The sequence below is a fragment of the Neobacillus soli NBRC 102451 genome (assembly GCF_001591665.1).
GTDB lineage: Bacteria > Bacillota > Bacilli > Bacillales > Cytobacillaceae > Neobacillus > Neobacillus soli.
The window spans coordinates 1-57,671 of record NZ_BCVI01000016.1 but is presented as its reverse complement, the minus strand read 5'-3'; the positions used below and the strand labels follow the sequence as shown (position 1 = coordinate 57,671).

The window sequence follows — 57,671 nt, the reverse complement described above, 5'->3', positions numbered from 1 at the left end:
ATTAACGGCACGAATGCACAGATAGAGAAGTCAGGACCCAAAGAATATCTTAAAAATAAAACCATCGTTCTTGACCCAGGACATGGCGGTGCGGATAACGGGACAACAGGTGTAACCGGAACATTAGAGAAGGAGCTGACACTTCGGACAGCGCAGCTTTTGTATGATAAATTAAGCGCTGCTGGTGCACATGTCTATCTGACGAGAAATAATGATTCGTATTTACCTTTGCCATCCCGTGTAAATGCAGCCAGTTCTATCAATGCGGATGCCTTTATCAGCCTGCATTATGACAGTAATTTAGATCGAAGCATCCGTGGAATGACTGGCTACTATTATTATTCCTATCAGAAATCACTTGCTGATACTCTTTTTGCTTCAACAATTGGGCAAACGAAATTGAATAGCCGCGGCGTTCGCTTTGGTGATTTTCATGTGATTCGAGAAAATAGCCAAAAAGCAGTCCTAATGGAGCTTGGCTATTTAAGTAATCCACAAGAGGAAATTACCTTAAATAGCAGCACCTTTCAAGAAAATGCAGCTTCCGGCTTATTCGATGGACTAGCTAGGTATTTTAAGGTGAATTAGCAAAAAGGCTTGGCACGCAATTCGTGTGCCAAGCCTTTTTATCCCTTGCTCTCTAGAATAATTGTCACTGGCCCGTCATTGGTCAGTTCGACATCCATCATCGCACCGAACCTGCCTGTTTCAACCCGGATACCTTTTTCACGCAGTATCATGTTAAAAGCCTCATAAAGTTGAAGCGCCTGCTCGGGGCGGGCCGCTTCCATGAAGTTTGGCCTTCTCCCTTTTCGGCAATCCCCATAAAGGGTAAATTGAGAAACGGAAAGAATTTCACCGCCAACATCCAATAAAGATAAATTCATCTTTTCATCAGCATCCTCAAAGATACGTAAATTAGCGATTTTATCGGCTAAGTATGCCGCATCTTCTTCCTTGTCCTCATGTGTGACCCCAACAAGCAGGACAAGTCCTTTTGATATTTGTCCAGTTACTTCCCCGGCGACGGTTACTCTAGCCTGTTTACTTCGTTGAACAACTACACGCATGTTGAAACTCCTTAATTCATTATTCGGCGGACAGAATAAATATCCGGAATTTGTTTAATCCGTTCGACAACTTTCTGCAAATGACTCACATTGTGAATCGCAATTGACATGCTAATCGTTGCCATTTTATTACGATCGGATTTCCCTGAGACAGCAGAAATATTTGTTTTCGTTTCATTTACGGCTTGAAGTACTTCATTCAGCAGCCCTCTTCGATCATACCCGCTAATTTCAATATCGACATTATACTCTTTACGATCATTTAAAGACGATTCCCACTCAACCGGAATTAATCGTGTTTGGGCATCGTTCGAATCGATGTTCGTACAGTCGGAACGATGAACGGAAACACCGCGTCCCTTTGTAATAAAGCCAACGATTTCATCACCTGGAACCGGATTACAGCATCTGGATAACCGAATTAATAAATTATCGATTCCGGATACACGCACACCTGATTCGCGCTTTTTCGTGGACGGAAAGGTTTTTAAATCGGTAATGGCGTTGGTAATGCTTGCACTTTGCTCACTATCCCGCTTTTTGCGCCATTTCTCGGTCAACCGATTTGCGACCTGCAGCGCTGTCACACCATTATAACCAACTGCCGCATACATATCTTCATCACTAGAGAAATTAAATTTTTCACAAACCTTTTTCAGATTATCGGCTGTTAAAATTTCTTTTATATCAAAATCCATGCTTTTGATTTCTTTTTCAACCAACTCTTTGCCTTTATCGACATTTTCATCGCGGCGCTGCTTCTTAAAGAAGGCCCGAATCTTGTTTTTCGCCTGTGAGGTTTGGGCAAGCTTCAACCAATCCTGGCTTGGGCCGTAGGAATGTTTCGATGTAAGAATTTCAATGATATCGCCCGTCTTTAGGGTGTAATCAAGCGTGACCATTTTCCCGTTCACTTTGGCCCCGATTGTTTTGTTACCTATTTCCGAGTGGATTCGATAGGCAAAATCAATCGGAACAGAGCCGGATGGCAATTCGATGACATCACCCTTTGGGGTAAATATGAAAACCATATCGGAAAATAGGTCAATTTTCAATGACTCCATAAATTCCTCCGCATTGGCGGTATCATTTTGGAACTCAAGGATTTCTCTGAACCATGTCAATTTCTGTTCGAAGGAGGTGCTTTCACTAATTGCTTCTTTGCCCTCTTTATATGCCCAGTGCGCCGCTACCCCGAATTCAGCAATCCGGTGCATTTCATTGGTTCTAATCTGGACCTCAAGCGGGTCGCCCTTCGGTCCAATTACCGTTGTATGCAGGGATTGATACATATTCGGCTTCGGCATCGCAATATAGTCCTTGAAGCGGCCTGGCATAGGCTTCCAGCACGTGTGAATGATCCCAAGCACCGCATAGCAATCTTTAATACTGTTGACAACAATACGGACGGCAAGTAAATCATAAATTTCACTGAACTGCTTATTTTGCAAAGCCATTTTTCGATAAATGCTATAAATATGCTTTGGCCGGCCCGACAACTCTGCTTTAATGGATACTTCACCCATTCGGTCCTTCACTTCTTTGATAACATCCTCAAGGTATTGCTCACGTTCCGCACGCTTCTTTTTCATTAAGTTAACAATTCGGTAATATTGCTGCGGATTTAGATACCTTAATGCTGTATCTTCCAGCTCCCATTTAATCTTAGATATACCAAGACGATGTGCTAATGGGGCAAAAATTTCAAGTGTTTCATTTGAAATCCGGCGCTGTTTTTCGACAGGAAGATGTTTCAGTGTCCGCATATTATGCAGACGGTCAGCAAGCTTAATCAGAATAACCCGGATATCCTGGGCCATTGCCACGAACATCTTTCTGTGGTTTTCCGCCTGTTGTTCCTCGTGCGATTTATATTTAATTTTCCCTAATTTGGTTACGCCGTCGACAAGCATCGCCACTTCACTGTTAAAAGTATCCTCTATATCCTGTAAGGATACATTCGTATCTTCAACGACGTCATGGAGAAAACCAGCAGCGACCGTTGCAGGATCCATCTCCAAGTCAGCTAATATTCCTGCAACCTGAATGGGATGAATAATGTATGGTTCTCCTGATTTTCTATATTGTTCACGGTGAGCATGCTTTGCGAATTCGTATGCTTTTACAACTAATTCAACATGCTCCTCATTTAAGTAGTTCCGCGTCTTGTCGATGACCTGCTCGGCTGTTAACACTTGATCATTCGCCATGAAATCACCTTTATTTTCATCTCATTTTATTATATAAATGTCCCATTCCCAAAAAGCGTTCCTAAATTAGAATGATTGTTACTATTATCGAGAAAAATAGCGAAGATGTAAAGAGAATGTGAGTTTTTTTCTGCAAATTAAGAAATTAGTGTCGAAAAATATCTTTTTACTATGATACTTGTCCAGCTCCCAGCAACTAGTGGACTTTGCTAAACGGGCGCTTCCGCTTTTCTTTTTATACAAAGAGAGCACCCGCCTTTCAGGTGCCCTCGAACATGATCAATTTAGTAATGCATCAATGTTAAAATATCATAACCATTTAGCTTGTTTCTGCCTTCCAAATAGCCTAACTCCACAAGGAAAGCGATACCAGCTACGACACCGCCGAGGGACTCAACTAATTGAATGGTTGCTTCAATCGTACCGCCTGTAGCTAACAAGTCATCGGTAATTAATACGCGTTGGCCTGGTTGAATAGCATCTTTATGAATGGTTAGGACATCTTGTCCATATTCAAGTCCATAGCTAACTTTAATCGTTTCTCTCGGAAGTTTCCCTTCTTTACGGACTGGGGCAAAGCCTAATCCTAAAGAATAAGCAACGGGACAGCCAATAATAAAGCCGCGGGCTTCAGGTCCCACGATGATATCAATTTGTTTCTCTTTGGCATAGGAAACAATTTGGTCCGTTGCATATTTATATGCTTCACCATTATTCATTAATGGGGTAATATCTTTAAATTTAATTCCCTGTTTAGGGTAATCAGGTACAATGGTGATAAATTGCTTTAAGTCCATTCTGTAATTGCCTCCTCAGTTTCAACCGACTCTTGAATAACTTGATCGAACCAGCCTTTTAATTCCTGAAAGGACGAAAACAATAAATCCTTTTCAAGAGAATATTGTGCTTGTTTTATTTGAAAGGTTCGCGAGTCTGTTAAGTCACGCTTTTGCGCTCCTGTTTTCAAAGTAATAAATCCATTGTTTATTGTAACAAAATCCAGGTCAGAAAACACCTTTGACATAAATTTAATTGTTTCCGGCGACCAGCCGCGATGTTTGGCAATCTCATCGCCATGACGTTTAAGGTCAATTGGACCCTTTTTTAAAAGAAACGCATAAAACCATTTAAAGTGGTCTCGCGTCGGAATCGTGCTGAAGAAATCACTGGATTCTTTATAAAAATAAGCATAAATCCGCGCTGGCTGCTTCCCTTTAAATAACACCTTAAGCAACTCTTTCGACGATGGAAAATCAACTAAGACAATATTCTCCTTCTCACTATTGAAGGCTTTTGCCTCTTCTACAGTTTGAATAAGAATCGTCTCACCGATCTGATTCGTGTTAATTTTTTCAAGATAATCCTTGTTAAAAATAATGAATTTCCTGTTTTCTGCCTGTACAGTATTGGCAATCGCGTTGATTCGTGTTTGCCCGCGATAATCAAATAATTGCCACGTGTCGACAGCGATATCATGGATAAAAATTTGTGGTTTCCGTTTATTGTTCCATTCATTAATAGATAATTCTCCAATTAATGAAATTTTTGATGCGGGTGAAATCTGATCCACCAATGGGCCTAAACCAAAGCCTACTCCATCAAGATTGGCACCATTTCCATTAACTAATATCTTTAAATGATTTTGGGCACTGCCAATTTTTTTAATCGTAGCAATATCAACCATATTTATTAATACTTTTGGCTTGGGATTATCAATTCCAAAAGGAGAAAGTAAACTCATTTCATCTAAGGAAGAAAGTGTTACGTTTTCAAGTTGAATTTCCTCATCTAGAAAGGTGACCGGAATAAAATCCTCTTCCTTAAGCTGTTCATTCGCAAGCATATTTAATCTCGATCGTAGCTCGGCAACGTTTTCTAAGTTCAAGGTCATCCCGGCCGCCATTGGATGTCCGCCAAAGTGAGGCAGAATGTCACGGCAAGTCGATAAATTTTTAAAAAGGTCAAATCCGGCAATGCTCCGGGCAGAGCCCTTTGCCACACCTTTTTCCGGGTCAAAGTTAAGGACAATCGTTGGACGGTAGTATTTTTCAACAAGCCTCGATGCAACAATCCCAATGACACCGGCATTCCAGCCTTCTTTGCCGATGACAAGCACTTTATTGGAGTCAATCGGGAAGTTTTTTTCAACCTCTTCTATTGCCTCAAGCGTAATCGCATTGACAATTGACTGCCTTGATTTATTCAGGGCATCCATTTCCGCTGCCAAGCTCTCTGCTTCCAAAGGATCCTCAGTCAAAATAAGCTGAACAGCCAGATCAGCATCCTCTAATCGGCCGACGGCATTAATCCTTGGTGCAAGTGTAAATCCGATTGTTTCTTCATTTATAGACATCGGGTCGACCCCGGCCAATTTTAGGATAGCTTTAAGGCCAATATTTTTCGTTACTTTCATCATTTCCAGGCCCTTTTTCGCAATTAAACGATTTTCGCCTTTCAATGATACTAAATCGGCAATCGTCCCAATCACTGCAATTTCTAACAAGTGCTCTGGCACTTCACCATACAAGGCATGGGCTAATTTAAAGGCGACCCCTACCCCTGCCAACTCCCGAAACGGATAAATGCTATCGGGCAGCTTTGGGTGAATAATCGCAAGTGCTTCTGGTAAAACCGGTCCTGGTTCATGGTGATCAGTAATAATTAAATCAACGCCAAGCTCCTTGGCTATCGATGCTTCATGTATAGCTGAAATTCCTGTATCGACGGTAATGATCAATTTGATTCCATTTTCCGCGGCATGGCGGAACGCGGTCTCATTCGGACCATAACCTTCTGTAAAGCGATTAGGGATATAAAATTGTACGTTAGCCCCTAATTCACGAAGGGTAATCATTAAAACGGAAGTACTGCTTACCCCATCTGCATCATAATCTCCGAAAATAAGAATGGGTTCTTTCCTTTCGATGGCTTGATGAATTCTCTTAACCGCTAAATCCATCCCTTTAAAAAGAAATGGGTCGTGAAACTCTTCCTTCCCAAATAAAAAAGACCGTGCAGAACGGACGGTATCTATGCCGCGGTTGACAAGCAATGCTGCGACAAAAGGTGTAATTTTCAATTCACTTTCGAGCATTTTGACAAGTTGTTCATCAGATTTACGAACAATCCATCTTGTTTTCGACTTCAACATGCGTACATTCACCCCTCAGACCTTATTATTATACAGGAGTAGAAGACAGCTTTCAATCATAAAGATAACTCGGCAATTGACGTAGGCAGAGGCAGAGACGTAATGCACTTTCTTATTAGCTAAAGAAAAACCGCAGAAGATCTGCGGTTTTTGGAAAAATTATACCTGTGGTTGATCCGAATATTTTTTCTTTTCTTTCTCGGTTTTAATAACGCCTTTCTTTTTAAGCTCCCGTGTCTTCATTACATACCAAAGCGGTCCTGCAATACAGATGGATGAATAGACCCCAACCATTAAGCCGACAAACAAGGCAATTGAGAAGTTGCGAATCGATTCACCACCGAAGATGATCAGACAAACAACTGTAATTAATACGGTTAAAACGGTATTAATCGAACGAGTCAATGTTTGACGGATACTTACATTCAATACTTCGGCAATATCGGCATCTGTTTTAAGCCGTTTTTTCTTGTGCATATTTTCGCGCATCCGGTCAAAGGTAACAATTGTATCGTTAATCGAATAACCAACAATCGTCAAGACGGCGGCAATAAAGGTTAAGTCTACTTCAAGTCTTGTAATACTGAAGAAAGCCACCATAAAGAACGCATCATGCAGCAAGGAAACAATCGCAGCAATGGCCATCGACAATTCAAAGCGAATACTTACATAAATAATAATCCCAATAGAGGCAATCAAAAGCGCGTAAAACGCATTTTTCGCCATCTCTTTCCCGATTGTCGGTGAAACCGTACTGATGCTTGGTTCTGAACCAAATTTCTTATCAAACGCTGATTTTAATTTAGCAATTTCATTTTTATTCAGCACATCAACAAATCGTACGGCTGCCCTTTCCTTTTTGTCGCCAGAAATGACAATATCATCTGTATTTAAATCAAACTTTTTAAATTCCTGTTTCACTTCTTCAGCGGTTAACGGGGACTTAGATAAAATTTCTACCCGTGTGCCTTTTGAAAAGTCAATCGCTAAGTTCAAACGTAAGACAATCAGAATCACTAAACCGGCTACAATTAGGATCCCAGAAATTGCGAAAAATTTCTTTCTATGTTTCACAAAATCAAGCTTATCGAAACGAGTAGGAAGGTCTAAGGTATCAACATTATCAGCGATGTTTCTAATATCAGCTTGTTTGACACCAAACCAGCTTGGTTTCTTTTTAAAGATATCACTGTGGACCCAAAGTCCTAATAAGAAACGGGAACCGTAAACGGCCGTTAAAAAGCTCATTAAGATACTAACGATTAACATCGTCGCAAACCCTTTAACAGAGCTTGTTCCATAAAAGAAAAGTACACCCGCCGTTAGCATGGTTGTTAAGTTAGAGTCAAGAATCGATGTAAACGCATTTTTCTCACCAGCTGCGAAGGCTGATTTAATCGATTTACCGACTTTAAGTTCTTCCCTAATCCGTTCATAGGTGATGATGTTGGCATCGACGGCCATACCGACCCCGAGGATAATCGCGGCAATCCCCGGCAAGGTCAGGACCCCATTCATCCAATCAAAAATTAATAAAACTAGATAAATATAAATCGATAACGTAACGGTAGCGATAAATCCAGGAAAACGATAGTAGAAAAGCATAAACAGATAAATGATGGCGACACCGATGATTCCTGCTAGAATCGTATCATTTAACGCTTGTTCCCCAAATTTCGCCCCTACAGAAGTGGAGTAGACTTCCTTAAGCTTTACCGGTAAAGCCCCGGCATTTAACAGCGAAGCCAAAGTGCTCGCTTCCTTTGCTGTGAAACTGCCGACAATGGAAACCGTATCCTGATTAAATATTTGTTTTACCGTTGGAGCAGATAAATATTTAGGATTCGGTTTTACTGCCTCATTTTTGAAAGAGTCTTTTCCTTCTTCGAAATCAAGCCAAATGACAAGGACATTTGGGTTAGAATTCATAATGGTTTCTGAGACCTTACGGAATTTACTAGCGCTGTTTAATGTTAATGAAACGCTTGGGGATCCATTTTCATCAAAGGTTTGCTTGGCTCCCCCCTGCTTTAGGTCTTTTCCACCCATCATGATTTTATCATTAGCATCACGGAAGGTAAGATTTGCCTGAGTAGACAAAATTTCACGGGCCTTGTTTTGGTCCGTAACCCCGGCAAGCTGCACGCGGATCCGGTTATTCCCTTCAATTTGAATGTTCGGTTCACTTACCCCAAGGGCATTGACCCGCTTATCGAGTGCTTCAGCCGTATTGGTCAATACCTTTTTGTCAATCTTTTGACCTTTTTCCGCTGGCTTAACTTCGTACAAAACTTCAAATCCGCCTTGGAGGTCAAGTCCCAGTTTAATATTGTTTAAGATGTTCTTTGCTGTTGCTCCCATTGTGCTGCCTATGATTAGGACCACAAGAAAGAAAGCAATAATCCTGCTACGCTTTACCATTATGTATTGTTCCTCCTTAGTACATGTGCATCAGCACTTTTACGTATAAGTCCTCTAAAAATAATTAAAAAGTCATGCTTTCATTATGAAATAAGTTAGATTAGCTGTCAATTTAAATAGGGAATTTTGTCAGTTGCTAGTGCCCAAAAAATGAAAATTACAATAATTTATTTTAAAAGCTCCTTCCATTCATTTTCATCATCAAGTGAAAACTCAGCTGTTTTATAGGCATCGATGGTTGCAAAGCTAATATAGTCGCTTACCTTGACAGAAAGAATTTCTTGGACAATCTCGAACAGTTTCAATTCATTCGCTACCTTTTTCCACTTTTTCTTTACTAAATATCTCCAAAGCTCCTTTTCCGTAACGGAATCAATTCCCAGCATGCGAAACTCCGCGAGTTTACTTGCTAAAGCTGGCTGAACCTGGGTACGAAAATGATTGTTCAAGTCGTTATTATCCATTCTTACTGCCCCCCTGGGGAGTGTTTCCCCAAAATTTAATTGACCCATTACAAAAAGCTTTTACTACCTGTCATGCTTTGTCCACCTTTAGGCATATAGTTAATTGTATATGAATTCTCCTGATTTGAGAAGGTGGGAACCTAGATGTCGAAGTTTTTAAAGGGGACTTTTATTTTATTAATTGCCGGGTTGATTACAAGGGTCCTTGGTTTTATTTATCGAATTGTCCTAGCAAGAAGCATAGGTGAAGAAGGCGTCGGTTTATATATGATGGCATATCCTACGTTTATTCTGGTGGTAACGATTACTCAGCTTGGACTTCCGGTGGCCATCTCTAAAAATATCGCTGAGGCGGAAGCTAGGGGCAATTATGCTGAAATAAAAAAAATCCTAGTCGTTTCCCTAGCAACAACGATAGGCTTATCGTTTATCATAACGCCGGCACTCATCTTCCTTGCACCAATCCTGTCAACTACACTCTTTACCGACCATAGGACGTTTTTTCCTTTAATTGCGATTGCACCGGCCGTTCCGATTATTGCGATTTCCGCCGTTTTAAGGGGCTATTTCCAAGGGCGGCAAAATATGCGCCCATCCGCAATCTCGCAAATTTTAGAACAGTTTGTGAGAATAACTTTAATCGCAACAGCGACAAAAACATTTCTTCCCTATGGGGTTGAATATGCTGCCGCAGCTGCAATGGCCGCCTCGGTTTTGGGTGAATTACTCTCACTCGTGTATCTATTAACAACCTTTAAATTAAAAAAACGCTTTAGGCTTAGAAAAGATTTCTTTCAATTCGTTCATAAAGGAAAAAGGACCTTCAAGGAATTAATGGAGATTGCACTGCCTACGATGGGAAGCAGAATGATTGGTTCTGTTTCTTGGTTTTTTGAACCCATTGTTGTTGCACACAGCCTCGCTCTTGCAGGGATTGTTGCGGGCAGCGCAACAAAGCAGTATGGGCTGCTGACAGGCTATGCCATGCCGTTGCTAATGCTGCCGTCTTTTGTTACATTTTCTTTAGCAACCTCTCTGGTCCCAGCTATCAGTGAGGCCAATTCAAAGAATAATCATAAATTAATCGAATACCGGCTCCAGCAGGCATTGCGGCTTACTTTTTTAACAGGCGGACTTGCTGTTATTATCCTCTATGTTTTGGCTGATCCACTCATGGAGCTTATGTATGGCTCCACAAAGGGATCCTATTTTATTCGCCTGATGGCTCCATGTTTTTTGTTTTATTATTATCAGGGTCCATTGCAAGCGGTATTACAGGCCTTAAATCTTGCCAGAGCAGCAATGATTAATAGTTTAATTGGCGCGGTCGTCAAAACGGCTTTAATCTTTCTACTTGCCTCACAAGCTTCATTCGGAATTACCGGGGCAGCACTGGGAATCATCGTTGGGTTTGTAATTGTAACCATTCTTCATTTTGCAACAGTCCTGAAAAAAATTGCTTTTTCCTTTTATATTCGCGATTACTTGAAAGGATTTCTTATCATGGGTATCTCGGGATGGGCCGGCTATTGGTTTTTTGAAAACATCCTTCTGAAAGAACCGCTAACAATTAGAGTCTTAACCGTTGTTACAGCCATGTCGATCTCGTACCTAGTGATGTTATTTTTATTTGGACTAATTAAGAAGGACGAGATAAAACGCATTCCGTGGCTTGGAAAGTTTTTTGCCTAAAAAAAAGACACAGTTGTGTCTTTTTTTATTCATCCTGCAAGTCAATGAAGAATTTTCCATTTTCATAACTGCAAAAAGAAATCTGTTTAACATCGCGGTAGCCTTTTTTTTTCAATTCCTGTCGAAGCCATAAATTTGTTTTATTAATACTTTTTAAATTTTCTTCTTCTATGGAACCATCGAGTATTAACGGGATGGTAATATCACCCTGCTGTGGTTCTTCCTTGCTATTTTTCAATTTCTCAATGACCGATAGGCTTCCAGATGATTCTAAAATGGCAAACTCCACGTCTGCAATACTGCGAATGTTCTTTTCCCGAAGCTGGGTCATTAAATCATCAAAATTGTACCGCTGCTTCCGCATCGCCGATTCATCTATTTTCCCCCTATTAATAATAATGCTGGGCTTCCCGTCAATAAGGTTTCGAAACTTTTTGCTTTTTAATGATAGTAAAGCGAGCGTGATTTGAATCAGCATTAATAACACCATCGGAAGGACCGTATGGAATAAAGGAGAATGATTTGTTTCAATGGCCACAACCGCCAATTCACCAATCATGATAAAGACCACCAGGTCAAGAATGCTTAATTCGCCGATTTCCCTTTTCCCCATGATTCGAAAAATGACTAGGATAAGCGTATATAAAAATAGTGTTCGAAACACAATCGTTAGATATTCTTCCACAACTGTCGCCCCTTTTTTACATTCAAATATATTGTCTGCCATATCGTGCAAAAAGATTAGTGGAATTAAATACCATTCATCATTCTTATTATGAATTGGGTAGAAGTTTTCATTCTATTTTTAGCGTTTCATGAATACGCTTGTACTAGGAAAGAAACTGTTATGAAGGTTTGACCATCAAAAAAATAAGAATATGGATGTCAGCCTGAAGGTAACGGGAGGGGGAGATTAAAATCGAATCGAAAAGCTTGGGTACTTCAATTTTGTATGGATTAATTTTTATCCTGGTTTTCGCCGTGTTAAGCAGCCTTATTTTTGCCTTTATACTCAGATTTACGTCCGCTAAGGAAGTATCACTTCAATACATCATTACGGCATTATCATTCATCGGGCTGTTTGGAGGCGGTTTTCTATCCGGCGGAAAGCACAAAGAAAATGGCTGGCTTATCGGTGGCTTAACAGGGCTAATTTATTCGCTTGCCGTCTTTTTGTTTCAATACTTAGGCTATGATCGCCTCTTTAACGTTGAACAAGTAATCTATCACACCTGCTATACCTTAATTGCCATGATGGGTGGAATATTAGGGGTGAATATTTCAACAAACAACTCAAGAAGATCCGTATAAACAAAAGGGAAGCCCTAGGGCTTCCCTTTTGTTTGCAATTATTTTGAAAGGCTTACGCTTCCTTCACCAGCGGCTGTTACTTCGCGGATTGCATTGCGGTCAAATGTTAGACGGCTACCGTCTCCACATTTAATAACGACGTTGCTATCATCAATCGAGTCTACAAAACCATGCAGCCCGCCAATCGTGACAACTTTATCACCCTTCTTTAAATCGCTTTGCATTTGCCTAACAGCTTTTTGGCGCTTTTGCTGCGGGCGAATTAATAGGAAATAAAATAATACAAACATTAATATTAATGGTAAAATTGTACCAATTCCTCCAGACATCTTGTTTCCCTCCTTTCAAAAATTATCTATTAGAAATTTCGCGCGTTCGGCTTATTAAAACCATAACGTTCAAAAAATTCTTCGCGGAAATCACCAAGCCGGTCTTCCATGATGGCTTGTCTGACTTGCTCCATTAATCTTAACAGAAAATAGAGATTATGATAAGACGTTAAACGAATTCCGAATGTTTCATCACATTTAATTAAGTGACGAATGTAGGCCCTGCTATAGTTTCGGCATGTATAGCAATCGCAATTTTCATCGAGCGGCCCAAAATCTTTCGCATATTGCGCATTTTTGACAACCAGTCGGCCCGTACTTGTCATCAAAGTACCATTTCTTGCAATTCTCGTTGGCAAAACACAGTCAAACATATCAATGCCGCGTATCGAGCCGTCAATTAAGGAATCCGGTGAACCAACACCCATTAAGTACCTTGGTTTATTTGCCGGTAAAAGTGGTGTCGTGTATTCAAGCATGCGGTTCATGATGTCTTTTGGCTCGCCAACAGATAATCCGCCGACGGCATAACCAGGGAAGTCTAATGAAACAAGGTCTCTTGCACTTTGCTTGCGGAGCTCCTCATATTCTCCCCCTTGGACGATGCCGAATAAACCTTGGTCTGTGGGACGGCTGTGTGCTTGCAAACAGCGCTCAGCCCATCTAGAGGTGCGCTCCACAGACTTTTGCATGTATTCGTAGCTTGCCGGGTATGGCGGGCACTCATCAAAGGCCATCATAATGTCAGATCCAAGAATATTTTGGATTTCCATCGCTTTTTCCGGTGATAAAAATAATTTTTCACCGCTCATATGGTTGCGAAAATGGACGCCTTCTTCTTCAATTTTACGGAATTTACTTAAACTGAACACCTGAAAACCACCAGAGTCCGTTAAGATTGCCCTGTCCCAGTTCATAAACTTATGCAGGCCGCCTGCTTCCTTAATGATCTCCTGGCCCGGACGAAGCCATAAATGATAGGTGTTGCTTAAAATGATCCCGGCACCCATTTCCTTTAAATCTTCGGGGGACATGGTTTTCACGGTTGCCAACGTTCCCACCGGCATAAATGCCGGTGTATCAAACGAGCCATGCGGCGTATGGACTCTGCCGAGCCGGGCCCCCGTTTGTTTACATGTTTTGATTAATTCATAGCGAATAGCAGTCAAATTTTTGTCTCCTTCCTATTGTAAAACCTAGATGACTTTTCAGGCCTCCATCTAAATTCAGTGAACAAGCCGTAGTAACCTAATAAAGGCGGTGTGAGCAGAGCAAAGCTTAGACTTTTTCATCGTGAAGAATGTAATTCTTCCATCAAATTTTGTCTATAATGATCATTTTTGCGGCGCTCCACCCCTTTACCATTAGATGATAAGCATCGCATCACCAAAGCTGAAAAAACGATACCGCTCAGAAACAGCTGTTTGATAGGCTTGCAAAACATTTTCTCTTCCCGCTAACGCACTGACAAGCATGATTAGCGTTGATTTCGGCAAATGAAAGTTCGTAATCATTCCATCGATTGCCTTAAACGAATAGCCTGGATAAATAAAGATACTTGTCCAGCCGCTGCCTTCAATAAATTGGCCATCATTGGCAGAGGCGATCGTCTCCAACGTCCGGGTTGAGGTAGTCCCAACGGTAATGATTCTGCCGCCATTACTCCTGACTTCATTGAGAAGCCGTGCCGTTCCTTCTGTTACCATATAAAATTCCGAGTGCATATCGTGCGCTAGAACATCGTCGACACTGACAGGTCTAAAGGTCCCGAGCCCGACATGAAGGGTAATAAACGCAATATGAACACCCTTTTCTTTAATTTCCGTTAATAAGCCTTCCGTAAAATGAAGACCTGCTGTCGGTGCTGCCGCAGAACCCGGTTCACGGGCAAACACCGTTTGATATCTATCCCGGTCATCAAGCTGCTCTTTTATGTATGGCGGGAGCGGCATTTCACCTAATTGGTCGAGCACCTCGTAAAAAATACCATCATATTTAAAATCCAAGACCCTGCCACCGTGGTCAGAGGTTCCTGTACAAACGGCTGTTAACAGTCCATTCCCGAAGTCAATTTCCGTTCCTTCTTTCACACGCTTAGCAGGCTTAATCAACGTCTCCCACTGATCCCCTTCAAGCTGTTTTAACAAAAGGACCTCAATTTTGGCACCTGTATCTTTTTTGACACCAAAAAGGCGTGCAGGAAGTACCTTTGTATCATTTAAGACAAGGCAATCCCCTTCACGCAAATATTCGCTAATATTTTTAAATACCTCATGCTTTATTTCGCCTGTGTGTTTATCCAAGATCATTAATCTGCTGTCTGTCCGGTTTTTAAGCGGAACTTGCGCAATTAATTCCTCAGGCAAATGAAAATCAAATAAATCTACCTTCATATAGTTACACCCTAATCCTTGATTAATATCACCCAATCACTGGGCAGGCATCTGCATGCCGAAATGGTGGTAAACCGCTGCGGTTGCCACCCTGCCCCTTGGGGTTCTTTGCAAAAATCCAATCTGCAGTAAATATGGTTCATACACATCTTCAATTGTTTCCGCCTCTTCACCAATCGATGCGGCAATCGTATCTAGGCCAACAGGGCCGCCCCTAAACCTTTCAATGATACCTTTAAGCAATTTATGGTCAATATGGTCAAGGCCCAGCCGGTCCACCTGCAGGAGTTCCAGCGCTTCGTTCGCAATCTTACTGTCAATTGTACCATTTCCCCGTACTTGGGCAAAATCTCTCACCCGGCGGAGGAGACGATTGGCGATCCTTGGAGTTCCCCTTGCTCTCCTAGCGATTTCGGCTGCTGAAAGGTCATCGATTTCAGTAGCGAACAATTCTGCGGTTCTGAGTACAATATTTTTTAATTGATCTTCCTTATAATACTCGAGACGGCTTAAAACTCCAAATCGATCCCGTAACGGAGCGGACAAGGAGCCTGCCCTTGTTGTCGCTCCAACAAGCGTAAATGGCGGCAGGTCGAGGCGGACAGATCTTGCACTTGGGCCTTTGCCAATCACGATATCAAGGCAGAAATCCTCCATCGCCGGATAGAGCACTTCTTCAATTGTCCGTTGCAGGCGGTGAATTTCATCAATAAATAAAACGTCTCCTGGCTCAAGTGCGGTTAGAATCGCCGCTAAATCGCCAGGCCTTTCAATTGCCGGTCCTGAAGTGGTGCGGATGTTCACACCCATTTCATTCGCGATAATCACCGCTAGTGTCGTCTTCCCCAATCCCGGCGGGCCGTAAAGGAGTACATGGTCTAACGTTTCCTTGCGAAGTCTTGCTGCCTTTATAAAAATTTCTAAATTATCCTTAACCTGATCCTGTCCAATGTATTGCTTTAAGGTTTGCGGCCTGAGGCTTTGTTCCAAGCTAATCTCGCTCTCGGTCACTTCACTAGAAATTATCCGCTCTTCCATGCATCATCACCACCTATTTTAAAAGCCGCTTTAGTGCATTTTTAATGTATTGGTCTGTTGACAGCTGTTCTTTTCTTAACTCAGGTGAAATCTTTTTAATTTCCTTTTCAGAATACCCCAGCGCTTTCAATGCTAAAACCGCCTCATCAAAGGCTGTATTACTTCCTTGCGTATTTAATGAAAGTTGATCGGCATTAAATAAATTCGGGAAATAATCTGGGACGATATCCTGCAATTTTCCCTTTAAGTCAAGAATCATTTGCCGGGCGGTTTTTTTGCCGACACCCGGGAATTTAACTAGAAAGCTCTCATCTTCGTTTTCAATCGCGGCTACCACCTGCTGGACCTCGCCGGAAGCAAGGATGGCCAGCGCCCCTTTAGGCCCGATTCCCGAAACATTTAATAATTTAGTAAAAAGCTTTTTTTCTTCTCTTGTTTCAAAGCCGTAAAGGGCTATTAAATCTTCGCGAACATAATGATAGGTATAAACAGTTATCATTGTTTCGATTTTCCCCGCATAAATAAACGGATTTGGCGTAGCGATTTGATAGCCAATCCCATTGTTCTCAATGACAATATATTCTGGACCGACAAACTCGACGGTTCCTTTTATAAATTCATACAATCGTATTCTCTCCCCTAGATTGAACCCACTACAGTGAAATTCATGCTGTCTACCATTTTAACATAAATAAACAGGGGAATTGAAGAAAATCGTTCCTTGGTAAAATGTCGAATTATTCTGTTTTGCTGATTCGCTGATAAATCATGTGAATTCGCTGATAAATTACTTAAATTCGCCGATAAATCATGTAAATTCGCCGATAAACCTATGCTAGACAGAAAAAAAGTGGTTAGAACGAGAAAATAGCAAAAAAAATCAGGCTGAAATAAAAAGTCAGTCTGATTCGCAGTAGTTTCTATTCTTTTTTTATCGAATAAGGCTTAAAAGTTTCTAAAACCTCTACATAATGATCTTTTGATTTAATGGGGATGCCTTGAATCAACTCTTCTTGCTTTTTGCTTTCCAGCTTCATAATATCTAATTGAAAAAAAGATTGAATGATTCGGGATTGGCCGGGCCTGCCATTAAAAATAGTCAAAACACCATTATCACTTATCCCAAAAAAGCCATTTGCCTTCAGCAATGGTGATATATCGTTAACTTGTTTCCTAAAGACCATTGTCGATTCATCGCTGTCAATAAGCTGCCATTGGTCGTACTTAGCCCAGAAATTCTCCATTGACCAGCATTTCTCTTGGACTACTTCCTGACTTATTTCTCCATCCAAATAGTATTTTTCTAAAACTACCGTCAAGTAGCGCGGTTCCTTCTTTGCTTGTGTTTGATGGCTATCCGGTTGTGCAGCAGAGCCAGATTTCATCATTTCCGGGGCCACGCCGGTAAACATGAAGAGCAGAACAGCGAATACGGCAAAACTGTACCGACCTATTGCTATCCAATGATACCTCATGCTACTCACCTCTTATTGTTAAAAATTGAACAATCTTTGCAGTACTAGTTTAGCCTTATTTTGCCTTTTTATCCTTGCGTACGAAAAAAGAACAAAGCCCGAAAAGCTTTGCTCTTTTTCAAAAGGAATTTAGCTCCCGCCCTTGTTGCGCTGGGTATCATTTCTGATGTTACGGTCGCGGCCGATGGTGCCCTCATCCGTGAGGACAGTTATCGTTCTTCCGTCCGCATAAGGCTTAACCACATTTCTGATTGCTTGTTTTGTGGCGGCGGCTTTGCTATTATCAGCTAAATTCACCGAAACAATCACCGTATTTCCGTAGGCAACGGACCTTACATCCTGTACATTATTTATCTTTGCCACTTTACTCCTGATTTTATTGGAGAAATTATCCTGGAACTTAGGGTCCGTAGAAATACCTGTTTTTCCAATTTGTTTATTGAGATGGCCGTGATAGTTCATATCACTTGTACTAAAACGATTATCCCGTTGGAAAAAATTTCGGTCTTTCGATGCTAACGGTGTCGTAGGATTCTTGGGATTGCCATTTTCATCCCTTGTTTGCATCTGCCTTCTATTTTGTTCATTTGTTACATTATCCTCGTCCCCGAGCGTATGATCCATTATTTCTGTTAGCGCTCCATCATTATCTCTAAGCAGCTCATTATCATTGGTTGGGTGGTTTTCGTTGGAGTAATATCCAACCGGCCTCAGCGGATTGTTGTTGTTTTTTTCACTAACACCCGTACGATTAGTATCACTTGTACATCCCGCTAGTCCAATCATCATTACGGCTGAAAGAGGAATCATCCACTGTTTCTTGTTCAAGCGAAAAACCCCCTTAATTAACATCCTGAGCATCATGACATGCTCTTTACTAGGGTGTTATTTTCCGGAGGATTTCATTCAGTCCAATAAATCCTTTAAATGGTCGATAAATTTTTTTCTGGCATAAAACTGGCCAATCGTTAAATCCATCACCTGCTTATATTTCACCGGATCATTGTACGATTTTTCGCGGATCATTCGGTTCCATTCCCGAAAAATATCGGCCGGATAAGCTAAGGCAAATAAAAAAGCCCTTTCATGTAAATATTTCTTAATATGTTTATGGCTCGCCAGCCTTTCAAATGACCAGTCGATAAAGGGAAGAATCCGATTTGCATATTGTAAATAATCCATTGAAGCAGGTCCAATACTGATTAAATCAAAATCAATTAAATGTAACTGCCCCAAAGTATCCCTTAAAAAATTGTGATGAGCAACATCGCCGTGAAGGATGACAACGGGTTCCTTTTTAAAAAAGGCTTGGTGTTTTTCCATACCTGCAAGCGACCATTTTGCCCAGGACACGATTTCCGAGATGAACGGTTCGTTGATAAAATAGCCGAGAAAGGGAATATTAGTTGAAAAAACATGAAGGCGCTCCGTCCATTTTTCAATGAGGCGGCCATTTGGGAGTAAGGTTCGATACCGGGCGGCAAATGATGCTGTTGTGTTATGGAATTGGTTTAACAACTCCGTTCCATCCAGGCGGTTTTTTTGAGAATGAAACGAAAAATCGATTTTATTGGGAGCAATGTACTCGATACAGCCAAAGTAAGTCCCTTCAAAAAAAAGTTGCTCTTTCACTGGAGGAGCTAAGAATAAATAAGCCTTGGTAAATCCTTCTCTTCTAAGTGTGGTTGTAAAGGCTTCTTGAAGTCTAAGCCTGCTGTTCGTACGATACCCTTTAATGATATAAGTATTTTTCTTCGTTTTTAGCAAAAATACGCTCTTACGAATTGGAATCAACCCAATGATTCTTTCATAAAATTGTGACTGAAAATAAGAGAGGAGACGATCAAAATAATCATCGTCTCCGTTTTTGTTCACTGATCTATTAATTGCTTTCATCACGGTAACCTGGCATACCGTACGGATTCGACCCAGTCGGATCCATACCATATGGGTTCATATAAGGCGGCTGCGCCACATTAACAGGTCCTGTATATGGTGCACTGTAAATCGGCGGTGTAGGCGGAACAAATTGCGGCATTTCTGCCGGTGCTGCTCCACAGCCGCAATCACTTAAAGCACCCGTTCCTACTGGTAACCCCTGAGGTGGATTTGCAGGTCCAGCCATTTCTGCTGTTTCAAAGGCGGCAATGGATGGGCCCATTCCTTGTGAAGCCTGACCGCTCATTTGCGGGTACCCATATGGTATTTGACCATATGGGGCGCCCATTCCGTACGGATTTCCTATCGCTGGATTTCTGGCCGCGGTTCCTGGCGGTGCTGCGGGAGCAAATCCACCCGGATTTTGGGCTGTCGGGAATCCGACTGAGCTTTCCATCGGATAGCCTCCTGGCATTTGGCCGTAGCCTCCTGGCACCTGGCCATAGCCCGCTGGCATCTGACCGTAACCTTCTGGCATCTGGCCGTACCCTCCTGGCATTTGACCGTAGCCCGCCGGCATCTGGCCATACCCTCCTGGCATTTGACCGTAACCCGCTGGCATTTGCTGGCCGTAGCCTTCTGGCATTTGTCCATACCCTCCTGGCATTTGCTGGCCGTAACCTGCTGGCATTTGCTGGCCGTAGCCTTCTGGCATTTGTCCGTACCCTCCTGGCATTTGCTGGCCGTAGCCTTCTGGCATCTGACCGTACCCTGCCGGCATTTGCTGGGCGTAACCTTCTGGCATCTGGCCGTACCCTGCTGGCATTTGACCGTAAGCTGCCGGGTCCATGTAAGGTGTTCCCATTGGCTGCTGTTGGAATTGGTTTTGTCCACCCATCACTGCTCCTGGATTATACCCCGGGTTCATAACAGGCATTTGCGGCATAAATGATGATGATTCATCATGAAAGTACTGTCCAGGCATCATTGGTGCACCAGTCCCGATTGGCGCAGCTCCCGGATTACCATGCACCATTCCAGGTGGTACCATATTTGGTGCATAAGGAGCACCTTGCATTTGCGCGTACGGCATCATCGGCGGCATTGTGTGCATCGGCATTGGGAACCCCCCACCAAAAGGCGGACAGAAACCAGGACCCGGCATTACCGGTGTAACTGGGACACAATAATCCTGCGGCATCTCACACGGCACCTCTTGTACGGGCGGTGGAACCGGAATAGGGATCTCTTTCTTCGGAACTTCTTTAACTTCTGGAAGTATATTAGCGGGTTTAGGCGGCGGTACGGTCATATTTGTCATGTTGGTCATGTAATAATTGTTAACATCGATTTCCGGGACTACTTGCAGAGGCATTTTTGGAGTATAAGGTGTTTTTGGCGCTTCCTTTATAATTGGTTGTTCTTTTATGATGGGTTGTTCTTTAATGATTGGTTGTTCTTTGATTGGTACTTCTTTTTTCGGTATTTCCTTCATGGGTACTGGTTTCTCTTTGGCAAACGGGTGCTCAGCAAGCGGCATTTCTTTCTTAACTCCTAAGTTGATTGTAGTACCTGGTTTATGGGTCCCCACAGGTGATTCTTTTTTTACTGTTCCACCTGTTGTTGGGACTTTTACTTTCATACCGGGCATAATCATATCAGGGTTGCTGAGCTGTGAATTCATCTTTTTCAGCTCTTCAAAATTCACGCCGTACTTCTTGGCAATCTTCCAAAGAGTATCCCCTTTCTGTACGATATGGATCTTCACTCTGATTTCCCCTCCTATGGCATAAGTCCATATAGTCTATGTGGTAATGGGCAAAGTGCTATCCTTCTTCACAAAAACTTATGCTTTTTTTCAAAAAATATGAATTTTAATATTGAAAAATCCTTATCCTCTCCCCGGCTAAGAAAGTTTTTTTTTCCCAACCGTTATGATAAAATTGGTCATTATGCCTAGTGTGAGGAGCGTTTTTTGAAAAATGGAACAGAAAAAGATATTAGGGGAAGACCGGAGAAAGTTTATTTTGCAATTGCTTAAGAAAAGTAGCTATCCAATTACCGGAAGTGATTTAGCTGAAAAAACGAATGTAAGCAGACAGGTCATTGTTGGGGATATTACACTTCTTAAAGCAAAAAACGAACCGATAATTGCGACGAGTCAAGGATATATGTATTTAACACAAAGTTCAGGCGTACCATTATTCGAAAGGACGGTAGCCTGCCGGCATACGCCTGAAGATGCAGAGAGAGAGCTTAATTTATTTGTGGACCACGGTGTAACAGTGAAGGATGTAAAAATTGAGCATGCTGTTTACGGGGATTTAACGGCTTCCATCATGGTATCAAACCGCCAAGAAGTGAAACAATTCATGAAAAAGATTAAAAACACAAAAGCTGCCTTCTTATCAGAATTAACAAGCGGCATTCACTTGCATACCATTTCAGCCACAAACGAGCAAACGCTCGATAAAGCGGAAGCGGCCCTGAAGGCAGAAGGATTATTGATGGAATAAAAAAAGAACCCAGTCTGGGTTCTTTTCTTATTCCATATCCACCATAATTGACGGATAGCTTCCCAAAACCTTAACGCCGCAGCCCAATGCCTCGAGCTCGGCAATCGCTCCAGGTATCAACACCTCGTCGAGCTTCATTTCCAAATCAATAATGAAAAAGTAATTGCCAATCCCTGTTTTCATTGGTCTTGATTCAATTTTTGACAAATTTAATTTTCTCCAGGCAAATGCCGATAACACCTGATGGAGAGCTCCGGCTTGGTCTGAAGGCAGGGTAACCATCAGCGTTGTTTTGTAATGGGATGAACCACTGATCGATTCGAAATCCAGGTCCTGTTCTGAAAGAACGAAAAAACGGGTATGGTTATAATCGAAATCATGAATATCTTTTTGAACTATGGCCAGCCCATACTCTTTAGCCGCCAATTCATTGGCAATTGCAGCTGCCTTTATTTCAGGATGTTCCATCACCATTTTCGCCGCTGCCGCCGTCGATGACACACTCTCGATGGAAACCCCTTTTAAATGATTATGTAAAAACGAATGGCACTGGGCAATCGCATGCGAGTGACTGTATACAATGTTTACCTCTTGCCATTTTTCCATATTGTCAGGATGAACCATCAAATGCTGCTTAATGGGAAGTGTGATTTCGCCAATGATTGGAATCTGAACCACGTGTGTTAAATAATCAAGGGTAACATTCACTGAACCTTCAAGGGCATTTTCAACAGGAACCACTGTTAGGTCCACAGCCTTTTCCACAATCGCATCCATACTTTCAGGAATCGTCCGGTACGGCTCAAGCTCAAATCCCGGAAAAACCTTTTTGACCGCTATTTCGGTAAATGTTGCTTTTGGTCCTAAAAAACCGATTTTCATAACTTCCCCACCCCTTCTTTTAAAAAGAAAGCTGAGAACAGCCCTGCATAGTTTTCACTATGCACCCGTTCCCAGCACCTCTACCTTCTCCACAAATTCAAGCTTTCTTAGCTCTTTAAGTAAATCATCAATTTCCGACGTAATGTTAGAAGTGTTTAATGAAAGAGTCACATTCGCCCGCCCTTGCAACGGAATCGTTTGGTGCAGTGTAACAACATTACACCCCGAAGATGCAACCACACTCAGCAATTTTGAAAGAGTGCCGGAACGGTCCTCCAAATGAAAGAAAAGTGAGACAATCTTTTCCTTTTTAATCGTTGAAAAGGGAAAAACGGTATCCCGATACTTATAAAAGGCACTTCTGCTTAAATCGGCCTTCTGAACAGCATCTGCAATCGATTCTGCCTTACCTCTATCAAGCATTTCCTTCGCTTCAAGCGTTTTTATCATCGCTTCCGGCAAAACATCTTCACGGACCAAATAGAATTTTTTATCAACGTTATCCATATTCATCACTCAGCCTCAATCTGTTCGGGGCCCTTCCTGCTTACTCGATAAACTCAAATTCAAATTCTAATAATTTTACGATATCCCCGTCTTTTGCTCCTTTTTTGCGTAGGGCTTCATCCACCCCAAGACCGCGAAGCTGCCGTGAGAACCGGCGAACAGATTCTTCTCTTGAGAAGTCCGTCATCTTAAATAGCTTATCTACTTTTTCACCAGAAACGACAAATGAACCATCTGATTCTCTGGTGATTGTAAATGCCTGCGGCTCTGCCTCATGTTTATAGAGAACGCGATGAATTCCCGTTGTTTCCTCTTCTTCATGATCAAGTGGGAATTCTGGGGTATTCTCAATTAAATCTGCCACAGCAAACAATAGATCACGTAACCCTTTTCTCGTTAGTGCAGAAATAGGGAAAATCGGAGAATCATCCTTTAGTTGAGCTTTGAATTTTTGTAAGTTTTCCTCAGCTTCAGGCATATCCATTTTATTCGCAACAATAACTTGTGGACGCTCCATCAACCTTAAATTATACTCGTTTAATTCCCGATTAATCGTCAGGTAATCCTCATACGGATCACGGCCATCCGTCGCAGCCATATCGATGACATGGACAATGACTCTTGTCCGTTCAATATGCCGTAAGAATTGATGCCCCAGGCCCACCCCTTCACTTGCCCCTTCAATCAAACCTGGAAGGTCAGCCATAACGAAACTTCTGTTATCTTCCGTTTCGACCATGCCAAGATTCGGGACAATCGTGGTAAAATGGTACTCAGCGATTTTCGGCTTAGCCGCTGAAACAACGGATAAAAGTGTTGATTTACCCACACTCGGAAAACCAACAAGACCAGCATCGGCTAGCAGTTTTAATTCAAGGATAACGTCGCGCTCTTGGCCCGGCTCGCCATTCTCAGATAACTCAGGTGCTGGATTTGTTGGCGTGGCGAAACGTGAATTTCCCCGTCCGCCGCGGCCACCTTTGGCAATCACAGCCCGCTGGCCATTCTCAACTAAATCAGCAATAACCTCTTTTGTTTCCTCATCGATGACAACTGTTCCGGGTGGCACCTTGACAATCATATCCTTGGAATTCGCGCCATGCATGTTTTTGGCCATGCCATGCTCGCCGCGGGGTGCTTTAAAATGACGCTGATAACGGAAATCCATTAACGTCCGTAAGCCCTCATTTACTTCAAAAACAACATTGGCACCTTTACCGCCATCACCGCCGGCCGGCCCGCCATTTGGAACATATTTTTCACGACGAAACGCCACCATACCATTGCCGCCGTCTCCACCTTTTACATAAATCTTCGTTTGATCGACAAACATCTTATTCCTCCAGTCTTGCGCTAATAGTTCAACTGATATCACAACGTAGGACTCGCATCTTTATACCAAAATTATAAAAAGGGCATAAAAACTTCTAATCCGAGTTCGCTCTCAGAAAATTCCTTGATAACTAAATCTATAAGTCCAATTTGATCAGCAAGGAATTTTTCAATCAGTTCCCTTTTTATTATTATCCCGCTAAAATCAAAAAAGAAACGAATCCCCGTTGATTGCGGTTCAATTGTTATCGATAAGTGATTTTCTTGGAATGCTTCAATCCCCTCATTCAAACAGGAAAAAAATAAGTTGGTCCAATTTGTCATGAGTCCATCATCCATATGTAAGGATACCGAATCCTGAAGCACCTCATATTCAAGTTTAAAGGAAGGGTTCTCCCAATTGGATTTCAACAGCAGCGCGGCCAGCATTGGCATATTTAAATTTGAAAGCTTTGTTTCATGCTGCGTTTCGATGACAATCTCATCAATAACTGCCTTTGCCCGGTCCATTCGATTTAAATCCAAGTTTCCCTTTATTAATTGCAGCCTATTTAACCAATCATGTCGTGAGTGCCGCAGCACTTCAACGATATCCCATTCTTTCCCCATACGTACACTCCCACATTAAAGTGCCGGAACACTGTTTGCTGATAGTATATCAAAAAAATAACCATGAGTAAGCTTTTTTTACTTATGAATGTAATTAGAGGCAAAAGAGTGCTTTTTCGAAGTCGTTTCCCTGAAGTGTAATATGGAAGGAAAAATTCGTTAGCAAAAAGAAAACTCTAACCAAACAGGTTAGAGTTTTCGTGTAATCCTTAAGCTTCTTGTGCTACAGGATAAACGCTCACTTTTTTACGGTCACGACCAAAGCGCTCAAATTTCACAACGCCATCAATCTTTGCAAAAAGAGTGTCGTCTCCGCCGCGGCCTACGTTTTCACCTGGATAAATCTTTGTACCGCGTTGACGGTAAAGGATTGAACCACCAGAAACGAATTGTCCATCAGCACGCTTAGCGCCAAGACGCTTAGAGATAGAGTCACGTCCGTTCCGTGTAGAACCTACTCCCTTTTTAGATGCAAACAACTGAAGATCTAATTTTAATAACATTTATTCCACCTCCTGCTTTTTGAAGGTAATCTTAATGTGCTTTCCATACTCTTCTTCAATCGTTCGTAACGAAACAACCATTGCTTCAAGAATCAACTGAATCTTCTCGTAGATGTCTTCCGGAAGTTGATCCGGTACAACACAGCGGAGAAACCCGTCTGCTCGATGTTCAATGTCAGGGGTGACACCTGTTAATTCGTGCACTGCATTGATGCTCCCAACGGAAACAGCCGATACACCTGCACAAATGATATCCTTACCCCGGTCAGCAAATAATGCATGACCACTCATTTCGAAAGACTGAATCATTCCGGACACAGTACGATTAATTGTAATTTCAATCATCTATTTTCCAACACCTTACGCGTTGATTTTTTCGATGACTACTTTAGTGTAAGGTTGACGATGACCTTGCTTCTTATGGTAGTTTTTCTTCGATTTGTACTTGAAAACAGTGATTTTCTTTTGACGACCTTGTTTTTCGACTTTAGCTGTAACCGTAGCGCCTGCAACAACAGGGCTTCCTACTTTTACACTTTCACCGCCAACGAAAAGAACTTTGTCAAAAGTAACTGTTTCACCAGCTTCAACATTTAATTTTTCAATGTAGATAGCTTGGCCCTCTTCGACTTTCACTTGTTTACCGCCAGTTTCGATAATTGCGTACATGAACTGCACCTCCTTATAAACTCAGACTCGCCATACACAGGCGCTTATGCTTAAAGCATAACTCTTAGTACCTGATCTGTGCGGTTGTAGCACGGGTGCTACAAACATAACATTAAAATCCTAACATAATATAGGCAAAAGTGTCAATAGAAATCGACAGCTTTCTGTGCTAACTCCTTTTCATTGCCAAACTGTTTTAGGAGATAATACGGTTTAGCTGCTGATTGGATTGAAAAGTATAGTTTGAGATGGAGTAAATCCTCCAAACCATCTCGATGTGCCTCATTCGGGCCCAGGAGCGTCTCTTTGACCTCTTTGGTCGTTTCGACTAGTACAGCATCAAATTCAGACTGACGGTGCTCTAACAGCTCCCGCTCAAGCCGAAACGCAATTGTCTCCGCACTCAGGATTCGTCCCGTGCCTTCGCAGACAGGGCACTTCACTTGTAATGCCTCCGAAAGTGTGACCTTTGTCTTCTTCCTCGTCAGCTGCAGAATGCCGAGGGGCGTAAAGCCGATGATTTTCGTTCTTTTCTCGTCCTTCGTTACCTCCCTTTCGATGAGGTCAACAATTGATTGCTTATCCTGAACGCGCGTCATATCAATAAAATCAATCAGGACAATCCCGCCTATATCGCGGAGACGGAGCTGGCGGACGATTTCTTTGGCAGCAAGCTGATTCGTTTTTAAGACCGTTTCCTGATAATCACTTTTCCCAGAAAACTTCCCGGTATTGACATCAACAATCGTCAACGCTTCCGTTTCGTCAAAAATTAAATAGGCACCATGATCAAGCCAGACAATCCGTTTCAGGGCCTTATCAATTTCATGCTCCACTTTGTTTGCAGAGAAAATATTCTCTTTTCCATTGTAGTACGTATGCTTAACCTCGCCATTTTTCTCCTCAGCCAATTTCTTTACTGCTAAATCATCGACGATCACTTCGCCCGACTTCATATTCGCCACTTGCTCTCCGATCATTTCAAGAAAGGTATCTTTTTGAAAAAGTAATCTCGGCTTTTTTATGGCAGCGGCGGTCTGGATTAGCTCTTCATATTGACGTCTTAGGGTGTGCAGTTCCTCGTGAATTTCCTCCTCCGCGCAATAAATGCTTGAGGTACGGAAAATGATGCCCTCTTCCTCTGTTTTTAAACGTTGACCCAGCCGACGGAGCATTGCCTTTTGCGAATCATCAGCAATTTTTTTCGATACGGCTACATAGCGCCCCTTCGGCATATAAATGAGGTGGCTGCCCTGCACTTCAATAATCCCCGTCACTCTCGCTCCCTTTGTGCCGGTAGCATCCTTATCGACCTGAACAAGCATCTTTTCACCTTGATGGGCGAATGAGCTGATGTTACGCCCCTTTTCGGTCGATAACAGATAGGATGGGAGCAGATCGCGGTGCAAATAAGCATTTTTCTCCTCACCAATATCGATGAACACAGCATTCATTCCGGGCAGGACCTTCGAAACAGTCCCATAATAAATATTACCGACCAGTGATTGATGTTCTGGCCGGTCAAAGACGATATTTTCCACACGGTTGTCTTTTAGATAGGCAAAGCGCTTTTCCCGTGCATTGTAATTGATAATTAATGTTTCCAAAACGAGCATCCTCACTTTATAAAAATAGCTAATTGTCTTTTGATCTTCTAGAATTCCCTTATTAGGGACAAAACCGCTGACTTTTCGCCAGAAATGTCTTTAATAGCCCTTATTAAGGACAAAACCCACTGATTTTCTCCAGAAATGTCTTTAATAACCCTTATTTGTCAGTTTTCAATGAACATCGTGTATCCTTCTTAATCTAATAGAAGCGCTCGTCAACAGGGCGCTTCCACTTTTTCTAATTATACCATTTAATATGAAAAAAGAAGGTCGCTGATTTTATCGGTTAGTCGTTTTTCGGTAAAATAGGCGTGGAGTAGTTCATTTTCGTCTAGCATCCCTTTTTCGCGGCCATCCGCTTCGACGATAATGGGATGTTTGCAGCCGCGTTGAAATTTCTCCAACACATGGATGAGCAGCTCCTGTTCATTGGCCTGGATTGGTTTCAAGGTTCGGAGTGCGGATTTTTTTCCATAATAACGCTCTAATAAAAATCTCATAAAAACAAATCGTTTTTGCTTCCACTCGTGATACAACGTGAAATATAAAAAGGCAATGATGACCCAGACATTGATATGAGCAGGGGCAGCAATTAAAATGACCATCGAAAAAAGACATAAGCCGAAAAAAGAAAGGATGAGCGTTATCCGATGGGCACTTGGAAAGGGCATTTTTAATGAGAGCAGTAAGAACACAAGCTTCCCGCCATCAAGCGGCCAAACGGGAAACAGATTGAAAATAAAAATCATCAGGTTGTAGTGAAGAAAAAGAAGAAATAAATCTTCCGGTATTACGTGCATGGACAACAATAAGTACGCTAGAGCAACCATCCATACATGCTGGAGCGGTCCGGCAAGCACGACAATCGTTTCTTCCTTTAAGGGGCGGTTGCCGTGCTCATCCATCTCGGCAACCCCGCCGAACGGCAGAAGGGTAATCTTTTTGATTCTCCATGAAAAAAAAGAAGCCGCAGCAGCATGCCCCATTTCATGGATAAAAATAATCCCAAGCAGCAAGCAAGCTTCAAGGAAACGGCCGGTCGCAATCGATAGAGCAATCACAAGCCACAACAAGGGGTGAATCGAAACGAGGCGCAGTAAATAAATGGCTCTATTCATCAAAGGAAATCACCCGGATGGGGTCGATAAAATCATCGCCTTTTTTTATCGCAAAGTAATACTTGCCTTTTGTTTTATCCTCACCTGTTGAGGTTGAAACCTTGCCGACCACCGTTCTTTTATCAATATATTGATATAATTTGACATTAATTTCATCTAAATTTCCGTACCACGTTTCCGTTTTATCGGAATGCTGGATGATGACCGTTTTTCCCAAACCTTCCTTAACCCCTATGAAATGGACAAAGCCGTCATTAATTGCTTGGACCGCCGCACCCTTACCCGTTTCAATCATGATGCCTTGGCCATTTTTTTCAAAGTTTTCGAGGATTTTCCCCATCGCGGGAACGGAAAATTCCTTTTGAACTACCTCTTTTTTCCCTACCTTATCCGTTTCGGAAAATGGCAGCAGTGCCAATGGCTTCCCGAACCTGCTTTCATACCAGTTAGAAACGACTGCAAATTTAAAATCGGTGTCCATCGTTTTCATGACAACGTTTCGTGCCGGATCAAGGGCAGATGAATGCGTTCGAAATAAAATAGCTATCGTCAAAAACAAGAGAACTGAGGCCAATATTTTAAAGAAGAATACCTCTTTCTTAAATAATGGGTGCCCATCATCGCCGCTGTTGTTTCCCGAGGCAGACATAAGATTATAGCCGTATTTTTCATCATCACCCGCCCAGGCAATTGGGCTCTCCGGGCTCTTTGAAACTGTTCCTTTTTCATTTTTCCGCTTTGCGATACGTCGCCGAATTTCTTCCGGTGTAGACCTCGCCATCCCCATCAACCCTTTTCCCACTTTTTTGTACAAGTTTATGAAAGGAATTTGCAGAGTATGACTTAAATTAAAAACAGCCCGTCCACGGGCAATGTGGGCAGGCTGATAAATTAACGAACACCGAAAAACTTTTTAATTTTTGTAAAGACATTCTTGTTAGCTTCTTCGAGTGGCTGCAACGGAATGGATTCGCCGAGAATCCTTCTGGCAATATTACGATAAGCAATGGAGGCCTTGCTATTTGGATTTAGAGCAATCGGTTCACCATGGTTCGATGCCTTAATCACCTCATCATCATCGGCGACAATACCAAATAACTCGATCGATAAATGTTGAGTAATTTCATCAATATCGAGCATATCACCGCTCTTCATCATATGACTTCGAATCCGGTTGACGACTAATTTTGGCGATTCCATGTCCTTTTGTTTTTCAAGCAGGCCAATAATCCGGTCAGCATCGCGAACAGCTGAAACCTCTGGCGTGGTTACCACAATCGCTTGATCTGCTCCGGCAATGGCATTCTGGAAACCCTGTTCAATTCCTGCGGGACAATCAATAATGATATAATCATAGTCTTGCTTTAATTCCGTAATTAGTTCCTTCATTTGCTCAGGCCTAACAGCTGATTTATCAACCGTTTGAGCGGCTGGCAATAAATAGAGCAGCCCATCAAATCGTTTGTCCTTAACCAAGGCTTGATGGATTTTGCACCTTTTTTCGATAACATCAACAAGGTCATAAATAATTCTGTTCTCAAGTCCCATGACGACATCCAGGTTTCGAAGGCCGATGTCTGTATCCACTAAGCAAACTTTTTTTCCTTGAAGGGCTAGTGACGTGCCAATATTAGCGGAAGTGGTGGTTTTACCAACGCCGCCCTTACCGGATGTAATTACAATTGCTTCTCCCACATTAATGTCCCCCTTCGAATCTGTTTAAATTAGGCCTTAATTGAATTAAAACTTGTAATCTATCAACGATGATTTGATGGTTTTCATCTATGTATGCGCATTCCATTTCCCGCTTTTCTGTGGTCTGCGTGATGTCTGGTGCTCTATTTAGAAATTCGCTGATTCGGAGCTGGGATGGTTTCATACTTGATGCCGCAATCACTGATTGGTCGTTCCCAAAGCAGCCGGCATGGGCAATTCCCTTTAATGTTCCCATGATAAAAATATTTCCGCCCGCAATCACCGTTCCACCTGGGTTGACATCGCCAATTAATAATAAATCACCTGGGGCTTCGAGCACTTGTCCCGAACGAATAATTCTCGAAACGGTCATGACTTCGTTTTCTTCCATTAATCGTTCCGCATATTCCCTTGTGATTACATTGGACACAATGCCATCAACAACGAAATTCTTCTTTTGACGAATTAAGTTTTTTAGCTCTTCCTGCTGTGCCTCGGATATATAGCGGTTGCCAACTTCCAATTTAACAGGAATTAAATGCTTCTCATCCTGTGTCCTCGAATTAGCCGAAAGCTTTTGGTCCAATTCCCTCTTTAGTTCCTCGTAAGAACATGTATCATCAAGATGAAGGACAAGACCTTCCTTCGTTCCTTTTATTGTAACATTTTGCCGCTTTTTCATGGAGAAATTTTCACCTCATAATAGAAAGCAATTTCGGAACAAGCAAATGGAATCAGTCCTTGCAACAAAATAGGGCTCAATCCCTATATTTCGCCTTTTCTCATGCTTATTCCGAATCGAAAGTACGGACTAATTAGAAAAGCGCAAGCGCCCTGGTCAGCGGCGTATGGCCTGGAGCGCTCCAACTGAGATAAAGGAAACACGAAGAGCCAGAGGCGATTCGATGTTGACTTATCGTAGGGCGGAGAGCGAAGGACACTAGCCGCTAGGGCGCTGGAGCTAGACAATTCTCAAAGTGGAAAATTATATACTTCCTTTTCTTAATAAAAAAATTCGACATGATGTGTCCATTCTCCTCTTTTAATAAAAAAATCATTCAGCTCTCAATGCCTCGGCATGTTTTTCAAACAGCCGCTTCAAAGGATAGCCCATAATGATGATGAACACTGCATTTAATATAAGGGTTGGGTATAAACGCAAATTAATGAAGCTTAAAAAATCTAGGGTTGTCACATGAATTAAGGAATTCATTTCATAAACACCAATCTCTAATAGTGCGATCCCCAGCAGGGTAGCAAGGAAGACAATGATGATATTCGCTTGCATTATTTGCATTAGTTTATTTATCAGATAAGCAATAAAGGGATAAAGGAAAAAGTAAATGCCAATAATTTCAACATAAACAATGTCAAATAATAGCCCAAAAATAGCGGCATAAATAATTCCCTGTTTTTTTCCGACAAAAATGGTTAGGAAAAGAATCGCTATGATCAGAAAGTGAGGAACCAATATCCGCTCAAACCCAAACACTTTTTTAGGTAAATACTGAACAAAAAGGCTTTCTAATATAAAAAGGAACAGAAACAAAAGAGGAAGAAGGAATTTTCTCACAACTCCTCCTCCTTCCCATTGGATATTGCTTTTTTATCTGGCTGGGTCATCAATCGTTTAATGACAATGACATTATTGATATCATAGAAATCAGCCCCAGGCTTTACATAAGCGGCTTGATTTAAACCATACTGATCTGGTTTCACATCGACTACTTTTCCAATCATCAGCCCCTGTGGAAAAACCCCACCCAAACCGGAGGTAATGACTTTTTGACCTTTTTCAATTTTCGCCCCGGAGGGAATCGACTTGACCAAAAGTAATTTTTGTTTATCATCAAAGCCCTGAACGAAACCATAGACTTCTTTTTCGCCTTGAATGACCGCTGATATCCGATTCTTCGGATCCATAGCACTCAACAGCTGCACGGTTGAGCTGAATTTAGTGACGCTCTTTACTTTTCCAATTAGGCCGCTTGCCGTGACAACAGCCATATTTTTTTCGATGCCGTTTAAATTGCCTTTGTCGATAATAATCATTTCATGCCAACGATCAGGGTTTCTGCCAATAACGGTAGCTGGTAACGGTTTGAAATCTCTCAGGGTCTTTTTTTCACCAAGAATATCACGCAAATCTTTATTGTCCTTGTTCAACTCTTGAACTTGTGATTCAAGGCTGACAAGCTTTTCAAGCCGCGCTTTTAATTCCTTATTCTCACCATATGTATTTTGCAAATCCTGAAGATTTTCAAAAAAGCCTGTAACAAAATGGGTAGGCTTCGAAACCAGGGATTGAGCCCAACCGGTTGTATCCTTAATAAATTGCTCCGGCCAGGATAGTTTACTTCTCTCCCTTAAAGAAAACCCAATCAATGCCACGAGAACAATGATGCTGACAAGCAAAATAATCAGACGTTTATTCAAAAAGAACTGTGGCATGATTATACACCTCTATTTTTCTATAGATAAAAAGTACAAGACTTACAACTTCGCTTTGTTTTTAAATAAATGAATATGGTCTAACGCTTTGCCTGTCCCAATCGCAACGCAATCAAGTGGATTCTCGGCAATAAGGACCGGCATTTTCGTTTCTTCACTAATCACGCTGTCCAAATTGCGAAGCAGTGCGCCGCCGCCGGTAAGAACAATGCCGCGGTCCATGATGTCGGCCGCGAGTTCAGGCGGTGTTTTTTCTAATGTATTCTTGACTGCTTCGACAATCGCATAGACTGTATCATGCAAGGCAGCAGCAATCTCTTTTGCAGTTATTTCAATTGTTTTTGGCAGACCCGTTAATAAATCCCGTCCGCGAATCTCCATATTGTCGATTCCTTCAGGGGTACCCGCCGAGCCAATTTCCATTTTAATCGATTCAGATGTCCGTTCACCAATCATTAAATTATAATTTTTTCGGATATACGTAATAATCGACTCGTCCATTTCATCGCCGCCAACGCGGATCGAGATGCTTGTCACGATTCCCCCTAAGGAAATTATCGCGACCTCAGTCGTACCGCCGCCAATATCGACGACCATGCTGCCGGTAGGCTCCCAAACAGGCAGGTTTGCTCCAATCGCCGCAGCAAATGGCTCTTCAATCGTATAGGCATCCTTTGCCCCTGCTTGTCTAGTGGCATCAATGACGGCTCTCTCCTCAACAGCAGTAATCCCGGAAGGTACACAAACCATCACGTACGGATTACTTGAGAAAACACCTTTTCCTTTCTGTGCTTGACGAATATGGTGCTTCATCATCAATGCGGTCGTTTCAAAATCGGCAATAACGCCATCCTTCATCGGCCTAAGTGCAACAACATTCCCCGGTGTACGTCCAATCATATTTTTCGCGTCGTTGCCAACTGCGACAATACTTTTTGTATCGGTATGCATCGCCACAACCGATGGCTCCCGTAACACAATTCCTTTTCCTTTTACATATACAAGCGTGTTTGCAGTACCCAAGTCAATCCCAAGATCTCTAGCTCTAATTCCAAACATAGTGTTGTAGCTCCCTTTCTGATACGAAATGCAAAAACTCCCATTAGGCAGGTAATCACTTTTATATCATGTCTTTTTTTCCATTATTTATCTAATTAAATTCTAATCATTCCTAAAAAATCATACCCACTATTATATCTTACCGTCAAATAAAATCATAGTGTTATAAATACCCTTTTTCCTTCAAGCTCACAAACTTATTTTCACCGATAATCAAATGATCAAGAAGATCAATGCCAATTATTTTCCCGCATTCAACAAGCCTTTTAGTTACCTCAATGTCCTCACGGCTTGGCGCTGGGTCACCGCTTGGATGATTATGCGCCGCAATGACTGAGGCTGCAGACCGCTTTAATGCTTCGCGGAACACCTCTCTTGGATGGACAATCGAGGCATTCAAACTGCCGATAAACACCGTTTGTTTATGGATGATTTGATTTTTTGTATTTAAATACAAGCAAACAAAATGCTCCTGAGACAAAAAGCGCATATCGTTCATCAGATACTTCGCACCATCCTCTGGAGAACGGATGACATAGCGGTCAGTATGATTAAGGTTGGCAATTCTTCTGCCTATTTCGACGGCAGCGAGAATTTGAATCGCCTTAGCCGAGCCAATCCCTTTAATTTCAGTAATTTCTTCTAAGCTGGCTGCTTTTAAGAGACGTAACCCTTCAAAATGGGTCAGCAGGCGATTCGATAATTGCAGGACCGATTCGTCTTTTGTCCCGGTCCTGAGCAGGATGGCAATGAGTTCATGATTCGATAGGCTTTGCGGTCCATGTTGAATAAAGCGCTCTCTGGGCCTTTCGTTTTGAGGGAAATCACGGATCATTAATGTATTTGTGGACACTCTTTTTTCCTCCCTTTTGGAGGGAGTTAAGAAAATTTTAATACGGCAACTGGTAGCCTGCCTTTTTCAATTCCCTAATCGTCCTTGAAACCGGCAGGCCGACAACCGCAAAATAGTCTCCATTTATTTTTTTGACAAGCATACTCCCGAGCTGTTGAATGCCATATGCACCTGCTTTATCAAGCGGTTCACCACTTTTTACATAGGCCCGTATCTCTTCGTCAGTTAACTCCCAAAACCACACTTCAGTTTTTTCAAAAAACCTTGTTGAATTTGTTGGAGACACAATCGAAACACCTGTAAACACCTCGTGCTGCTTACCTGAAAGAGTTTGTAACATAGAAATGGCTTCGGCCTCATCTGCTGGCTTTCCCAAAATTCGATTATCCGCAACGACAATAGTGTCTGAGCCAATCACAAAGGCGTTCTTATTATTTTTAAAAACAGCCTGTGCTTTACGATCGGCTAACTCCATCACTACTTCCTCCGGGGAGAGCTCTGGGTTAAAACTTTCATCAACATCACTGCTTGAAATCGCGAATGTTAAACGGAGAGTTTCTAGAAGTTCCTTTCGCCGTGGAGAAGAAGAGGCTAAAATGAGGTTCTGCATTCAATCACCTTACCTTTTCGTTTCATTAGGGAGATACAATTTAATCCTATCAGAAATTGCAGAAGCAAACAATTTTTAGAGTATTAAATTTTGATGAAATTTGTAAAATTATCTGGTGGTTATTTTATTGTTAGTTTCTGGTCATTGAAAAGCCTGCCCAGCATGGACAGGCTTCGTGCGTGGCATAATTCATTTCCCGGAAAATATCGAGCTTTGTCGTTTACATTGAATAATAGGAGGACAGGAAGTTTAATAAATGCTGCTGCGCTTCCGTTAAATCCTTCGTATCTTTCGATTTTTGATAGGTCTTTACCTTTTCGTCCGCACTGGTTAATTCCGCTTGTAGCTTTTTCACCTTCGCGTTCTTTATACTAGTTACCTTTAACTGGTCTTCAATAGTTACCAGGGCTTTGCTAGATTCTTCTGGAATCTCTTGGGTCAACATCGCACTAGAAGTTGCCATCGAAAGGGTTTCATAGATGGTTGGTACTGCCTCTAGAAAATTTATTTCTTTTGCTGAGATATCGGAAAACTTCTTTTCCTTTAGTAATAATGACTTGGGAAATGCACCTTCGGCCCCATTTTCATTGTATTGTCCACTTAGCGATTTTGCTGTCTCCATTGAATCAGCCACACCTAGAAAGATAAACTGCTGGCCATCCTTTTCGATCAATTGGGATGGAATACCGTGAGATGTTAACTGAGCAGCAGTTTCCTTTGCACCATCTTTCGAGGAATAAACTCCGCCTTGAACGAGATATGCGGTTACTTGGCCTATGACTGCCGTGCCTGCCTTTCCGGTAGCCGGTTTGTTTTCTTTGCTGCCATTTACTTCTACCGCTGTTGGTTCAGTGTCCACCTTACCATCTGTCTCTGTGATCACCAATTTAAGCATAACAAACCCAATTGTAAGACCAATAAGGATGGCAAAAGTGGCTGAAATTAAGATGGACCCAAACGGCTGACCAGTCTTCTTTTTAAAGTTAGGTGAAAATGATGTCAATTTTTTAGTTCCACTTTTTTTAGGAGTTTTGTTGCTGCTGGGAATATGAAATTCCTCAATATCATTTTCAGCGGATTCAGGAATAATCCAATCAAAGCTTTCATCAACCGGTTCCTGTGCTGCTGCTGTTTCTATAAATCCATCCGATTCTGATAGATCCGAATTTACTTTTATCACTCTTGGAATTGGATAGATGTTGGCGACTGTCTCTTTTTTTGGGGAGTCTTCCTGATGGTGCTGCTCTTCTCCATTTAATTTTATCTTAATCGTATTGCCCTTTTTAGGCTTGTCCACAAATCGTTCTCCTCTCTCTACCGATGAGTAATTTGTTCCATCCTATCATAAAGACAAAAAAAAATAACAAGACTTTTGTCGTCTTGTTATCGTAGACTTTCGCCAAATTATTTGTTCGTTCGCAAGATTGTTAATTAAGGCTTGGTCACTTTTGAAAACCGGCTTAACGGATTTGCTTTTCCAGCCGGTGCAGGTGCATCGATTTTCGGAAGCTCTGCTTTCAGGTCAGCTAATTGAGGCAGATAAAAAGCAGAAATCGTAAGACTGTAGCTTATTGGCGCATCTTCTTGATCCAGGCTGGTTATCTCTTGACCCCCGGCATAATTAATTGACTCAACAACGACAATCCGCGGTAAGGATTCCAGTGTTCCGATGAACTTCTCTAAATCCTCGTAAGTTGGTGATTCAACGCTTAAATTGACCGTGAGCTTTTTCATTCCAGTTGGAACTTCAGGAACTGCTTGTTGATTTGCAGCCGGTTGACTAGCATCACCCTGTGCTGCTGCATTTTGCTCTTGCGTAGTATTTTGTGCAGTATTGGTATTCTCAGGATTAGCTTGGTCTGCTGACGCGACATCCGCGTCTTTACTAAAGCCCATTGATGAAATTTTACTATTAGAAATGTTTTCAGCTTTTTCTAAATCCAAAATGAACTGATCTTGAAGCGGCTCTACAGGAATCTTTTTCTGCAGAACTTTTGTATCTTCGGCATTAGTATTTGCTGAATCCACCTTTTTTTGACTTATTACATCCAACAATTTTTGTTCTGTCGTTAAGGCTTGCTGCTTCAACCCTAAATCCGATTTTAACGGTGTCAGCTTAAAGAATTGAGCATAGACGACTAGTAAGACTAACAAAAGAGTGCCGGCAGCGACAATGAGTTTGTCTCTTTTTGAGAAACGAAGCTTCATGAACCTGACACCCCTTCCTCAGTTGACTTGCTCTTTTTCACGATTTTCTTTATCTCTTCTTTGTTAAAGATAATTTCAAATTGACCTGTATAACGAGGCAGATAGTTACTAATTTTCTTTGCTGTCTTACTTGTTGAAGTAACGGTTGTATTATTATTGGAATTTTGATTTGTTGTTGTGTTAGTTTGGTTGTTCTGGTTCACTGTTGAACCAGCCGTTGTATTATTTTGATCATCGACAGTTGTATTTGGATCTGTTGTGGTTTGATTAGCAGTAGTTGTTGTCGAATTTGTTGTATTATCTTGGCTATTTGAAGCTACTGTTGTGGTAGTAGCATTGGTTTCTGTTTCAGACTGTTCTGTGGCTGCTAGGGAACTCAGACTGGCTTCGTCAATCCAATTTGATTGATTCAGGCTGTCTAAGAAGTAAGCCGCCTCTCTGGCACTATCAAATTGGACCGAAAGAGTAACAGTTCCTGATTCTGTATAGCCAAAGGATTGGATAAAGCCGCGCTCTGGCAATAATGATGTAAGGTGCCGCATAACAGGTATTGTTTGGATGGGATAATCATTTGCCCATTCAATCGCACTTTTTAATTGATTAACAGAGCTGGCAGATTCAACTGTTTCGCTGCTTTGCTCTTCTTTACTAGCAATTTTCTGGGTCATCGAAATTTGTCTGTCTAATGAAGACATCTCATCTTTTATGGACTGGGTTTGCCAAAAGTAAAAACCGCCAATAAGGACGATCATTGCCAGCAAACAAGATAAAGTGACGATAAACGCAAATTTTTTCGGTTCTTTTTGCGGAAGCAGGTTAATTTCTACTAACATTATTGCACCTCTTTTAAAGCGAGACCTAAAGGTAGTAATAGATTAGCCGGTACGCTTCCTTGTTTTCCTTTTATATCGGTTTCTAGAGCTATTAACTCCACAGGAACATCAAATCTTTCTAGCATTTCATCGGTAATTGCCTGGAGCATCGGATGGTCCCCATTCAAGAGAAATTTGGTAACATCCTTTTTCTCATTGTTTAGATTATATCTGTAAAAATCCAAAAGCTTATTGATTTCTTTAAAGATATCTTCAAACTGGATGACCAACTCATTTTCATCACCGATATATTTGTACGCTAACCTTCCTGATAAATCTTGTTTAATTTCCCATTGGTCAATATCAAATGGCAGTGGAAAATGGCGCATGACAAGTGGCACACTTTCCTCAAAGATACACAAATTGACACCTGTCAAATCAAACTGGATACTAAAAAGGATTTCGTCACTATTGGCCATGTCAAGCTGGTAATATAACCGATACAAGGCGAGCGGTGAAATATCCGCTGCGACAGGATTTAACTTTAAGCTAGAAAATAAATCAGCATATTCCATGACCTGCTGCTCCGGTGCTGCAAATAAGAGAAGGTCCTTTGTTTTTCCATTATCGGCTAGAGGATAATAATCAAAGACCGGTTCCTCAAACGGTAAATGGATCGTAGAGCCAAGTTCTAGGTACAAATACCCCTTTAATTCATCATCCTGAATTTCTGCCGGAATTGAGACTTTTCTGATGATGACAAGTGGGTCAGGTACTAAGAAGCGGATAGAGCGCCGCTGAATCTTCCATTCATTGATACATTCTTCCAAAATGTTAGCAAAGGAATCAATGTCGGTAATTTTCCCATCACTGATAATCCCAGGCGGAAGAAAGCGTTCACTCCATCTTTGCGCTGCAGGGGGGCTCACTTGTTTTAGTTCAAGCAAGCGAATCGAATGGTCATTTACTACCAGGTTGATAATTCGGTTTTTAGGTGAAAAGAGGGAAAATGCCATTTCAATAACCCCTTATTTAAAATCCTTGATTTAGAAACTGTAAATATAAATCGATCATTTTCGGTCCCCAATAATACGCTGTCAAGGTTCCCGCTGCAATAAATGGACCGAACGGTATCGGCTGCCGTCTTTTTACAATTCTAAAAAGAAGTGCTAAACCGCCAATAACTGCACCGTACAATGTCGAAAGGAAAAATGACAGGATAACAAGTTTAAAGCCTAGAACTAATCCTAGTAAGGCATACAGTTTGACATCACCGAAGCCCATTCCACCTTTACTGATAAGAGCGATGAGTAGAAGGAGGCTGAAGCCAGTCACAGCACCAAGAAGGCTGTCCCACCAAGGGGTTAACGGCCAAATAATCCGTTCCAATAAAAAAATCCCTGCAAACCAGATTAGTATTTTATCAGGGATGATCATATAGTGAATATCGGAAACAATGATAATCATAAACATCGAGATTAGTGTTAATGCCACTACTAATTCTCCGGACCATCCAATAACTAATGGTGCTATTGCAAAAAGTAATCCAGTGAGCAGTTCAAAGATTGGATAGATAGGAGAAATCCGCGACTGACAGCCGCGGCATTTTCCCCCTTGTAGCAAATATGAAATTACCGGAATAAGTTCATATGGTTTCAATTGATGGCCGCAAGTTGGACAAGCCGAACGAGGGGTGACAATTGATTGTTTTAATGGAACTCGAAGGCCGACAACATTGTAGAAGGAGCCCAGGAATATACCATAAATAAATAATAAGTAGATAAACATTACTTAGAAGCTTCAATCAAATTTTGTTCAGTTATTTCTGTACCACTAGTTATAGCAGGATGTACACCAGTTAATTTATATGAGTAATTACCAGAAGTAGAATTTTTTGAGACTGTAACTGTAAAGGCGGTATCATTTTTTACATGGTCTAAATATTGTAATAAATCATCTTTTGCTATTACTTTACCACCTGCAGGAATTGTAATATTGTCATTATTAGCCATATACATTTTTGCAGCATTAATAATTTGAATGCCATCTTGAGCATCTGACTTAACGGTTGATTTGTTGATAACATTCCCAATCGCGGGAATAGCAATCGCCGCAATAATCCCCAAAATAACAATAACTGCCAATAATTCAATAAGGGTAAAACCTTTTTGTTCCTTCATTTTTAATCTTAAAGCTTGTACCATTTTCCCATCTCCTTCTGGTTCTATGAACCTAGTATTATTTCTCTATGAGTATACAATAAATGACAGGATTAGAAAAGAGAAATTTTATCGACTTTTGTCCCAATATTTACATTTTTGTTGTTTCTAGTCTATTTTTGCTATTTTTAGCTCATTTGGTCGAACATCGCAAACATTGGCATCATAATAGACAGCACAATGACACCTACAACTCCAGCCAATAGTACTATCATAATTGGCTCAATTAATGATTTAAGTCGATCAGTACCTTGCTCGACTTCCTTCTCATAGAATTCAGCAATCTTTGATAGCATCGCATCTAATGCTCCGGTGTTCTCGCCAATTGAAATCATCTGGGTTACAAGCGGTGGGAATGCCCAGTGGCGTGTCATCGGTTCCGTCATTGAACGCCCTTTTTCGAGCGTATCACGAGATTCTCGGATAACTCTAGAAATCACCTCATTTTCGACGACTTTTTCAACTATAGACATAGCTTGGAGAATCGGAACAGAGCTTGAAAATAACGTACTAAGTGTTCTCATCATCCTTGCTAATGCTGCTTTTTGCATCATATTGCCGAATATTGGCATCCTTAATAGCGCGTAATCTAGATAGTATTTTGTATTTTGATTTTTTTTAATGTAAATAAAAAATACAATAATTAAAACGATAATGAGACCAATAAGCCACCAAAACGATTGCATAAATTTACTAGAAGCCAATACAAATTTCGTAATCGCTGGGAGTTCGGCGCCCATATCGGCAAACATGGTTACAAATGTTGGAACAACGGAAACAAGTAAAAAGATAACAGCACCGATAGCCAGAATTCCGATGACAGCCGGATATGTTAGCGCGGAAACGATCTTTTGCTTTGTATAATGTTGTTTTTCAAAATCCTCGGCCAAGCTTTCGAGTGTCTCATCCATGTTTCCACTGACTTCGCCCGCCTTGACCATGTTGATAAACATTGGGGAAAAGATTTTCTTATGCTTTGAAACAGCTTCTGAAAATGGATTCCCTTCGCGGAGCTCCTGTTCTGTATCTAATAATGCCTTTTTTAAACCTTTACTTTCTGTTTGCACTGCGAGAATAGCTGTTGCTTCAACAACTGTTACACCTGCCTTTAACAGGGTTGCAAATTGTCTTAAGTAAATAACAAAATGCTGCATTTTTACTGGGTTCCCAAGAGAGATATCCATTGTCATCAGTGTTTCAGGAACCTCCGCCATTTCAATGACCCTAATTCCATCATCTTTTAGCTTGACCATTGCTTCGCGTCTAGAACCGGCATTAACTGTGCCCTGCCGTTTTCCTTTGCGGTCGCGACCTGAATATTTAAATCTAGCCATTCATCATCATCTTTTCTTGTAAATATTGTGTCGCCGATTCCTTTTGAATCTGATTCCTATCGATTAGGTCCCTGATACTCATTTCAAGCGTATGCATCCCCTGAGCGCGGGAGGTTTGCATCGTGCTCTGAATTTGATGGATTTTTTCATTTCTAATTAGGTTAGCAATCGCAGCATTGTTTACTAATATTTCTGTGGCCGCTTTTCTGCCTTTTTTATCAGCAGTAGGAAATAACCGTTGCGAAATAACACCAACTAATACAGATGCTAATTGAATCCGTATTTGAGGCTGCTGACCTGATGGAAACACGTCGATAATCCGGTTAATGGTTGTTGGCGCACTCGAGGTATGCAACGTACCTAACACAAGGTGCCCTGTTTCCGCAGCTGTGATTGCAATCGACATAGTTTCAATGTCACGCATCTCACCAACTAGAATCACATCGGGATCCTGACGAAGTGCACCCTTTAAACCATTCGCATACGATTTCGTATCAAAGCCAACTTCCCGCTGGTCAATAATCGAGTTTCCATGCCGATGAAGATACTCGATTGGATCTTCAAGGGTAATAATATGCTTTCGCATCGTTCGATTTATGTAATCAATCATTGAAGCAAGCGTTGTTGATTTCCCGCTTCCAGTTGGACCGGTAACAAGAATTAACCCTTGTGGTTTCTCCACAAGTTTTGAAACAATCTCAGGTAAGTCTAATTGTTCAATTGTCGGTGTTTGTGATGCCACAACCCTTAAGGCAATCGACACACTCTTTCTCTGATGGTAGGCATTGACACGAAAACGTGAAACACCAGGAACTCCATAAGAGAAATCAAGCTCGCCTTTTTCCTTAAATAATTCATACATCCCCTCAGGAATTATTGCTTTTGCCATTTCTTCTGTATCGTTTGGCATTATTTTTTCTGTTCCATACCTTCTTAAGTCACCGTTTATGCGCATGACTGGAGGAACACCGACAGTTAAATGAACATCGGAAGCCTTATATTCGATTGCTGCTTTTAATATTGCGTCGATTTTTTCTTTCATCGTAACGTTCTCCTACTCCAGAATTGCTACACGTAATACTTCTTCCGTTGTTGTTACGCCTTGTTTTACCTTTAATAAGCCATCGTCAATTAAAAAAATTGTTTTATTTTTTGTTGCCAATTCCTTTAGCCTTTGAAATGACTCATTATTCATCATCGCACGACTCATCTCATCACTAATAACTAGGACTTCATGAAGAGCAATCCTGCCTTTATAACCGGTCATATTACAGGAAGAACAGCCTTTCCCCCGCGATATTTTCTCAATTTTCATCCCGCGTCTAGCGAAAATTTCAATCTCGCGCTTTGATGGTTCATGAATTTCGATACAATCGCGGCATACTTTACGGACAAGCCGCTGTGACACAATCCCGCTTAAAGAGGAGGCAAGTAAAAACGGCTCGACCCCCATATCAATCAGTCTTGTTACAGTTCCGATTGAATCATTGGTATGAAGGGTGCTTAAAACTAAGTGGCCTGTTAATGAGGCACGAATTGCGACCTCAGCCGTTTCTTTATCACGAATTTCCCCGACCATGATAATGTTTGGGTCTTGGCGAAGAATCGATCTTAATCCAGCCGCAAAAGTCATCCCGACATTCGGGTTCACCTGTATTTGATTAATTCCTTCTAACTGGTATTCCACAGGGTCCTCAATGGTGATGATATTAACCGCTTCGCTATTAAGCTTATTAAGTGCCGCATAAAGGGTCGAGGATTTACCTGATCCCGTTGGTCCTGTAATCAGGACAATACCGGTTGGCTGTTCTATCATATCTGCAAACCGTTTAGCGTTTAGAGTGTTGAAGCCTAATTTATTTATATCATTTAGTGTTGAACCCATATCAAGAATACGCATAACAATTTTCTCTCCGTAAACCGTTGGAAGTGTTGATACACGGAGATCGATTGGATGAAATTCGAGATTTAATTTTATCCGTCCATCTTGAGGAATTCGATGCTCTGTAATATCAAGATTGGACATAATCTTTATTCTCGCTGTTAACACACCTTGCATATGACGGGGCAAAACACGTTCCACCCTTAAGACCCCATCGACACGATAACGGACGACCATTTTCGTTTCTTGCGGGTCGATGTGAATATCACTTGCTCTTTGGATAACAGCATTGGTAAAAATCTGATTTACGAGACGGACGACCGGAGAATTCAGATCTGTAACATCATCTGCTCGTCCTTTTTCATTTTCCGGCAGTTCGTCCAACAATTCTTCTAATGCATCGTCAACATTGTAATATTTATTAATTGCCTTGATTACATCGTCTTTTGTGGCAATGGCAGTCTCGATTTGGAAACCAGTCGATAAACGCAAATCGTCAATAACGATAAAGTCCATCGGATTAACCATGGCAACAAACAACTTATTGCCATCTTTTTTTAACGGAATAATTAAGTTTCTTCTTGCCGTTTCTTTTGAAATCAGTGAAAAGAGATTCGTATCAAATGGGTATTGAAAAAGGCTAATATGCGGGATACCCAGCTGATACTCAAGCACTTCAACTAACTGCTGTTCAGTTATAAGACCCTTTTGCAGCAGGGCTTCACCTAATTTTTGATTAGGATCCATTTCATCCATCGTGGATTGAAGCTGCTCAGCTGTAATAAATCCTTCTTCCATTAATAAATCTCCGAGTCGTTTTCGTGATTGCCTCATGCTTTATCCCTGCTTTTATTTAGGTTGTTCATTCGGTTTTCCCCACAGATCACTGTCACTTGATTCTGGTTGAGTAGTATCAGGAGTAGTTGTTGTTTGACTATTAGCATCCGTAGTTGTGGTATCGGTTGTAGTCCCCGTCTGATTTCCGGCCGTATCAGGAGTCAGGACCGTACCTTGCTGATTTCCCGCCAACCCATGTACCTCAACTTTATATACAGGCGGATAATAATCTTCTGAAATCAATTCCCTCTTTAACAACTGATTTTCCTGATACACTTCCCTGTAAATCTTAACGATTTGACCCTCTGCCCCTTTTGTTTGTACCATTGTTTTCCCAGGAAGGAGCATTGGACTATATTGAACAATTGTCTTAGGCTTTAACCTTTGTTCATCTTTTGAAGTGATTTCATAATTATAAACAAACTTTTCACCTTTTAAAGTTACCTTTAACTTGTTACTTTGTAATTGTAGTTCAAGAATATACTTTGCTTTATTTGGATTTACTAATACTAAATCTACCTTTTTGATTGGGTTAACCTTAGCTTCAAACCCTAAGCTCGCATAATCCGGGAGTGAACTGCCAATGTTTCTTTCAACAATCGAAAAGTTTGAAGGTAGCACAGCTTGATAAATTCCCGTAGCTAATAAATTCAGTGTTGAAGCATCCGTTATCTTTTGTTTCTTTGCAAATTCTAGCAGTGAAAAAGTGGATTCAGCCGAGATTTCAATTCTTGGATTTCTCTCAATAAGGGATGGTAATTCAAATGGTATATCCTTCAATTCAACTACAGCTTTATTTAAAACAGCATCCTTTTTGATATGATCAGCTAATAAAAAGTCATTAAAAAGATTAAGAGTTTGTGAACCAGATTCAAAAAGTGCCGCCGTTCCATTTAAACTAGTTGCTAGCTTATCTAAATCAAGATCACTACTTTTCACCTGTGGAAAAAGAATCTGTATTTGTTCTTCCACCTTGGATTTATCAACTGTAAAGTATGCGATATTTTTTTGCCCATCCTTGATTGAATCAACTGTTTGTTTTGCATCCAAATGGAAAAGATTTAGATCAAACGGAGCAGTTTTTCCACCATACTGCAGTTCAATCGACGTATCTTTAAGCCAGGTGACGTACTTTTCCTCCAACAGACTAAGCGCTTCATCTCCCGTTTTCCCTGAAACATCTAATGCCCCGATTGTGGTACCATCAGAGAATTTTCCATTAGCATTTGTAATTTTTTTAAATGCTTTAGCGCCATAATTGGAAAAGCTAAAAATAAATGCTGTACTTAAGAATAATACAACAAACAATTTTATAAATTGCTGATTTTTGCCCAAATTTCTGCCTCCCTTCGAATTACTTTTGTAAGACTACCTTTTTCTTGGTTTCTATTTCTTCAAGAGTACCATCATCACGTTCAGCTGCCACTTCTTTTTGTGCAAGTAGGAAATCGAATAGAGAGTCGTCCAAAGGCTCATTCACCTCTGTTGATGAAAGAACTTGAATTTCTTCGAGCATATCTTCCTGATTTCCTTCAGCTTTTTCTTCTGATTCAATTTCAAGTAAACTTTCTATATCAGATAAATAACCTTTATCTAAAGTTGTCTCTTCTATTTGCTCGTTTACTTCTAAGTCCGTATTTCTTTCTAGTAAAAATGAAATATCCTCGTCAATTACTTCAGTTTCATTGTCTATTATTTCTTCACTATCAGCTATCATTAGAGATTGATTCTCATCACTTGATGAATCTAAATTAATATAAGAGGCATCGGCTAGCTCTTCATCAATTTTAACAAGGTTAACATTTTCTAGACTTTCTATATCGTAAACTGGTTCCGCACTTTCAATTTCATCCTCAAATACTTCCTCGAAAGCAAAATCCTCTTTTAATATTAAAGTTCCCATACGATTATTCATAAAGTACGCTACAAAAATGATAAGTGCAAATAGCATTAATGCAGTCTGCCATAGTGGAAAGATAGAAACAGATGCAAGGCCACCAAGTGACAAAATAAAACTAGCTAATACAACAAATAACTTCCCCTTTAAGGTGTAACCTAAAGATAAAAAAGATATGATTAACATGAGTACAGCCATAGAACCTATGGCCCATATAATCGTTTGCATTTATTCACTCCCCTTTTATATAGTCTATTTATACTATTAAACTACATTTTCCTTCAAATAAATTAATTTTTTTAGATATCTTCAAAAATAAGACAAAATTCGCCTACTAAATATTGTATAATACTATTATAGATTTTAAAAGGACACTCTATAATTTCTTGGTAGGTAAATTTGAACAGAAAAAGACTTCCTGTAGTGGAAAGTCCTTTTCTGTTTTTTATTTTGGTGATTAATACATTTTTACTCACTTACAAAAGGATAGTCTTGAATATTTTTTATATACGTACTGATAGCTTTAAAGGATACATTTGTTCCTCCACTCGAAACCTCAAAACCATCTCTTGCAATTATAAGTCCTTCAAAAGAACCTCCATTAAAAGTGACTTTTCCATTCGGTGCATATAATACACCAGTTACCCCACCTGACCATCCTTCATTTATATTAATATTACCTTTACTTACAATAATCATATTCTTTCCACTTCCTGTAAGTGTGGAAAGACCATTAGTATATATTTTTTTATTATTTCCTAATATGCTATCATTAACATAGCCATTTTGTGCTAACCATTGATCGCTCTTTAACGGCGGAATATCATAATTAGGAATTGTAAACCCTTGTACTGAATCTTGTTTAATAACTTTAGATAAAATAGTATTATCGTAATTAGCTGGTTTGGTTAAGGAACCTGTATAATAAATATGACTTTTCACTCCAATGGTAGGAGTCCACCCCAATTCCACATCACCATTTACAAAAACATTTCCATAAATATTTGCATCCTTCAGTTTAAACTTCCCATTGACATAAACATCACCATAAATGTCGCGAGTTCCATTCCATAACGTTAAGGCTCCATTTACATACATATTTCCTGGTGATGTACTTGAACCTAAACCTGCACTTCCTCCATCAAAATTAGCATTTCCATTAATATAAATATTAGAGACATTACTAAAGGCCCCTCCGTTTATGTCACTTCCTAAAAGGTTTCCTCTTATAACCATTGTCGCATTCGGCCCATTTACCTTTGTTCCTTGGAATATGAATTGTTTTCCATAAATAAAGAGATTTGGAAGAAGTGTATAAAAATTTGGTTTAATATCTACATTAACGTTTGGAGCTACGGATAATTTCGACTCAATTATGGTTTTAATCTCAAAAGTATTTTTTTGTTGATCAGCTAACTTGAATTGGACATTTAGATCAGAAGAAGGATTAATTGTTTGGCATTTACTACTTTTGTTAATCTCTATATCATTATTTTTTATATTGATTTCCTCAAAAAAAAGTTTATTATTTGTAATTAAGCTGTCGTAACATAAAGAGTATTCTCCCCATTGATGTTGCTGCCTTAATTTGCTAATAATAATATTAGCTTCTTGTCTTAAATTAACATGGGATTGTGTTTTTTGATTTAATTTTATTGTAGAATTGAATACACCGAAGATTACGCTAATTAACATACTTGAAATGACTAACGTTGCCAGGACTTCAATTAATGTAAATCCAGATTGATTCGAAAAAAATTTTCTCAATACTCTCACCAGCTTCCATTAAATAGGGTTATTAAAATTAATTAATAAGGAGGGGGCCGAAGTTGAATAAATCATACTTTAATAACGACGGTTTAACATTGATAGAATTACTAGCATCCATCGCTATTTTGGGAATTGTTATTATTTACTTTTTAAGTTTCTTTACTCAATCTATCATGTTTTCCTCAAAATTAGAAGATAAATTAACAGCATTAAATGTAGCTGAGAAAGTTTTAAGCAATGTTAAGAACAACCAGGCAAATTTGGATGCACCAGTCAATTTAAATGGAAAATACTATTATCCTAATATTACATATCCACTTCCATCAAATGAAGAGAACAAATTAAAATTAATAAGGGTAAATATTAAAATTTATATGAAACAAAACTATGATCCTAATTCACAACCACTCACCGAGATCTTTGGTTATGTAAAAGCAGGGGGATAATATGGCAAGATTTAAAAAGAACGAAAATGGATATACCTTAATAATAGTCCTCCTTACCATTATGGTAATTGGGATAATGGCCATATCAATAATGACAAATATTATGAATAGTAGACTTCAATTTCAAAAAGCCGAGGAAAAGGTACAATTAACAAAATTAACGAAAATGGGAAAAGTCTATATTGGAAACGCTGTCGATACATCAACAAATCAAGCTAAAATTAATGTACTTGCATGGTTACAGACTTCTCCTAGTCCCACACCAACTACTAGCCAAATTACTACCCGGTACATAAGTGAATTGAACACTGAAATGAATAAATATGTACCTAGAAAAGATTTCGAAATAGTTTTAAAAGAAAATACTTATCGATTTAAATTAAACGTAGAAGCTATTAATGCTATAGATAAAATTGTAAAGTATACAATTACTCCCTCATTGAACGGAGTATATAAAGGTGAAAATTCAGTTAGTGGGGAAATATCTATTAATCTTAATATAGCGACATTTCCATAACTATATCTCTAAATAAATATAGGACTTCCTAAGCACGCAAAAAAGGTTAACCCTAAAGGGTTAACCTTTTTTATTTGACATACTCCGCCACCCGATTCCTACCAGCCCGCTTCGCCCCAACATATAATGCCCTATCTGCATGACGAATTAAAGCAAGGTAGTCTTCTGAATCTTCTGGAGCAGTCGCCACCCCAATTGAGGCGGTAATCATTACCTTCTGTTGCGTTTTGTCTAGATCCAACGACTGTTGTAGTGTAAATGGCCAATTGGAAATCATTTGTCTAATTTGTTCGGCCAGTTGGTAGGCTTCTTCTTTTGGCACGTCTGGTAAGAGGACCACGAATTCTTCTCCGCCATAGCGTGCCACTGTCCCGCGGTCTCCTACTAGCTTACTTAGCCTGCTGGCAAGCTCATAAAGGATTTCATTCCCGCTTTGGTGACCGTACGTGTCATTTACAGTTTTAAAATGGTCGATATCAAGAATGATTAACGATAGCATTTTTCGCTCGAAACGGGTCAGCTTTTCAAATTCTTGTGTCAACATGTTTTCAAAATAGCGATAGTTGAATAATTTCGTTAACGAGCAGTGCTCACTTTGCATTTTTGTTTGTTCATAGTTCCGGGCATTTTCAATGGCCACTGCGAAATGGGAACAAAGAATGTCAATAATCATTAGCTGCGATTTTTCATAGGCGCGTTTTCGCTTGGAGGCCAGCAGTAACACCCCGATTAAATTATTACTTCTTATGATTGGCACACCCAAAATACTTTCCGCATCTTCCGGAATTTGGGCATTTGAATACTGTTCCCAATCCTTTTTTGCGGTAAATAAAAAGGCCTTTCGTTTCTCCCAAACCATGCCGCTGATTCCTTCATTTTTATTCATCGAAATCATATCATTGGGCATGGCCTTCCCAGCTTCAAAACGGTACATCAATGTAAGTTCGTCATTATCATTAGTCTCAAAGATATAGGCATAATCAACCGGCATCATTTCACTGAGCTTCTGGATAAACAGGTCGCGGACATCGTTCACGTACAGACGCTCGACCAGCTGATGGCCAATTTCCGCCGCCTTTTGTAAATATTCATTTATTTTTTGACTAGAATAATAGTGAGTAAAAATTGTTGATAGACTAACAAATGGAATTCCCACAAAAAGAATCGCTAATAATCCTACCTGTTTAAAGAGAATATACAAAACGAAACCGATTGGGAATGTAATTATCGTCGTAAGCGTCTCAACAAAAAGTTCCTTGCCGAAAAAGGGTTCTTTACTTTTATAGATATAATAAATATGAAAAGAAAGAATAATTTGATTGAAAGCAAAATATAAAACGATATACAAGACAGCGAACCATAATGAACTAGTATCGGTTGTGAAATTGGGTCTGTGCTGTCCGCCAAGTAAATAATAGGTGATTCCACTTAAAAAAGAAACAAGAAAAAACATATACAAATTAAGCGGCAGTCGGAAAAATTCACCCTTGCGAAGGATTCTTAACTTAACCATTAAAACAACGACTGCAACCTGTGCAAAGATGATTTCAATAAATAAACCAAACCTCAAAAAGGTAGCAAGTGCCACCCATTGGATTAAAAAAATAAACACTTCATTGATGACAATTGGCAACGAGGCAACAACAGATGTTAATAGTAAAAATGCTGCTATTTCGATCCAATGATCAGAGATATCGGGAGGATAAGTTTGATAGGTGAACCACAATCCTGCTGGGACTATTAAAAGCCAGACAAGAAAAATAGCTTTTTTAATATGTGGTTTTACATCCATGCTTATCCCCCTCTCTCTGGCAAAGTATTATTAATTCAAGATAAAATTATTCTACCATTTTTATTACAGCTTGTCATAATGAAATCACCATATTTTTCAAATATTTAGTTAAATATGGTTTTGCCTCTGAAATAAAGTAGAGCGAACCTGTTATGACAAGCATGTCGTTACTATCCATGTTTTGAATCTCTTCTAACAAATAGGACTGCCAGTTGTCGACGGCCAGTTTGTTTGCTGATTGGCTGATTTTGAGCAATTCTTCTGCTTTGGCGGCACGCGGGAAATCAAAGCTGACAAATGAGATTTGATTGGCCGCTTTGTCGAGCTTAGCGATCATTTCGTCCAGCTTTTTATCCGATAACGCAGCAAACACAATCTGGATATGGCGATGTTCATATCGTGTCTTTAATTCGTGAACCAAGGCTGAAATTCCTTCCTCATTATGAGCCCCATCAATAATGACAAGTGGATTTTCAGACAGGATTTCAAATCTTCCCGGCCAGTATGCCTTTTTTAAACCGGTTCGAATGGCTTGCTCCGTAATGGTGAACGAGCCCTGTTGATTTAGAAATTGAGCAGCTTGGACAGCTAGCGCTGCATTTTCCGTTTGATGTGTCCCAATCATGCTGATTTCCAGGTCCTTCATCCATTGATTTTCGGTTTGTAATGAAAAGACTTCGCCTTTAGCAAGTGATTCGTGAGAGCTGACTGAGAACTCTTGATTAAGCCGGTAAATCGGTGCGGACTTTTCCCACGCCTGTTTCTCAATTACCTTCAGGGCCCCTGGGTGTTTGACAGCTGTAAAAACAGCTGTGTTCTGTTTGATGATTCCCGCTTTTTCAAAGGCGATTTCCTCATACGTATTACCAAGGATATTCGTGTGATCAAGTCCAATGTTTGTTATCACAGAGGCTAGGGGAAGAAGAATATTGGTTGAATCAAATCGTCCGCCTAAGCCCACTTCAAAAATGACAATGTCGACTTTTCTTATATTGGCAAAATAATAGAACGACATCGCAGTAATGACCTCAAACTCAGTTGGACCGCCAATCTCTGTTTCTTCTAATTCATCTGCCAATGGCCGAATAACATTTGCGAGCTGCAGTAGTTCATCATCGGTAATCGGCTTTCCGTTGACACTAATTCGCTCGTTAAACTGCTCAATATATGGCGAGGTAAAGGTGCCTACCGTGTATCCCGCCGCTTCGAGCATCGAGCGGAGAAAGGTTACAGTTGAGCCTTTTCCATTCGTGCCGCCAACATGGACTGCCTGTATTTTTGTTTCCGGATTGCCAAGCTTGTCCATCATCCATTCCATTCGCGTTAATCCGGGTTTAATACCCAGCCTTAATCGCGCATGGATCCATTCCAGGGCTTCTTTATATGTAGTAAACATTTTGTACCACCCCATCTATTTTATCTACTTCAAAAGTTTGATTCGCTGATAAAAGCGTGAAATTCGCTGATAAAAGCGTGAAATTCGCTGATATATTTCAAAATTCGCTGATAAACAACGGAAAACCGCTGATAAATGGCAACCACCCGTAAACTCGAACCGTTCCAACGCGATTTTAAATGTTTTTCAAAGATTTTTATAAGACGAGACGAATCTATTGCTAGATTCGCCTCACTTTTCTCATTATCCTCTTAATTCTTTAATGCGTGCTTCAACAATCGCTCTCTTTTCACGATAATCATTTTCCTTTGCACGTTCTTCGGCTACAACACTTTCAGGTGCTTTTTTCATAAAACCTTCATTACTTAATTTCTTTTGAACCCGGGCGACTTCTTTATTTAAGCGTTCTGATTCTTTTTCAAGACGAGCTATCTCTTCGTCGATATTAATTAAGCCTTCAAGCGGCAGGATGATCTCCAGGCCGGTAATGACCGCAGTCATCGCTTTTTCAGGCGCTTCAAGCTCAACACCCATTTGTAATTCTTCTGGATTACAGAAACGTTCAATATAGCTGCGGTTGTTCTCAATCGCTTTTAGAACCGTTTCATCCTTCGCTTTAACGAGCATTTTGATTTTTTTACTCATTGGCGTGTTTACTTCAGCCCTGATATTCCGGACCGAACGAATCATTTCGACGAGAAGTTTCATTTCTTGTGCTGCTTGTTCGTCGGAAAGCTCAGGATCTACTTCTGGCCACTTAGCAGTCGTAATCGACTCGCCATTGTGAGGTAGGTTCTGCCAAATTTCTTCGGTGATGAATGGCATGAACGGATGAAGCAAACGCATGGTTTGATCCAAGACGTGAGCAAGAATCGAACGGGTCGTTTTCTTCGCTGCCTCGTCTTCACCATATAACGGCAGCTTCGCCATTTCTATATACCAGTCACAGAAGTCATCCCAGATAAAGTTGTAGAGGGTACGGCCGACTTCACCGAACTCATAGCGCTCTGAAAGTCTTGTAACATGCTCAATCGTTTCATTTAAGCGAGTTAAAATCCACTTATCCGCAACAGATTTTTCACCACTAAAATCAATTTCCTCGTAAGTCATGCCATCCATGTTCATTAACGCAAAGCGGGATGCATTCCAAATTTTATTGGCAAAATTCCAGGTTGATTCCACCTTTTCTGTGCTATAACGTAAATCCTGACCTGGAGAAGAGCCCGTTGATAGGAAGTAACGCAGTGCGTCAGCCCCGTACTTGTCGATAACATCCATTGGGTCGACGCCGTTTCCAAGCGATTTACTCATTTTACGTCCCTGTTCGTCACGAACGAGGCCGTGAATGAGAACGTCTTTGAATGGGCGCTCGCCGGTAAATTCGATGCTTTGGAAAATCATTCTTGATACCCAGAAGAAAATAATATCATAGCCTGTTACTAATACACCCGTTGGGAAGTAGCGCTTATAATCGGCGGCTTCTTCGTTTGGCCAGCCCATGGTCGAAAAAGGCCAAAGTGCCGAGCTGAACCATGTATCTAATACATCATTATCCTGGTTCCAGTTCTCAGGATCTGCCGGTGCTTCCAGACCTACGTATATTTCCCCAGTTTCTTTGTGGTACCAAGCCGGAATGCGGTGACCCCACCAAAGCTGTCTTGAAATACACCAGTCACGGATATTTTCCATCCACCGTAAATACGTTTTTTCAAAACGATCTGGAACGAAGTTTACCTTTTCTTCTTTGTTCTGCAGGGCAATCGCTTCATTAGCGAGCGGCTGCATTTTAACAAACCATTGGGTTGACAGGTATGGTTCAACAACGGCCCCGCTTCGTTCAGAATGTCCAACTGAATGCGGATGCTCTTCAATTTTGAAAAGAACGCCCTGTTCCTGCAGATCTTTGACAATCTGCTTGCGGCATTCGAAGCGGTCTAGGCCGTTGTACTTACCAGCCTTCTCATTCATCGAGCCGTCTTCTTTCATTACAAGAATCCGTTCAAGATTATGGCGGTTACCGATTTCAAAATCGTTCGGGTCATGTGCTGGCGTTATTTTTACCGCCCCAGAACCGAATTCCATATCAACATAGTCATCCCCTACGATAGGGATTTCACGACCGGTGATTGGCAGGATGACGGTTTTGCCAATTAAATGCTTGTAGCGGTCATCTTCCGGATGAACAGCCACAGCGGTATCGCCAAGCATCGTTTCTGGACGGGTTGTCGCGATTTCGATATGACCGGAACCGTCAGCTAACGGATAGCGCATATGATAAAAAGCACCTTGAACATCCTTGTAAATAACTTCAATGTCCGATAAGGCTGTTTTGGTGGAAGGATCCCAGTTAATAATGTACTCGCCGCGGTAAATCAGGTCTTTTTTATAAAGGGTTACAAATACTTCACGAACAGCATCTGATAAGCCTTGATCAAGGGTGAAACGCTCGCGGCTGTAGTCTAAGCCGAGACCAAGTTTTGCCCACTGGGCCCGGATATGGGAAGCATACTCTTCCTTCCACTTCCATGTTTCCTCAACGAATTTTTCCCGGCCTAAATCGTAACGGCTTTTGCCTTCACTACGGAGCTTTTCTTCTACCTTAGCCTGTGTGGCAATTCCGGCATGGTCCATCCCCGGAAGCCAAAGCACATCATAGCCCTGCATCCGCTTCATCCTTGTTACGATATCTTGCAGGGTTGTGTCCCAGGCATGACCTAAATGAAGTTTACCAGTAACATTTGGCGGCGGGATTACAACTGTGTAGGGCTGTTTGCTCTCGTCATCCTTTGCTTCAAAAAACTTCCCTTGCAGCCACCAATCATAACGACCTTTTTCAATCGTTTGCGGATCGTATTTCGTTGGCATTGTTATTTCTTTTGTTTCCATCTATATTCCTCCATTTAAATAAAAAAGGTGGTGTGAGCAGAGCTAGCGTTCACCTTTTTAAAACTTTAAAAATATTCTTATTACCCAAATTAGTTAAACCAATATTCTTTTGCGGCGCTCCGCCCCTTTTCCGCAAAAAAAAACCCCAATTCGTCATAAAAGGACGAATGGAGTTTGCTTCGCGGTACCACCTTTTTTCCAATCAAAAAACGATTGGCTCTCAAGCAGGATAACGGATTCAATCCGTCTTCAACTAATAGGATTGATTCATCCGTTCGCAGAAGAAGCTATTGGGTGACCTTCCGACGTTCTGCTTAGGAAATCTTCCAGCTGCTGATTTCCCTCTCTTTAAGCAGGAGTGTGTCGTACTCTTCCCAGTCTTTGCTTATGTATTTTAATTATATTGTTATACTACCGAAAAATAGGTCATGACGTCAATCATGATAACCAAATTTTTTATATTTTATACTGTATGCAACTTTTAGGAGAACTTCCACACGAATTGAATATATATAAAATAAATGCTTTTTTAGAAGGGGAGGACTCTTTCGATGAGGGGGAGACGATTCAACAAGGTATCTTACCATCCCTGGTTTAGAGCTTGCAGGAGAATTGCCGGACGATTTATTATTCCGTTTATTATTTTTCAATTTATTCGGACGCTTTTGTTACCGACCGTTTTTGATATTTTGCTATTGACGGCATTTCTTGTGATTGCCATATCTATTTATTTTGACGTCGTTTAAGGAGCCCATTTTGCAGGTTATGACTGCGGCTGGGCTCCTTCTTTTGCCTGTTGTTGCTGTGCATCGATTTCCGTCATTCTCATTACGACATACTCTGAATTCTTCAAATGCCAATAGCGGTGCTGAAGCTGGCGCACAAATTTCAATTCATTTTTGTGTCCCCGCTTACGATAATAGCTTTCTGCGACCTGCATGATTGGCACCGGCAGGGCTAAATAGCTGAAGAATAATAATTTTTCATCTGCTTTAAACGGAAAGTATTTTAAATAATGATACACCCAGTCAACAGAGGTATCATTTCGTTTCGGATTGGTGTTAAGGGCACGCGACAAATAGGGCAGGAGGTCATGGATGGGCGAGCCATAGCGGGCATTTTCAAAATTAATAAAATAGCCGTATCCTTTATCGTCGTAAAGAAAATGCTCTGATGACAATTTCCCGTGTGTAATAACCATGCGGGCTTTGTCATTTTCCTTCGTGCTCTCGTACCATTCTTCAAATTTTGACTTTGAAAATCGTAAGGCCTGACTTATTTCGTTGTAATAGAGGCAATATAACAATTCAAACGGCGACATATACGTTTTTTTTTCACATTCATCGATAAACCCATCAAGGAATTCCTGCTGTTTCTCAAGCTGCTGAATGGTCTTTTCATAGTGTTCTGTTCGTTCTTCTTTGTTCACCGTGATTTCTTTAGCGGAAAGGGTATGCAGTCTGGCGATTTCGCGAAAAAGCTGTAAATTTCTATGCTCGCGATCTTCTTTTTGATCATTAGACATCCATGGCATTAAGTAATAAAGATTATTTTCATGTAAAACGGCATAGCGGCCATCCATCGTCGGATAAATAGGGACGATGCGGTTAAACCCTTTTTGATAGAGAAGATGGACATGGCGAATAAAATCCGTTCCGGTTGTCGGAGCGATTTTTTTCAAGGCAAAGGTTCCTTTGTCTGAATAAACCTTTTGGACAATGCCGTAATCCTCAACAAAATAAGGCTCGACAAGATAATTTTTTAAAACAGGCGTTAGCTGGTCAAGTCGATTGGGATCACTCATTAGAACTCAACTCACTTTCGAATAG

Annotated in this window: 56 protein-coding genes and 2 other annotated features (1 of these 58 running past the window's edge); of the genes, 7 read left to right on the top strand and 49 right to left on the bottom strand. The window is 40.8% G+C overall.

What is annotated here, in order from left to right:
• On the top strand, nucleotides 1–588 hold the final stretch of the coding sequence (locus BSO02S_RS05945) for an N-acetylmuramoyl-L-alanine amidase family protein (protein WP_066063899.1). Its footprint begins 948 nt before the window's first position; 588 of the gene's 1,536 nt are visible here — the last part of the coding sequence; its start codon lies beyond the left edge, outside the window; it ends in the stop codon at nucleotides 586–588.
• A 38-nt stretch (nucleotides 589–626) separates the two neighbouring features.
• Here the strand turns inward: BSO02S_RS05945 and dtd are convergent, their stop codons facing one another.
• From dtd to BSO02S_RS05915, 6 genes are all read right to left on the bottom strand, one after another.
• Entirely contained in the window at nucleotides 627–1,070 is a 444-nt protein-coding gene (gene dtd / locus BSO02S_RS05940; RefSeq protein WP_066063897.1) for a D-aminoacyl-tRNA deacylase, read from the bottom strand.
• An 11-nt stretch (nucleotides 1,071–1,081) separates the two neighbouring features.
• Complete coding sequence (locus BSO02S_RS05935) at nucleotides 1,082–3,280, bottom strand: RelA/SpoT family protein (protein WP_066063894.1); 2,199 nt, start codon at nucleotides 3,278–3,280, stop codon at nucleotides 1,082–1,084.
• Between the two features lie 284 nt (nucleotides 3,281–3,564).
• The gene (locus tag BSO02S_RS05930) at nucleotides 3,565–4,077 is read right to left on the bottom strand and encodes an adenine phosphoribosyltransferase (protein ID WP_066063891.1); all 513 of its coding nucleotides are present in this window, start codon (nucleotides 4,075–4,077) and stop codon (nucleotides 3,565–3,567) included.
• Nucleotides 4,068–6,431 (bottom strand): single-stranded-DNA-specific exonuclease RecJ, encoded by a 2,364-nt coding sequence (gene recJ, locus BSO02S_RS05925; RefSeq protein ID WP_066063888.1) that lies wholly within the window; start codon nucleotides 6,429–6,431, stop codon nucleotides 4,068–4,070. The genes BSO02S_RS05930 and recJ overlap by 10 nt, the downstream gene beginning before the upstream one ends.
• A gap of 159 nt (nucleotides 6,432–6,590) precedes the next feature.
• Complete coding sequence (gene secDF / locus BSO02S_RS05920) at nucleotides 6,591–8,852, bottom strand: protein translocase subunit SecDF (RefSeq protein ID WP_066063886.1); 2,262 nt, start codon at nucleotides 8,850–8,852, stop codon at nucleotides 6,591–6,593.
• A gap of 167 nt (nucleotides 8,853–9,019) precedes the next feature.
• Nucleotides 9,020–9,316 carry a post-transcriptional regulator gene (locus BSO02S_RS05915; RefSeq protein ID WP_066063884.1) on the bottom strand — a complete coding sequence of 99 codons (297 nt, stop codon included), beginning with the start codon at nucleotides 9,314–9,316 and terminating at the stop codon, nucleotides 9,020–9,022.
• Nucleotides 9,317–9,460: 144 nt separating this feature from the next.
• On the opposite strand from BSO02S_RS05915, the gene spoVB reads away from it, so the two are divergent.
• Complete coding sequence (gene spoVB / locus BSO02S_RS05910) at nucleotides 9,461–11,008, top strand: stage V sporulation protein B (protein WP_066063883.1); 1,548 nt, start codon at nucleotides 9,461–9,463, stop codon at nucleotides 11,006–11,008.
• 25 nt (nucleotides 11,009–11,033) lie between these two features.
• Here the strand turns inward: spoVB and BSO02S_RS05905 are convergent, their stop codons facing one another.
• The gene (locus BSO02S_RS05905; protein WP_066063880.1) at nucleotides 11,034–11,693 is read right to left on the bottom strand and encodes a DUF421 domain-containing protein; all 660 of its coding nucleotides are present in this window, start codon (nucleotides 11,691–11,693) and stop codon (nucleotides 11,034–11,036) included.
• Between the two features lie 263 nt (nucleotides 11,694–11,956).
• Here BSO02S_RS05905 and BSO02S_RS05900 point away from each other — a divergent pair, with 263 nt between their 5' ends.
• Nucleotides 11,957–12,319 (top strand): TIGR04086 family membrane protein, encoded by a 363-nt coding sequence (locus BSO02S_RS05900; protein WP_084374919.1) that lies wholly within the window; start codon nucleotides 11,957–11,959, stop codon nucleotides 12,317–12,319.
• Nucleotides 12,320–12,357: 38 nt separating this feature from the next.
• Here the strand turns inward: BSO02S_RS05900 and yajC are convergent, their stop codons facing one another.
• The 9 genes from yajC to safA form a co-directional block, all read right to left on the bottom strand.
• Nucleotides 12,358–12,648 (bottom strand): preprotein translocase subunit YajC, encoded by a 291-nt coding sequence (gene yajC, locus BSO02S_RS05895; RefSeq protein WP_066063876.1) that lies wholly within the window; start codon nucleotides 12,646–12,648, stop codon nucleotides 12,358–12,360.
• Nucleotides 12,649–12,677: 29 nt separating this feature from the next.
• Complete coding sequence (gene tgt / locus BSO02S_RS05890; RefSeq protein ID WP_066063871.1) at nucleotides 12,678–13,817, bottom strand: tRNA guanosine(34) transglycosylase Tgt; 1,140 nt, start codon at nucleotides 13,815–13,817, stop codon at nucleotides 12,678–12,680.
• Nucleotides 13,818–14,012: 195 nt separating this feature from the next.
• Nucleotides 14,013–15,041, bottom strand: coding sequence for a tRNA preQ1(34) S-adenosylmethionine ribosyltransferase-isomerase QueA (gene queA, locus BSO02S_RS05885; protein WP_066063869.1), 1,029 nt, complete (start codon nucleotides 15,039–15,041; stop codon nucleotides 14,013–14,015).
• A 36-nt stretch (nucleotides 15,042–15,077) separates the two neighbouring features.
• Nucleotides 15,078–16,079 carry a Holliday junction branch migration DNA helicase RuvB gene (gene ruvB / locus BSO02S_RS05880; protein WP_066063866.1) on the bottom strand — a complete coding sequence of 334 codons (1,002 nt, stop codon included), beginning with the start codon at nucleotides 16,077–16,079 and terminating at the stop codon, nucleotides 15,078–15,080.
• Nucleotides 16,080–16,092: 13 nt separating this feature from the next.
• On the bottom strand, nucleotides 16,093–16,704 hold the full coding sequence (ruvA, locus tag BSO02S_RS05875) for a Holliday junction branch migration protein RuvA (RefSeq protein WP_066063863.1): 612 nt from the start codon (nucleotides 16,702–16,704) through the stop codon (nucleotides 16,093–16,095).
• A 295-nt stretch (nucleotides 16,705–16,999) separates the two neighbouring features.
• Nucleotides 17,000–17,554, bottom strand: coding sequence for an intercompartmental signaling factor BofC (locus tag BSO02S_RS05870; protein ID WP_066063860.1), 555 nt, complete (start codon nucleotides 17,552–17,554; stop codon nucleotides 17,000–17,002).
• A gap of 129 nt (nucleotides 17,555–17,683) precedes the next feature.
• The gene (locus BSO02S_RS05865; RefSeq protein ID WP_066063857.1) at nucleotides 17,684–18,382 is read right to left on the bottom strand and encodes a YhcN/YlaJ family sporulation lipoprotein; all 699 of its coding nucleotides are present in this window, start codon (nucleotides 18,380–18,382) and stop codon (nucleotides 17,684–17,686) included.
• Nucleotides 18,383–18,460: 78 nt separating this feature from the next.
• The gene (locus tag BSO02S_RS05860; protein WP_066063854.1) at nucleotides 18,461–19,450 is read right to left on the bottom strand and encodes a phosphotransferase; all 990 of its coding nucleotides are present in this window, start codon (nucleotides 19,448–19,450) and stop codon (nucleotides 18,461–18,463) included.
• Nucleotides 19,437–21,200, bottom strand: a complete 1,764-nt coding sequence (gene safA / locus BSO02S_RS28375) for a SafA/ExsA family spore coat assembly protein (RefSeq protein ID WP_066063852.1) — start codon at nucleotides 21,198–21,200, stop codon at nucleotides 19,437–19,439. Before safA ends, BSO02S_RS05860 begins: the two co-directional genes overlap by 14 nt.
• A gap of 214 nt (nucleotides 21,201–21,414) precedes the next feature.
• Here safA and BSO02S_RS05850 point away from each other — a divergent pair, with 214 nt between their 5' ends.
• Nucleotides 21,415–21,948: a transcription repressor NadR gene (locus BSO02S_RS05850; protein WP_066063849.1), complete on the top strand. Its 534-nt coding sequence runs from the start codon at nucleotides 21,415–21,417 to the stop codon at nucleotides 21,946–21,948.
• Nucleotides 21,949–21,975: 27 nt separating this feature from the next.
• On the opposite strand, the gene pheA is transcribed toward BSO02S_RS05850, so the two are convergent.
• From pheA to BSO02S_RS05705, 29 genes are all read right to left on the bottom strand, one after another.
• Nucleotides 21,976–22,830 (bottom strand): prephenate dehydratase, encoded by an 855-nt coding sequence (gene pheA / locus BSO02S_RS05845; protein ID WP_066063844.1) that lies wholly within the window; start codon nucleotides 22,828–22,830, stop codon nucleotides 21,976–21,978.
• Nucleotides 22,831–22,887: 57 nt separating this feature from the next.
• Complete coding sequence (gene thrR / locus BSO02S_RS05840) at nucleotides 22,888–23,343, bottom strand: transcriptional regulator ThrR (RefSeq protein ID WP_066063841.1); 456 nt, start codon at nucleotides 23,341–23,343, stop codon at nucleotides 22,888–22,890.
• A gap of 34 nt (nucleotides 23,344–23,377) precedes the next feature.
• On the bottom strand, nucleotides 23,378–24,670 hold the full coding sequence (gene obgE, locus BSO02S_RS05835; RefSeq protein WP_066063838.1) for a GTPase ObgE: 1,293 nt from the start codon (nucleotides 24,668–24,670) through the stop codon (nucleotides 23,378–23,380).
• 71 nt (nucleotides 24,671–24,741) lie between these two features.
• Nucleotides 24,742–25,278: a Spo0B C-terminal domain-containing protein gene (locus BSO02S_RS05830; protein WP_066063835.1), complete on the bottom strand. Its 537-nt coding sequence runs from the start codon at nucleotides 25,276–25,278 to the stop codon at nucleotides 24,742–24,744.
• Between the two features lie 209 nt (nucleotides 25,279–25,487).
• Nucleotides 25,488–25,781, bottom strand: a complete 294-nt coding sequence (gene rpmA / locus BSO02S_RS05825) for a 50S ribosomal protein L27 (protein WP_066063832.1) — start codon at nucleotides 25,779–25,781, stop codon at nucleotides 25,488–25,490.
• Nucleotides 25,782–26,126, bottom strand: a complete 345-nt coding sequence (locus BSO02S_RS05820) for a ribosomal-processing cysteine protease Prp (RefSeq protein ID WP_066063828.1) — start codon at nucleotides 26,124–26,126, stop codon at nucleotides 25,782–25,784.
• Between the two features lie 15 nt (nucleotides 26,127–26,141).
• On the bottom strand, nucleotides 26,142–26,450 hold the full coding sequence (rplU, locus tag BSO02S_RS05815; protein WP_066063827.1) for a 50S ribosomal protein L21: 309 nt from the start codon (nucleotides 26,448–26,450) through the stop codon (nucleotides 26,142–26,144).
• Between the two features lie 13 nt (nucleotides 26,451–26,463).
• Nucleotides 26,464–26,546 (bottom strand) — a sequence feature (ribosomal protein L21 leader region).
• Between the two features lie 47 nt (nucleotides 26,547–26,593).
• Complete coding sequence (locus tag BSO02S_RS05810) at nucleotides 26,594–28,057, bottom strand: Rne/Rng family ribonuclease (protein WP_084374912.1); 1,464 nt, start codon at nucleotides 28,055–28,057, stop codon at nucleotides 26,594–26,596.
• A 254-nt stretch (nucleotides 28,058–28,311) separates the two neighbouring features.
• Nucleotides 28,312–29,178 (bottom strand): M50 family metallopeptidase, encoded by an 867-nt coding sequence (locus BSO02S_RS05805; RefSeq protein WP_066063824.1) that lies wholly within the window; start codon nucleotides 29,176–29,178, stop codon nucleotides 28,312–28,314.
• The gene (locus BSO02S_RS05800) at nucleotides 29,171–29,959 is read right to left on the bottom strand and encodes a M23 family metallopeptidase (RefSeq protein ID WP_174524223.1); all 789 of its coding nucleotides are present in this window, start codon (nucleotides 29,957–29,959) and stop codon (nucleotides 29,171–29,173) included. The genes BSO02S_RS05805 and BSO02S_RS05800 overlap by 8 nt, the downstream gene beginning before the upstream one ends.
• Nucleotides 29,960–30,069: 110 nt before the next feature.
• On the bottom strand, nucleotides 30,070–30,873 hold the full coding sequence (gene minD, locus BSO02S_RS05795) for a septum site-determining protein MinD (protein WP_066063815.1): 804 nt from the start codon (nucleotides 30,871–30,873) through the stop codon (nucleotides 30,070–30,072).
• A 1-nt stretch (nucleotide 30,874) separates the two neighbouring features.
• On the bottom strand, nucleotides 30,875–31,555 hold the full coding sequence (gene minC, locus BSO02S_RS05790) for a septum site-determining protein MinC (protein ID WP_066063812.1): 681 nt from the start codon (nucleotides 31,553–31,555) through the stop codon (nucleotides 30,875–30,877).
• A gap of 372 nt (nucleotides 31,556–31,927) precedes the next feature.
• Nucleotides 31,928–32,446 (bottom strand): rod shape-determining protein MreD, encoded by a 519-nt coding sequence (gene mreD, locus BSO02S_RS05785; RefSeq protein ID WP_066063809.1) that lies wholly within the window; start codon nucleotides 32,444–32,446, stop codon nucleotides 31,928–31,930.
• Nucleotides 32,443–33,324 carry a rod shape-determining protein MreC gene (mreC, locus tag BSO02S_RS05780; RefSeq protein ID WP_066063808.1) on the bottom strand — a complete coding sequence of 294 codons (882 nt, stop codon included), beginning with the start codon at nucleotides 33,322–33,324 and terminating at the stop codon, nucleotides 32,443–32,445. Before mreC ends, mreD begins: the two co-directional genes overlap by 4 nt.
• A 42-nt stretch (nucleotides 33,325–33,366) precedes the next feature.
• On the bottom strand, nucleotides 33,367–34,383 hold the full coding sequence (locus tag BSO02S_RS05775; protein WP_066063804.1) for a rod shape-determining protein: 1,017 nt from the start codon (nucleotides 34,381–34,383) through the stop codon (nucleotides 33,367–33,369).
• Nucleotides 34,384–34,546: 163 nt separating this feature from the next.
• Nucleotides 34,547–35,236 (bottom strand): RadC family protein, encoded by a 690-nt coding sequence (gene radC / locus BSO02S_RS05770; protein ID WP_066063802.1) that lies wholly within the window; start codon nucleotides 35,234–35,236, stop codon nucleotides 34,547–34,549.
• A gap of 37 nt (nucleotides 35,237–35,273) precedes the next feature.
• On the bottom strand, nucleotides 35,274–35,846 hold the full coding sequence (locus BSO02S_RS05765) for a Maf family protein (protein ID WP_066063799.1): 573 nt from the start codon (nucleotides 35,844–35,846) through the stop codon (nucleotides 35,274–35,276).
• 220 nt (nucleotides 35,847–36,066) lie between these two features.
• Nucleotides 36,067–37,143: a hypothetical protein gene (locus BSO02S_RS05760; protein WP_066063797.1), complete on the bottom strand. Its 1,077-nt coding sequence runs from the start codon at nucleotides 37,141–37,143 to the stop codon at nucleotides 36,067–36,069.
• Nucleotides 37,144–37,277: 134 nt separating this feature from the next.
• On the bottom strand, nucleotides 37,278–38,054 hold the full coding sequence (locus BSO02S_RS05755; protein WP_066063795.1) for a hypothetical protein: 777 nt from the start codon (nucleotides 38,052–38,054) through the stop codon (nucleotides 37,278–37,280).
• Nucleotides 38,051–38,887: a PilN domain-containing protein gene (locus BSO02S_RS05750; RefSeq protein ID WP_066063794.1), complete on the bottom strand. Its 837-nt coding sequence runs from the start codon at nucleotides 38,885–38,887 to the stop codon at nucleotides 38,051–38,053. Before BSO02S_RS05750 ends, BSO02S_RS05755 begins: the two co-directional genes overlap by 4 nt.
• Nucleotides 38,887–39,882, bottom strand: a complete 996-nt coding sequence (gene pilM / locus BSO02S_RS05745) for a type IV pilus biogenesis protein PilM (RefSeq protein ID WP_066063793.1) — start codon at nucleotides 39,880–39,882, stop codon at nucleotides 38,887–38,889. The genes BSO02S_RS05750 and pilM overlap by 1 nt, the downstream gene beginning before the upstream one ends.
• A gap of 16 nt (nucleotides 39,883–39,898) precedes the next feature.
• Entirely contained in the window at nucleotides 39,899–40,654 is a 756-nt protein-coding gene (locus tag BSO02S_RS05740) for a prepilin peptidase (RefSeq protein WP_066063792.1), read from the bottom strand.
• Nucleotides 40,654–41,070, bottom strand: coding sequence for a prepilin-type N-terminal cleavage/methylation domain-containing protein (locus BSO02S_RS28370; RefSeq protein WP_084374911.1), 417 nt, complete (start codon nucleotides 41,068–41,070; stop codon nucleotides 40,654–40,656). Before BSO02S_RS28370 ends, BSO02S_RS05740 begins: the two co-directional genes overlap by 1 nt.
• 143 nt (nucleotides 41,071–41,213) lie before the next feature.
• Nucleotides 41,214–42,419 (bottom strand): type II secretion system F family protein, encoded by a 1,206-nt coding sequence (locus BSO02S_RS05730; RefSeq protein WP_066063790.1) that lies wholly within the window; start codon nucleotides 42,417–42,419, stop codon nucleotides 41,214–41,216.
• A complete protein-coding gene (locus BSO02S_RS05725; protein WP_066063788.1) occupies nucleotides 42,412–43,461 on the bottom strand; it encodes a type IV pilus twitching motility protein PilT in 1,050 nt (349 codons plus the stop codon). The genes BSO02S_RS05730 and BSO02S_RS05725 overlap by 8 nt, the downstream gene beginning before the upstream one ends.
• A gap of 12 nt (nucleotides 43,462–43,473) precedes the next feature.
• Nucleotides 43,474–45,135, bottom strand: a complete 1,662-nt coding sequence (locus BSO02S_RS05720) for a GspE/PulE family protein (RefSeq protein WP_066063786.1) — start codon at nucleotides 45,133–45,135, stop codon at nucleotides 43,474–43,476.
• 15 nt (nucleotides 45,136–45,150) lie between these two features.
• On the bottom strand, nucleotides 45,151–46,473 hold the full coding sequence (locus BSO02S_RS05715) for a G5 domain-containing protein (RefSeq protein ID WP_066063785.1): 1,323 nt from the start codon (nucleotides 46,471–46,473) through the stop codon (nucleotides 45,151–45,153).
• A gap of 19 nt (nucleotides 46,474–46,492) precedes the next feature.
• Entirely contained in the window at nucleotides 46,493–47,263 is a 771-nt protein-coding gene (locus BSO02S_RS05710; RefSeq protein ID WP_066063784.1) for a hypothetical protein, read from the bottom strand.
• Between the two features lie 240 nt (nucleotides 47,264–47,503).
• Nucleotides 47,504–48,802 carry a prepilin-type N-terminal cleavage/methylation domain-containing protein gene (locus tag BSO02S_RS05705; RefSeq protein ID WP_066063780.1) on the bottom strand — a complete coding sequence of 433 codons (1,299 nt, stop codon included), beginning with the start codon at nucleotides 48,800–48,802 and terminating at the stop codon, nucleotides 47,504–47,506.
• 62 nt (nucleotides 48,803–48,864) lie between these two features.
• Between BSO02S_RS05705 and BSO02S_RS05700 the strand changes: the two genes are divergently transcribed.
• Together BSO02S_RS05700 and BSO02S_RS05695 are read left to right on the top strand one after the other, a co-directional pair.
• Complete coding sequence (locus BSO02S_RS05700) at nucleotides 48,865–49,251, top strand: type IV pilus modification PilV family protein (protein ID WP_066063779.1); 387 nt, start codon at nucleotides 48,865–48,867, stop codon at nucleotides 49,249–49,251.
• Nucleotide 49,252: 1 nt separating this feature from the next.
• On the top strand, nucleotides 49,253–49,768 hold the full coding sequence (locus tag BSO02S_RS05695) for a type II secretion system protein (RefSeq protein WP_066063777.1): 516 nt from the start codon (nucleotides 49,253–49,255) through the stop codon (nucleotides 49,766–49,768).
• Between the two features lie 70 nt (nucleotides 49,769–49,838).
• Here the strand turns inward: BSO02S_RS05695 and BSO02S_RS05690 are convergent, their stop codons facing one another.
• The 3 genes from BSO02S_RS05690 to BSO02S_RS05680 all read right to left on the bottom strand — a co-directional run bounded on the left by BSO02S_RS05690 (nucleotide 49,839) and on the right by BSO02S_RS05680 (nucleotide 55,842).
• Nucleotides 49,839–51,560 (bottom strand): sensor domain-containing diguanylate cyclase, encoded by a 1,722-nt coding sequence (locus BSO02S_RS05690; RefSeq protein ID WP_084374908.1) that lies wholly within the window; start codon nucleotides 51,558–51,560, stop codon nucleotides 49,839–49,841.
• Between the two features lie 73 nt (nucleotides 51,561–51,633).
• Nucleotides 51,634–52,956 carry a bifunctional folylpolyglutamate synthase/dihydrofolate synthase gene (locus BSO02S_RS05685; RefSeq protein WP_066063775.1) on the bottom strand — a complete coding sequence of 441 codons (1,323 nt, stop codon included), beginning with the start codon at nucleotides 52,954–52,956 and terminating at the stop codon, nucleotides 51,634–51,636.
• 243 nt (nucleotides 52,957–53,199) lie between these two features.
• The gene (locus BSO02S_RS05680; RefSeq protein ID WP_066063773.1) at nucleotides 53,200–55,842 is read right to left on the bottom strand and encodes a valine--tRNA ligase; all 2,643 of its coding nucleotides are present in this window, start codon (nucleotides 55,840–55,842) and stop codon (nucleotides 53,200–53,202) included.
• 156 nt (nucleotides 55,843–55,998) lie between these two features.
• Nucleotides 55,999–56,233, bottom strand: a binding site (T-box leader).
• 160 nt (nucleotides 56,234–56,393) lie between these two features.
• On the opposite strand from BSO02S_RS05680, the gene BSO02S_RS05675 reads away from it, so the two are divergent.
• Nucleotides 56,394–56,588: a YszA family small membrane protein gene (locus BSO02S_RS05675; RefSeq protein WP_066063770.1), complete on the top strand. Its 195-nt coding sequence runs from the start codon at nucleotides 56,394–56,396 to the stop codon at nucleotides 56,586–56,588.
• Nucleotides 56,589–56,605: 17 nt separating this feature from the next.
• Here the strand turns inward: BSO02S_RS05675 and ysxE are convergent, their stop codons facing one another.
• Nucleotides 56,606–57,646, bottom strand: a complete 1,041-nt coding sequence (ysxE, locus tag BSO02S_RS05670; protein WP_066063768.1) for a spore coat protein YsxE — start codon at nucleotides 57,644–57,646, stop codon at nucleotides 56,606–56,608.
• Nucleotides 57,647–57,671 lie beyond the last annotated feature (25 nt).

Coding starts and splice junctions, on each gene's coding strand:
- ysxE (WP_066063768.1), bottom strand. CDS start 57,646: ATGAGTGATCCCAATCGACTTGACCAGCTAACGCCTGTTTTAAAAAAT.
- BSO02S_RS05870 (WP_066063860.1), bottom strand. CDS start 17,554: ATGAGGTATCATTGGATAGCAATAGGTCGGTACAGTTTTGCCGTATTC.
- BSO02S_RS05680 (WP_066063773.1), bottom strand. CDS start 55,842: ATGGAAACAAAAGAAATAACAATGCCAACGAAATACGATCCGCAAACG.
- BSO02S_RS05675 (WP_066063770.1), top strand. CDS start 56,394: ATGAGGGGGAGACGATTCAACAAGGTATCTTACCATCCCTGGTTTAGA.
- BSO02S_RS05930 (WP_066063891.1), bottom strand. CDS start 4,077: ATGGACTTAAAGCAATTTATCACCATTGTACCTGATTACCCTAAACAG.
- rpmA (WP_066063832.1), bottom strand. CDS start 25,781: ATGTTATTAAAATTAGATCTTCAGTTGTTTGCATCTAAAAAGGGAGTA.
- BSO02S_RS05690 (WP_084374908.1), bottom strand. CDS start 51,560: ATGGATGTAAAACCACATATTAAAAAAGCTATTTTTCTTGTCTGGCTT.
- BSO02S_RS05860 (WP_066063854.1), bottom strand. CDS start 19,450: ATGAAAGCAATTAATAGATCAGTGAACAAAAACGGAGACGATGATTAT.
- secDF (WP_066063886.1), bottom strand. CDS start 8,852: ATGGTAAAGCGTAGCAGGATTATTGCTTTCTTTCTTGTGGTCCTAATC.
- BSO02S_RS05750 (WP_066063794.1), bottom strand. CDS start 38,887: ATGTTAGTAGAAATTAACCTGCTTCCGCAAAAAGAACCGAAAAAATTT.
- minC (WP_066063812.1), bottom strand. CDS start 31,555: ATGAAAAAGCGGCAAAATGTTACAATAAAAGGAACGAAGGAAGGTCTT.
- BSO02S_RS05775 (WP_066063804.1), bottom strand. CDS start 34,383: ATGTTTGGAATTAGAGCTAGAGATCTTGGGATTGACTTGGGTACTGCA.
- BSO02S_RS05805 (WP_066063824.1), bottom strand. CDS start 29,178: ATGAATAGAGCCATTTATTTACTGCGCCTCGTTTCGATTCACCCCTTG.
- BSO02S_RS05725 (WP_066063788.1), bottom strand. CDS start 43,461: ATGAAAGAAAAAATCGACGCAATATTAAAAGCAGCAATCGAATATAAG.
- queA (WP_066063869.1), bottom strand. CDS start 15,041: ATGAAGGTAGATTTATTTGATTTTCATTTGCCTGAGGAATTAATTGCG.
- BSO02S_RS05830 (WP_066063835.1), bottom strand. CDS start 25,278: ATGGGGAAAGAATGGGATATCGTTGAAGTGCTGCGGCACTCACGACAT.
- BSO02S_RS05935 (WP_066063894.1), bottom strand. CDS start 3,280: ATGGCGAATGATCAAGTGTTAACAGCCGAGCAGGTCATCGACAAGACG.
- BSO02S_RS05730 (WP_066063790.1), bottom strand. CDS start 42,419: ATGGCTAGATTTAAATATTCAGGTCGCGACCGCAAAGGAAAACGGCAG.
- rplU (WP_066063827.1), bottom strand. CDS start 26,450: ATGTACGCAATTATCGAAACTGGCGGTAAACAAGTGAAAGTCGAAGAG.
- BSO02S_RS05820 (WP_066063828.1), bottom strand. CDS start 26,126: ATGATTGAAATTACAATTAATCGTACTGTGTCCGGAATGATTCAGTCT.
- BSO02S_RS05765 (WP_066063799.1), bottom strand. CDS start 35,846: ATGCAGAACCTCATTTTAGCCTCTTCTTCTCCACGGCGAAAGGAACTT.
- BSO02S_RS28370 (WP_084374911.1), bottom strand. CDS start 41,070: ATGGTACAAGCTTTAAGATTAAAAATGAAGGAACAAAAAGGTTTTACC.
- BSO02S_RS05740 (WP_066063792.1), bottom strand. CDS start 40,654: ATGTTTATCTACTTATTATTTATTTATGGTATATTCCTGGGCTCCTTC.
- dtd (WP_066063897.1), bottom strand. CDS start 1,070: ATGCGTGTAGTTGTTCAACGAAGTAAACAGGCTAGAGTAACCGTCGCC.
- pilM (WP_066063793.1), bottom strand. CDS start 39,882: ATGGCATTTTCCCTCTTTTCACCTAAAAACCGAATTATCAACCTGGTA.
- spoVB (WP_066063883.1), top strand. CDS start 9,461: ATGTCGAAGTTTTTAAAGGGGACTTTTATTTTATTAATTGCCGGGTTG.
- obgE (WP_066063838.1), bottom strand. CDS start 24,670: ATGTTTGTCGATCAAACGAAGATTTATGTAAAAGGTGGAGACGGCGGC.
- BSO02S_RS05755 (WP_066063795.1), bottom strand. CDS start 38,054: ATGAAGCTTCGTTTCTCAAAAAGAGACAAACTCATTGTCGCTGCCGGC.
- ruvB (WP_066063866.1), bottom strand. CDS start 16,079: ATGGAAGAGCGGATAATTTCTAGTGAAGTGACCGAGAGCGAGATTAGC.
- BSO02S_RS05685 (WP_066063775.1), bottom strand. CDS start 52,956: ATGTTTACTACATATAAAGAAGCCCTGGAATGGATCCATGCGCGATTA.
- pheA (WP_066063844.1), bottom strand. CDS start 22,830: ATGAAAATCGGTTTTTTAGGACCAAAAGCAACATTTACCGAAATAGCG.
- mreC (WP_066063808.1), bottom strand. CDS start 33,324: ATGCCACAGTTCTTTTTGAATAAACGTCTGATTATTTTGCTTGTCAGC.
- thrR (WP_066063841.1), bottom strand. CDS start 23,343: ATGAATATGGATAACGTTGATAAAAAATTCTATTTGGTCCGTGAAGAT.
- recJ (WP_066063888.1), bottom strand. CDS start 6,431: ATGTTGAAGTCGAAAACAAGATGGATTGTTCGTAAATCTGATGAACAA.
- BSO02S_RS05915 (WP_066063884.1), bottom strand. CDS start 9,316: ATGGATAATAACGACTTGAACAATCATTTTCGTACCCAGGTTCAGCCA.
- BSO02S_RS05695 (WP_066063777.1), top strand. CDS start 49,253: ATGGCAAGATTTAAAAAGAACGAAAATGGATATACCTTAATAATAGTC.
- BSO02S_RS05710 (WP_066063784.1), bottom strand. CDS start 47,263: ATGCAAACGATTATATGGGCCATAGGTTCTATGGCTGTACTCATGTTA.
- yajC (WP_066063876.1), bottom strand. CDS start 12,648: ATGTCTGGAGGAATTGGTACAATTTTACCATTAATATTAATGTTTGTA.
- BSO02S_RS05850 (WP_066063849.1), top strand. CDS start 21,415: ATGGAACAGAAAAAGATATTAGGGGAAGACCGGAGAAAGTTTATTTTG.
- BSO02S_RS05800 (WP_174524223.1), bottom strand. CDS start 29,959: ATGGCGAGGTCTACACCGGAAGAAATTCGGCGACGTATCGCAAAGCGG.
- BSO02S_RS05720 (WP_066063786.1), bottom strand. CDS start 45,135: ATGAGGCAATCACGAAAACGACTCGGAGATTTATTAATGGAAGAAGGA.